Raw genomic sequence first — 57,671 nt, 5'->3', positions numbered from 1 at the left:
TACTACTTCTAATTTTCTCAATTACAAGGGGTTATTAACTTGCAGACTACGTTAGGTGTAAGAGGAGTGACATGTGGACTCTGGGGACGGATCAGCAACTATCAAGCTTTGCTCCAAAGTATGAGTGGTTCTAGGAAAGTAAGTTGCGCTATCTATAACGAGAAGCAGTGTTTTAATATATATGCTTATATTCTCGCGGAAACCAGATTTATTATCCATTATTAGGAGAAGAAACGACATAAATCGTTTATTTTCGCCAAATAAGGCTGAAATTACTCATAAAAGGTAAAAAATAATACTCTTTTTAGTAAATACATGATATGATATAAATTATGCACAGAATATAGTAATATAGAAAATTTTTTTAGTTGGGGGTAATCAGCGTGGAACAACTTATGCGTAACTTCTTCTTATTTTTATCAAAAAATAAAACGCTTACAAAATTAGCAAAAAAATACGGGTTTAAATTTGGCGCATCCCGTTTTGTTGCAGGTGTTGATATAGACCATGCAGCAAGAAAAATCAAGGAAATAAATGATGATGGATTTGTTGTTACAATTGATCATCTTGGTGAGTTTGTCGATAATGAACAAGAGGCTAAGGAATCTGCTAATGAATGCATTAATGCGATTAAAAAAATTGCAGATAGAGGTCTGGATTCTGAGCTGTCACTAAAACTGACATCACTGGGACTTGATATATCAGAAGAATTAGTAATGGATAGTTTGCGAAAAATTCTAGAAGCAGGTAAGCAGCATAATGTTACCGTGACAATTGACATGGAAGACTACGAACGTTGCGGCAAAACATTGGATATTTTCAAAGAATTGCGAAGTGAGTATGAGAATGTTGGTACAGTCCTTCAGGCGTATTTGTATCGCACAGAAGAAGATTTACAAGATCTTAACGAATACGATCCGTACCTGCGTCTTGTAAAAGGTGCATATAAGGAATCTCCTGAAGTTGCTTTTCCGGATAAGAAGGACGTTGATGAAAATTATAAAAAGCTTATTAAAATCAATTTATTAAATGGTAATTATACTGCGGTTGGAACACATGATGATGCAATTATAGATTACGTTAAAGAACTGGAAAAAGAACATAATATTCCTCGTGATCAATTTGAGTTTCAAATGCTGTTTGGCATTCGGATTGAATTACAGAACAGACTGCGAAAAGAAGGATATAAAATGCGCGTATATGTGCCATACGGTAAAGACTGGTACGGTTACAACATGCGTCGCCTGGCAGAACGCCCGGCAAATGTAATGTTTGTCCTAAAAGGTATCTTTAAAAAATAATAGTAACATTTTATCCCCCGATTCAGAGAACGGGGGATTTGTCTTGCCATTATTAAAACTTCTGTCCATAATATTTATCCAGCGAGAATCCTCGTCCCAGTACTTCTGATGCATCAAGGAATATGACAAAGGATGTGGGTTCTTCTTTTTGCAAGGTTCGCTTCAGTTGAACTGCTTCCTGTTGTTCCGTAACACAAAGAATCATTGTTTTATTTTCATTTGAATAGCCGCCTATTGTTCGGACTTTAGTTAACCCACGATCTATCCGTTCTCCAATAAGACCTTGGATTTTATCTTCATTTTCAGTGATAATCAAAATTAATTTGGATGCTGATGTGCGCAATTGAACGATATCGATTGTTTTACTTGTAACATAAATGCACATTAAGGCAAATAGTGTAAGTTCGAGATTAAACACGATAATAGAAGAAACAACAACAAATCCATCGACAATTAACTGAGAGTAACCACTTGATAATCCAGTGAATTTCTTTACAACCTGAGCGATTGCAGCAGTCCCGCCAGTTGATCCATTTCCTTTATAAACGGTACCAAGACCAGCACCCAAAACGATACCACCGTAGATTGCACCTAATAGGGGGTTGCTAATCGTGAAAGGAAAATCTGCACTTAGAAAAATAACAAAAGGCACCCAAAATGTTCCTAATAATGTTTTCCAGCTAAAATCCTTGCCTAGCGCAAGCCAGCCGATTATAAAGATGGGAAGATTAATTAAAAACTGTGTGTATGCTGGACTTAATTCATAAAGTTCAAAAAGAATTGTACTAATCCCGGAAATACCGCCGGCTGCAAGTTTTGAAGGTAACAGGAATATATTGTATGAAAGCGCGACAAGTGAAGCGCCGACAATAATTTGCAAGTATTCGGTTACAAGTTTTTTGTTCATAACTGTCAAGTCCTTTCTGTATATGAAGCCTATAATAGTTTAACGCAGTTTCTAAAGTCATTAAAGCCTAAATAGTAAAAAATATACTCATTTTTTATTGCGAAATATCAGAATATAATTTATACTAATAAATAGATGGATAGGTAACTATCTTTTATTTTTATCGTTAAAAATGAATGAGTATTCATTCAAATGAAGATAGGGGGACAAAACATGAAGCAAACAATCAGGCGCGCTGCAGTGTTAGGCTCAGGTGTTATGGGGTCTGGGATTGCTGCCCACTTGGCTAACGTAGGAATACCAACAATAATGCTCGATATTGCACCAAAAGAGTTAACGAAAGATGAAGAAAAGAAGGGCTTAACATTAGAAGATCGAGCTGTACGAAATCGTATTGCTGCACAGAGTAAAAAGGCGCTGCGTAAGCAAAATCCATCACCAATTACCTCAACAAAAAGTCTTGACTTAATTGAAGTTGGCAATATGGATGATGATATGGAAAGACTGGAAGATGTTGATTGGGTTATTGAAGTCGTTGTGGAAAACCTGGATATTAAGAAGAAAGTATTTGCAAATGTTGATAAATATCGTAAAGAGGGAAGCATTATAACTTCCAATACTTCAGGGATTTCGGTAGAGGATATGGCTGCTGATTGCTCAGAGGATTTCCAAAAGCATTTCCTTGGAACACACTTTTTCAATCCGCCACGCTATTTGAAATTGCTTGAAGTTATTCCAACAAAACACACAGATCCAGAAGTACTGGAATTCATGAAAACGTTTGGCGAAAATGTGCTGGGCAAAGGTGTAGTTGAAGCAAAAGACACACCAAACTTTATTGCTAATCGTATCGGTACATATGGATTGCTTGTAACAGTACAGGAAATGTTAAAAGGCGGATACAGTGTTGGTGAAGTAGATTCTGTTACCGGGCCAATGATTGGACGTCCAAAAAGTGCTACATTCCGTACACTGGATGTTGTTGGTTTAGATACATTTATTCATGTTGCTAAAAATGTTTACGATCAGGTTGAAGGTGCAGAAAAAGAAGTATTCGATGTTCCTGATTTTATTTTAAAAATGCAGGATAACGGCTGGCTTGGTGCCAAGAGTGGCCAAGGGTTTTTCCTTAAGAAAAAAGGAAAAGACGGAAGTACAATCTATGAATTGAATCCGGAAACACTAGAATATGAGGATCGTAAAAAACTAAAAACGGCAGCTACTGAAACGGCGAAGCAGGAAAAAGGATCTCGTCGTAAATTGAAAGCGCTTGTATCAGCCAAAGGCGACAGAGCAAGTGACTTGGTATGGTCAATCATGAAGCCAGTATTAATTTATTCTGCTGAACTTACAGGTGAAATTGCTGATGATATCGTATCCATTGACCAGGCAATGAAATGGGGATTCGGCTGGGAAATTGGTCCATTTGAAACATGGGATGCCATTGGCTTGCGTAAATCTGTTGAACGGATGCAGGAAGAAGGCGAAACAGTACCTGGATGGGTGCTTGAGCTATTGGAAAAGGGAAACGAGTCCTTCTATAAAACCGAAAATGGCAATGTTTATTACTATGATAACGGTGAATACAAGCAACAGAGCTTTAATGAAAAAGAGATTAATTTAAAGCGTTTAAAAGATGTTAATGGGGTCATTAAAAAGAATACGGGAGCAAGTTTAATAGATTTAGGTGATGGTGTTGCAGGACTTGAATTCCATTCACAAAGTAATGCAATCGGTCTTGATATCATCCAAATGGTAAACTTTGCAATTGAGGAAGTAGGAAGAAATTACAAAGGACTTGTAATCGGTAATCAGGGTAAAAACTTCTGTGTTGGCGCAAACCTTGGCATGATGCTGATGGAAGCCCAAGATGATAATTTCTTTGAATTGGATATGGTTGTCCGTCAATTCCAAAAAATGGCGATGAATATTAAGTACTCAGAAAAGCCAGTTGTAACAGCACCATTCAATATGGCACTTGGTGGAGGTGCTGAAGTTTCATTACCAGCAGCTTCTATCCAGGCATCTCCTGAAACCTACATGGGTCTTGTTGAGTTTGGAGTCGGCTTAATCCCAGGTGGCGGCGGAACAAAAGAACTTTATCTAAAAGAACTTCGTAATATGCCAGAGGGCGTTGATTTTGATCTGACAAAAGTGGCAAATGATGTTTTTGAAAAAGTAGCTATGGCTAAAGTATCAACTTCAGCCGCTGAAGCTCGAGAAAATGGATTCTTAAATAGTAATGATGCTATTAGTGTAAATCCAGATCACTTGTTACATGATGCAAAAGAAAAAGTATTGGCGCTTGCAAATGCTGGTTACCAAGCACCGAAGCGCGAAAAGATTCCTGTAGTAGGCGAAGCTGGATATGCTGCAATGCTCTTAGGCGCGAAGACACTTCAGTTTGGTGGATATGCATCAGATCATGATGTGAAAATTGCTGAAAAACTTGCCTACGTTTTATCAGGTGGACGTATTAAAGAAGGTACGCTAATTGACGAGCAGGTCATGCTTGATCTAGAGCGCGAAGCTTTCTTAAGCTTAATTGCTGAACCAAAAACGCAACAGCGAATGCAACACATGTTATTAAAAGGAAAACCACTACGTAATTAATAGAAGAGGGGGAAGAAATGTGAAGGAAGCAGTAATTGTTGCAGGTGCAAGAACCCCTGTAGGAAGAGCTAATAAAGGATCACTAGCAAATTCAAGACCAGATGATTTAGCAGCATTAACAATAAAGGAAACATTAAAGCGTGCAGGAAACTATGACGGCAACATTGATGATGTGATCATTGGATGTGCTATGCCGGAAGCAGAACAGGGCATGAATATGGCACGTAACATCGCCGGACTTGCAGGATTAAAGAAAGATGTGCCTGGAATAACAATTAACCGTTATTGTTCGTCAGGCTTACAAAGTATTGCATATGCAGCGGAACGTATTATGGTTGGTGCAAGTGATTCCATCATTGCAGGTGGCGCAGAGTCAATGAGCCTGATTCCAATGGGTGGTCACGTAATCAAGCCGAACACGAAGCTTGTCCAGGATGCTCCAGGGTATTACATGGGAATGGGGCACACCGCAGAAGAAGTAGCAAATCGCTTTGGTATTTCTCGTGAAGATCAGGATGCATTCGCTGTTCAAAGTCATGAGCGTGCCGGAAAGGCAATTCAGGAAGGAAAGTTTAAGGATGAAATTGTTCCTGTTGAAGTCACAAATCGGATTGTTGGCGAAAAGAACAAAATTGAAGAAAAGAAAACGATGTTTGAAATGGATGAAGGGGTCCGTCCTGGAACAACGAAGGAAGTATTGGGTAAACTTCGCCCTGCATTTAACGTGACAGGTTCCGTTACTGCTGGTAACTCCTCGCAAATGAGCGATGGAGCTGGTTCCGTACTTTTGATGGACCGCGATAAAGCAGATTCAGAAGGGCTGAAACCGCTAGCTAAGTTCCGTTCGTTCGCAGTAGCAGGAGTAGAACCGGAGATTATGGGAGTTGGACCAGTTGAAGCAGTACCAAAAGCATTGAAAATAGCAGGACTTGAGCTATCTGATATCGGATTATTCGAGTTAAACGAAGCTTTCGCATCACAATCTGTTCGAGTAATCCAGGCACTTGATCTAGATCCGAACATTGTTAATGTAAATGGTGGCGCTATTGCACTTGGTCATCCCCTTGGCATGACAGGTACTAAATTAACGTTAAGCCTTATTCATGAAATGAGACGCCGCAACGTACAATACGGAGTCGTGACAATGTGTATCGGTGGCGGTATGGGTGCTGCTGGAGTGTTTGAACTTTTATAAAGTTGCGTGCAAAATACCGAAGTTCACTGCAGATTCGCCGAAGTTCACCGGGAAATCGCCGAAGTTCACAACTAACTTGCTCGAAGTTCACAACTCAAGTGCTGAAGTTCACAACTTCAGCACAGCAGTAAGCAATAAGGGCGCCTACATTATGGCGCCCATCCAATAATGGAAGGGAACGATTCAAATGAGCGAAACAAAAGAGAAAATTTTTAAAGGTGGAGCATTTTTAACAGAAGATTTAACTGGGGAAGATGTCATCACACCAGAGGATTTTACTGAAGAACATAAAATGATTGCAAAGACAACAGAAGATTTCGTATTAGGTGAAGTTGTACCGAAAATTGATAATCTGGAAAATCATGAATTTGAACATTCAGTAGACTTACTGAAAAAGGCCGGGGAACTAGGATTGCTTGGTTCTGATGTTCCAGAAGAATATGGTGGTCTTGCACTCGACAAAATCAGTTCATCATTAATTACGGAGAAGTTTTCACGTGCTGGTGGATTCTCGGTAACACACGGCGCCCATGTTGGTATCGGTTCTTTACCAATAGTTTTCTTTGGTAATGATGAACAAAAAGAAAAATACTTACCTAAACTTGCCACAGGTGAATTATTGGCTGCATACGCATTAACTGAGCCAAGTTCAGGTTCGGATGCATTAGGTGCAAAAACTACAGCAAAATTAAATGAAGCAGGAACACATTATGTTTTAAATGGTGAAAAGCAGTGGATTACCAATTCAGCATTTGCGGATGTTTTCGTTGTTTATGCAAAAATTGATGGCGAACATTTCTCAGCATTTATTGTTGAACGTGAATTTCCTGGGGTTTCAACCGGCCCGGAAGAGAAGAAAATGGGTATTAAGAGCTCGTCAACTCGTACATTGATTCTGGAGGATGCAGAAGTACCAGTTGAAAATTTATTAGGTGAAAAAGGCCGCGGCCATGTTATTGCATTTAACATCCTTAACGTTGGCCGTTATAAGCTGGCAATTGGTGGTGTAGGTGGGTCAAAACGTGCCCTTGAAGTGGCAACCAAATATGTGAATGAACGTAAACAATTTAATACACCAATTTCAAGTTTCAGCCTAACACAGGAAAAATTAGCAACAATGGCAACAAGAACGTATGCTAACGAAAGTGCTGTATATCGTACAGTAGGATTGTTTGAACAACGCATGGGTGCATTGTCGGATGAGGAATTAAAAGATGGCCGTGAAGTGGCAAAAGCAATTGCAGAATATCAAATCGAGTGTTCCATCAATAAATACACGGCAACCGAATGTCTTGATTATGTAACGGATGAAGCTGTTCAACTACACGGTGGGTATGGCTTTATGGAAGAATATGAAGTTGCACGTGCATACCGTGACTCACGTATTAACCGTATTTTTGAAGGAACAAATGAGATTAATCGGTTAATCGTCCCTGGAACATTGCTAAAAAAAGCAATGAAAGGTGAACTGCCATTACTTCAACAAGCACAGAGTCTACAGGAAGAGCTTATGATGATGATGCCGGAAGAAATTGGCGATGAAACGTTAGAACAGGAAAAATATCTATTGAAAAATGCAAAGAAAATGGTATTGCTTGGTGCTGGTCTTGCTGCTCAGAAATATGGCAAGAAGCTTGAAAATGAACAGGAGATCCTTGTTAATCTTGCCGATATGACAGCAGAAGTATACAATATGGAATCAGCAATTCTTCGTACAGAGAAGGCTATCAATAAGTCAGGGGAAGAAAAGAATAAACAAAAGCTTCTTTATACACAAGTATATGTGCAGGAAGCATTTAATCGCATTGAGGCTGATGCAAAAGAAACTTTAATTGGAGTTGAATCAGGTGATACCCTCCGAATGATGCTGTCATCATTACGTAAGCTGACTCGTCACACGCCAACAGATGTGATTGGGAAAAAACGTGAAATAGCTGCTAAGATAATTGAGGAAGAGAAATATCTAGTTTAATAAATTGCCACCCTCTGCTTTAAAGTAGAGGGTGGTTTTACATTTGGCAGTTTTTAAAAGATAGTTGCTATGGGTATCAACTGTAAAGCTATGTTTGTGATTGAAACTGGAAAGATTATACAGTTAGGGAATCGTTATTGCCACTCGGAAAAGGATCGCCAAACAGTCGAAGTGAATCCTCATTCCGCTAAAAGCAGAAATTCAGCCAAATTTGAGGCAGAAATGGCAAATAGCGGAATGAGGATCCGAACCCAAGCTTAAAACGAAGGTTTTCAAGGAAATAACGGAATGAGGATCCGCCAAAACAGAAGGCTGGATCCTCATTCAGTTAAAAAATAAATTCTTCAACAACAGGAGTGAAATGTATGTTATTAATACGTGATTTCTAATGTTATTAGCTCCCAAAACTGACCCCGGTAAGTTATTAAAGAGTCTACTTTTTCAAACTTATAAAAAACAAACCGATTTTCATAACTGCAAACCCTATGATAACTCCAATTGTATTTAAAATAAGATCATCAACATCAAAACTTCTTGATAGTACCTTTAGCAAAGAGAGAACAAGTTGTGTTACTTCAATAGCAAAAGATGCTGCAAAGCCAATTAGAAACATCTTTAAAAAACTGATTTTCCTGTTTACTAATACAAGTAACATTCCCATTGGAATAAAGACAGCAGTATTCCCAATCAGATTAACAGAAGCAACAGATATTCCCCCTTGGGAGAATAAAAATAAATAATTTTCAATCGTGTTAAATGGTATCAGGTTTATGCCTACCCAATCACTTCGAGTAGCGTCTGTGGAAGGAAACACTGTCAGGTAAAGTAAACTTTCCATATAAATAATCCACAAACAGTAGATGAATTCTTTGTATAGAACAATTTTTCGATCCGTTTTCATTAAAACTATGAACCTTATAGATATGAAAATGGCCAGGGATAGGAGGATAAAGTATACCGGTAAAGCGTTTATATAATGCATGATCATTCCCCCTATTAACTAACCTGCATGTATTATAGCATATGATCAGGCCATATGAAGTTTTTTGCAGGAAGTCTTTGAAAGTTCACAATTCCATCGACCAGGCGATACTATATTTGCTATAATAAAAATAATATATGAAATTATTAGGAGGGGTTAAATGACTTTAACGTTTTACTGGTATCCAAACTGCGGAACTTGTAAAAAAGCGAAGAAATGGTTAGACGATCATGAAGTCGATTATACTAGCATACATATTGTGAACGATCCACCAACAAAAGAAGAACTTGTAAACATGATTTTAAAAAGTGGTTTGCCTGCCAAAAAATTTTTTAATACTAGTGGGAAGAAATATCGTGAATTGAATATCAAAGATCGAATAAAGAATGCTAGTCTTGAAGAAATGACTGAGATTCTGGCATCTGATGGTATGTTAATCAAACGACCAATCACAACAGATGGAAAAAAAGTGACTGTTGGATTTAAGGAAGAAACCTTCAATGAAAATTGGCTTTAACAAAAGTAAAAATGCTAGAAAAAAGTGCATATACCTAGTATAGTAAGATTGCAATTAACTAACGGAGGGATTCAAATGAGCTTACCAAAAGATTTATTATATTCAGAAGAACACGAATGGATAAAACAAGAAGGCGATAAAGTTCGTATTGGTATTACTGAATTTGCGCAATCCGAATTAGGGGATATCGTTTTTGTTGAACTCCCTGAAGCGGGCGAAGAGGTTGAAGCAGATGAGCCATTCGGCAGCGTTGAATCTGTTAAAACGGTTTCCGAATTGTACGCCCCAATTAGCGGGAAAGTTGTAGAAATTAATGAAGAATTAGAGGATAGTCCTGAATTTGTTAATGAATCACCATATGAAAAAGCATGGATGGTTGTTTTGGAGCCTTCCGATGATTCAGAGTTGAATAATTTACTATCTGCTGAGCAATATCAGGAAATAATCGAGGAAGATTAATCCTATGAATAAGGCTGACTGCACACTGTAATCTTGTGAAGTCAGTCTTTTTTTATTTGGCTATTTTCTAGGAGTTGGTTGTTACTCCAAGCAACGAATCTTTACAGGTAGTTAATGCAGCACGAACAAGGGTAGCAGCTTCGTATTATTTAGTGTGGCTCCCTGACTACTCGCGCGCTGTGTGCTCCATTGGAATCTGAAGAGTTGCTCTAAGGTGCGCGTAGTCTATTTCCAGAGCGATGTCATAGCACTCAGATTACTTTTTACATTGTGTCGCGCTTAAACTCATAGAACAGTATTTCTTTTTCATACCTAATACTTCAGTTTAAGCATAAACTATCTATTACAAATGATAATATCAATTATTGGATGTAGATTGAAAAAAGTAGTAAAATGTGTGATTAATGCATTCAGTGAATTTAATGTAAGGAGTGCATGTACTAATGACAAATGAAGTAGAAAAAGTTATCATTGTTGAGGGACTAACTGATAAAAAACAGGTCAAACGGGTGATAACAGACGATGTTGAAGTGATTTGTACGAATGGGACACTCGGTGTTGAACGATTTGATGAGCTGTTGGAAACGTATGATTTGGATAATAGGGATGTTTATATTTTAGTTGATGAGGATAGTTCAGGGATAAAACTGCGCAAACAGTTAACACGTGAGCTACCACATGCTGAGCACATTTATGTGAGCAGCGAGTATCGTGAAGTGGCAACAACCCCTGAAAACATACTTGCAACTGCCTTGGTAGGCAAACGAATCGAGGTTAATCCCATATTTTTGATTTAGGGTGGTAGTATTGCAACAGATTAATGAGGAACAATTAGAACAAGAGCATTATTTATTATATATTTATACACCATTTTGTGGGACTTGTGCATTGGCAAAATCAATGCTGGATAAGATTGAATCGGTTCATAAACAGGATATTTTTTATAGCATGAATGCCTCGTTGCACCCGGATTTTATGCAAGATAATGAAATCGAGAGTGTACCATGCTTATTAATAAAGGATGGTAACGAGATCAAAGAAAAAATCTACGCATTTAAATCAATTGCCAATATATATAGCTACCTAATGGACTACGAACCAGCTTTATTTTCGGATGAATAAATTTTATTGACACATGCTAATATGCGTGCTATTATCTAGATTATTGAATTTCAATTTAATAATTTATATCTCTTATCTTGAGCGGTGGAGGGGCTGGCCCTATGAAACCGCGGCAACCTCAAATGTTTTTTATTTGAAAGGTGCCAACTCCTGCAAAGCAACTGCTTTGACAGATAAGGGAACGTAAAGACTACATATATTACGTCTTTCTGTTCTCTTACAGAAAGGCGTTTTTCTTATTTAGTAGGGCATAATAGTGGATGACTAAGGAGGAATACTTGTGATTTCAATAGAGGGTTTAAGTAAAGTCTTTAAATCAAATAAAAGCAACATTACAGCAGTGGATGATTTAACCCTTGATATAAAAGAAGGAGAAATTTTTGGTGTCATTGGGTATAGTGGTGCTGGAAAAAGCACATTTGTAAGATTATTGAATCGGCTTGAAGAACCAACAGGTGGGAAAATAGTAATTGATCAGCAAGAAGTTACTTCATTAAATTCAAAACAGCTCCGGGTAGCACGACAGGAAATAGGCATGATTTTTCAACATTTTAATCTATTGTGGTCACGCACCGTTAAAGATAATATTGCATTTCCATTGGAGATTGCAGGCGTGTCAAAAAAAGAGCGTGATGAACGTGTTCGGGAGTTAATCGAATTGGTCGGCCTTACAGGAAGAGAAAGTGCTTATCCTTCTCAGTTAAGTGGCGGTCAAAAACAGCGTGTTGGAATTGCAAGGTCACTTGCGAATAATCCTAAAGTATTACTGTGTGATGAAGCAACATCAGCACTAGATCCGGAAACAACGAATGCGATATTGGATTTGTTAGTGGATATTAATCAAAAGCTCGGTTTAACGGTTATTCTGATTACCCATGAAATGCATGTAATTCGTAAAATATGTAATCAGGTTGCAGTGATGGAAGAAGGGAAAATTGTTGAACAAGGTGATGTGCTGGATGTATTTTTACGACCGAAGAAATCTGTTACGAAGAAATTTGTTGAACAGGTGATGGGAACGAATGATGAAGATGATGGTGTAGCCCATCTAGTTGACACCTATGACACGGGTAAGATTATCCGACTCCATTTCGTTGGTGAAACAACAAACCAGGCATTGATTAGTCAAGTCGCCAAAAGATTTGCAATTGATATTAACATCTTGCAGGGGAAGATCACTCAAACGCAGCGTGGTGCGTATGGAACACTATTTGTTCAGGTGGATGGCGAGTTGAGTGAAATTGATAATGCAATAAACTTTATAACAAATGAGACCTCAGTGGAAGTGGAGGTGGTTCGGGATGCTAACTAATCTTTTCCCAAATTTGAATATGGAGGATTTATGGGTTGCTACTTACGAAACCTTTTACATGACCATCCTTTCATTATTTGGAACGTTTATCTTAGGTATACTATTGGGATTACTGCTTTACCTGACAATGAGAGGAGGGATTTGGCAAAATAAATTTCTGAATTTAATTGTGGCATCAATCGTAAACGTATTCCGAGCGATACCATTTATTATATTGATATTACTTTTGTTCCCCTTCACTGACTTTTTGATTGGGACTATACGAGGACCGAATGCAGCTTTACCAGCGTTGATTATTGGTGCTGCTCCATTCTACGGAAGACTTGTGGAGATTGCACTGAAGGAAGTTGATAAAGGCGTGGTTGAAGCAGCGAAATCAATGGGTGCAAAGACACATACAATTATTTTTCGTGTATTATTACCAGAGTCAATGCCGGCACTTGTCTCAGGGCTTACTGTAACCGCTATTGCCTTAATAGGTTATACGGCAATGGCAGGAGTTATAGGCGCTGGTGGCCTTGGAAATTATGCATACTTTTTCGGTTTCCAGCGGCGAATGTTTGATGTTGTATTTATTTGTACCGTGTTTATCGTAATTATTGTATTTATTTTTCAATTCATTGGAGATTTTATTACTAACAAATTAGATAAAAGATAAAGGAGAGAGATAAAGTGAAAAAGATCTTGGCATTTATATCTATATTTTTCGTATTCGTATTAGCAGCTTGTGGCGAAAGTAATTCCGGTGCAGGTGATAATGTTATTAAGGTGGGTGCATCAAGTACTCCACACGCACAAATTTTAGAAAAAGCTAAACCTATTCTTAAGGAAAAAGGAATCACTTTAAAGATTGAAGAGTACACTGACTATGTTTTACCAAATGAAGACCTATCAAATGGAGAAATCGATGCGAACTATTTCCAGCATATTCCATATTTAAACAAGCAAATTGCAGATATTGGCTATGATTTCACACACATTGGTGGAATTCATATTGAACCCTTCGGCATATATTCCAAAACAATAGAAAGTGTTGATGAAGTACCTAAAGGAACCGAAGTGCTTATGAGTCGTTCTGTCGCTGATCATGGACGAGTACTTTCCCTGTTGGAAAAAGAAGGGCTTATTAAGCTTTCAGAAAAAGTGGACAAGGTAGAAGCTACTACAGAAGATATTGTAGAGAATCCGAAAAACTTAAAATTTTCTTATGATTACGATGCAGCATTCTTACCAGAACTGTATGAATCAGAAGAAAATACATTAGTGGCAATCAATACAAATTATGCAATTGGAGCAGGACTGAATCCATTAGAGGATGCATTAATCATAGAAGGTGAAGAATCACCATATGTAAATGTTATTGCCGTAAAAAAAGAGAATAAAGACAATAAGGCATTAAACACATTAGTTGATGTATTGCATAGTGAAAAAATTCAGGATTATATAAAAGAAGAATTTGATGGTGCAGTAGTTCCTGTTAAAGGAGCACCGAGTAATTAAATTAGCGAATTTTAAGGAATTAATAGTATATGGAAGGTATTTGCTCTATATTTAAAGGTAAACCTGCTATCTATTTTCAACCCTTCCATACTTTATTCATTAAGATTTTAAACGTTTAAATGCACTTTGTATAGGGTATCGTCCTTGTGATATTCTTAATATTGTAATCAAATCGAAAGGATGATTCACTATTTATAGTGGGATTAGGATGAATTACACTCCAGAGATGGAGAAGGGAATGCAGCAAACGCATAAGATGTGTTATGCGGAGTATGAAAGAAAGTTAGAAAATCGCATTGCTGTTGAAAAAAGACGACAAAAAGAGTATGAACAATGTAAGCATATGGTAGCTGAAATTGATAGTCACATTCATAATTAATAAATAGTCATGATGCTGGTACCCCGGTGTGGGTGCCAGCGTTTTTATTGTCTTCCTACATAAGTGGAACCGAAGCTTACTCCTAAGTATTAGGGATTTTATAGAAACAAGAACCCCTAATTCGACAAACTAAATTTTCCAAACCTTGGAAGAAAATAACCAGAAATAAGATCATGTTCTAGAGAAAGTACATTCTCAGTTATTGCATATAATATAAAGAAGAAATTTATGATTTTTCGCACAAAGAAAGCACGTTTAATCAGCTAACATCTGCGTATGATTATTCATGTGAATGAGTTGATAATAAATTCGAAATGCTTTAAGATTATAATGAGAATAAATTGAGAATGGATGTAATATCCATTTGAAAAAAATAAGAACAATAATAGTAATTGGAGGTATCGACATGGCAGGATCAACGCTAGAAATTAAGAATCTTCATGTTTCAATTGAAGGTAACGAGATATTAAAAGGTGTAAACCTTACGATAAAGGGTGGCGAGTTCCATGCAGTAATGGGACCAAATGGTACTGGTAAGTCAACACTTGCATCAGCAATTATGGGTCACCCAAAATTCGAAATCACTGAAGGAAGTGTACATCTTGACGGTGAGGATGTATTGGAAATGGAAGTAGATGAGCGCGCACGCGCAGGGCTGTTCCTTGGAATGCAGTATCCAAGTGAAATTAGTGGTGTAACAACATCTGATTTCCTTCGTTCTTCTATTAACTCCCGTCGTGAAGAAGGCGATGAGATTTCTCTAATGAAATTCATTAAAGAAATGGATAATGCCTTGGACTATCTTGAAATCGATAAAAATATGGCGCAACGCTACTTAAATGAAGGATTCTCAGGTGGAGAGAAAAAACGTAATGAGATTCTTCAATTAATGCTTATTAAGCCAGAAATTGCAATTTTAGATGAAATTGATTCAGGATTGGATATTGATGCATTAAAAGTAGTTTCCAAAGGAATTAATAAACTACGTGACGATAACTTTGGTTGCTTGATCATTACACACTATCAGCGTTTACTAAATTATATTACACCAGATCAAGTGCATGTTATGATGCAAGGCCGTGTTGTTAAATCAGGTGGGCCTGAATTAGCAAAGCGTCTTGAGGCTGAAGGATATGACTGGATTAAAGAAGAACTAGGTATTGAAGACGCATCACTTGAGCAAAAAGCGTAAAAGTTAGGAGGGGTAATATGACTGTTGAAACAAAGTTGCCATACGACAAAGATTATATCAGCCAGTTTTCACAAGATAATAAAGAACCGGAATGGATGAAATCATTACGCCTTCAAGCTTTGGAACAAGCTGATAATCTTGAAATGCCTAAGCCTGATAAAACGAAAATAGGCAGATGGAATTTCAGTAAATTCAAACATGATGCAGCTAAAGGTGCGGAGATTTCGTCATTAGATAATTTACCAGCAGATATACAGGACTTTCTTGATAAAGAAAATAAACAGGAAAACCTTGTAATACAGCGCAATCACACGGTTGCATATGCTTCACTGAATGAAGAACTGAAAAGTAAAGGTGTAATATTCACTGATATCTTTACAGCTCTTCGTGAGCATGAAGACTTGGTAAAACGTTATTATATGAAAGATGCAGTTTCTGTTGATGAACATCGTCTGACTGCACTTCATGCAGCATTGATGAATGGTGGCGTATTCGTATATGTTCCTAAAAATGTGCAGCTGGAAGATCCATTACAAGTGATTTTTTGGCAGGAAGATCCTGAAGCTGCAATGTTTAATCATGTATTGGTTGTTGCTGATGATAATAGTTCATTAACATATGTTGAGAATTATGTATCACAAAATAAAGAAGAAGAAACGGTAGCAAACATTGTTACAGAAGTAATTGCACATAACAATGCACAAATTTCATTTGGCGCAGTTGACAACTTCGCTGCTGGAACAACTTCGTATATTAATCGCCGTGGTGTCGCTTATCGTGATGCAAAAATTGATTGGGCACTTGGCCAAATGAATGATGGTAATACTGTTTCAGAAAATGTTACACATCTAGTTGGTGACAATTCTGAATCAAATGCGAAAACTGTGTCAGTTGGCCGAGGTAAACAAACACAGAATTTCACAGCAAATATAGTTCACTTTGGCAAGCAATCAGAAGGGCATATTTTACAGCACGGTGTTATGAAAGATAGTGCAACATCCATATTTAATGGTATCGGAAAAATTGAACATGGGGCATCTAAATCAAATGCTGAACAGGAATCACGCGTGTTAATGTTAAGTGAAAAAGCTCGCGGGGATGCTAATCCAATTCTTCTAATTGATGAAGATGATGTAACAGCAGGTCACGCTGCGTCTGTTGGCCGCGTTGATCCGCTTCAATTGTATTATTTAATGAGTCGTGGAATTACTCAAAAAGAAGCAGAGCGTTTAATCATTCATGGCTTCCTAGCGCCGGTTGTTAATCAACTGCCAATTGCTTCAGTTAAGGAACAGTTAACGCAAGTAATTGAAAGGAAGGTATACTAATGGATGCAAAAGCCATACGGCAACAATTTCCGATATTAAATCAGGAAGTGAATGGTCATCCTTTAGTATATTTAGATTCATCTGCAACATCACAAAAGCCATTGCCAGTAATTGAAGCCGTTGATGCATATTATCGACAAGATAACTCAAATGTACATCGCGGTGTTCATACACTAGGTACACGGGCCACTGACAAATATGAAGGTGCTCGTGAAAAAGTACGACACTTTATAAATGCAAATAGTACCGCAGAAGTTATTTTTACACGCGGTACAACGACATCAATTAACACGGTTGCCTATAGCTATGCACGCGCCAATTTGAAAGCTGGAGATGAAATTGTAATCACTCCAATGGAGCATCACAGTAATATAATACCATGGCAGCAAGCAGCTAAAGCTACAGGTGCAACACTAAAATATATACCATTACAGGCTAATGGGACGTTTACATTGGACGATATACGTGAGACAATAACAGATAATACAAAAGTAGTTGCTGTTACACATGTATCCAATGTACTTGGAACAGTTAACCCGATTAAGGAAGTTGCACAGATTGCTCATCAAAATGGTGCAGTTATTGTAGTCGATGGGGCTCAGGGTGCACCACATATGAAGATTGATGTAAACGAAATGGATTGCGACTTTTACGCATTCTCAGGTCATAAAATGTGTGGGCCAACTGGTATCGGGGTACTGTATGGTAAGAAAGAACTTCTTGAAGATATGGAACCAGTCGAATTTGGCGGAGAGATGATAGACTTTGTTAATCTCTACGATTCGACATGGAAAGAACTGCCTTGGAAGTTTGAAGGTGGGACACCTATTATTGCTGGCGCAATCGGATTAGGTGCGGCAATTGACTTTTTGAATGATGTTGGGTTAAACAATATTTCAGCACATGAACAAAAGTTAGCTGATTATGCACTTGAAAACTTACGGAAAATTGATGGTATTACTATATATGGACCTGAAAAACGTGCAGCGTTAGTTACATTTAACTTAGATGATGTACATCCACACGATACGGCCACAGTACTTGATGCAGAAGGTGTAGCTGTTCGTGCGGGACACCATTGTGCACAGCCACTAATGAAATGGCTTGATGTAGTAGCCACAGCACGTGCAAGTTTTTATTTATATAATACAGAAGAAGATATTGATCGATTAGTCGATGGACTATGGAAAACGAAGGAGTATTTTGGTGATGTCTTTTAACAACCTTGATACATTATATAGACAGGTAATCATGGATCACTATAAAAACCCAAGAAATCGGGGCGCAGTTGAAGGCGATGCGCTAACCGTTGATATGAATAACCCAACATGTGGTGATCGGATTCAGCTGCAATTGCAAGTAGTAAATGGAGTTGTTCAGGATGCCAAGTTTGATGGTGAAGGTTGTTCAATCAGTATGTCATCTGCATCTATGATGACCCAAGCGGTTAAAGGAAAAAAACTTGATGACGCATTGAAAATGTCGAAAGCTTTTTCACAAATGATGCTTGGTGAAGAGATGGATGATTTAGGTGATATCGATTTTGGTGATATTGAAGCATTGCAAGGTGTTTCCAAATTTCCAGCACGAATTAAATGTGCAACCCTTGCTTGGAAAGCAATGGAAAAAGGTGTCCAAGAATAGTAGGTAGCTAATGGATGATGGAGATAATGCCGGTTATTACGAAATGTCGTAGCAATATCGGTACTAGTACGTCCCAAAACATCTGAAGGAGGTTTTTTACATGGCAAAGCAAATGCCAGAAATGGAAGAGTATAAATATGGCTTTCATGATAAAGACGTTTCAATTTTCCGCTCTGGAAAAGGACTTACGCAAGAGGTAGTTGAAGAAATCTCAAGAATGAAAGATGAACCTCAATGGATGCTGGATTATCGTTTGAAAGCATTGAACCAGTTCTATAAGATGCCAATGCCGCAATGGGGTGGAGACCTTTCAGAATTGAATTTTGATGAGATTATCTACTACGTTAAGCCGTCTGAAAGAACTGAAAAATCATGGGATGAGGTTCCTGACGAGATTAAACAAACATTTGATAAGTTAGGTATCCCAGAAGCAGAACAGAAATATCTAGCTGGTGTATCCGCACAGTATGAATCTGAAGTGGTTTACCACAGCTTAAAAGAAGACTTGGAAGAGATGGGTATTGTATTTAAGGATACGGATACTGCACTTAAAGAAAACGAAGATCTTTTCAAACAATATTTCGGAAAAGTAATTCCAGCTTCAGACAATAAATTTGCTGCCTTAAACTCAGCTGTATGGTCTGGTGGATCGTTCATCTATGTTCCAAAAGGTGTACAAACAACAACACCTCTACAAGCATATTTCCGTATAAACTCTGAAAATATGGGACAATTCGAACGTACACTTATCATTGCTGATGAAGGGTCATCTGTACACTATGTTGAAGGTTGTACAGCACCTGTTTACACAACAAACTCACTGCACAGTGCAGTTGTTGAAATCTTTGTCCATAAAGATGCATATTGCCGTTATACAACAATTCAGAACTGGGCGAATAACGTTTATAACTTGGTTACAAAACGTGCCACTGCGGATGCAAATGCAACAATGGAATGGATTGATGGTAACATCGGCTCTAAATTAACAATGAAATATCCATCCATCATATTAAAAGGTGAAGGTGCACGTGGTAATACACTTTCAATTGCAATTGCTGGTCGTGGCCAGCACCAGGATGCTGGTGCTAAAATGCATCACCTTGCACCGAATACTTCTTCCACTATCGTTTCGAAGTCAATTTCAAAACAAGGTGGTAAAGTATCGTATCGCGGGATTGTTAATTTTGGGCGTAAGGCATCCGGTGCACGTTCTAACATTGAGTGTGATACGTTAATTATGGATAACGAATCAACGTCAGATACAATTCCATATAACGAAATTAATAACGACAATATTTCCTTGGAACACGAAGCAAAAGTTTCCAAAGTTTCTGAAGAGCAGTTGTTCTACCTAATGAGTAGGGGACTTGGTGAAGAAGAAGCTACTGAAATGATTGTAATGGGCTTTATCGAACCATTTACAAAAGAGCTTCCAATGGAATATGCCGTAGAAATGAACCGCCTAATCAAATTCGAAATGGAAGGTTCAATCGGTTAAAAACTGTAGAAAGCCTTGATATGATAAAGTCATATCAAGGTTTTTTTGGCAGTTAAGAAAGTATAAGTACTTTCTTGCTGCATAAGTGCAACTAAGGCTATCTATATTAAAGCTTGGCGATATGCCAAGTATTCTAAAAAGATAAGAAACCACCATGGCTACTGAATGCGCAGCCACCATCTATAATGAAAATTATTTTTCATATAGCAAATTTTGAAGTTAGTGGACACCAGGGACCTTATTTGGCAAAAATCCACGAAAATGGTGGTGTTAGCGGTCACCAAGGACCTTATTTCACACAAATACAGTTAAATAACCATGATATATGTATTATAAGCACTTCTGTGTCCGGATAACTTCGAGAAAGTTGATTTTATATAGAAATAGCGTCTCCTGTGTCCGCTAAAATCAGTTATAGAGGTATTTTCATACACATAAGGAGAACTAAGGCTATCTATATAAAGGATTTGCGATAAGCCAGATTTATTAATCAATAGGTGTATTCAACGAATTCGTGGTATAATAATTTTAGAAAAACATATTATATTAAAAACCGTCCCATGCAGCATACATGGAACGGTTCCAATAGACTATCCCCAGCAAGAGGGGTAGGCACAATTCAAGGAGTATAATCCCTCAATTAGCCTGCAAAAGCACATGAGGGATTATTTTTTATGTATAGGAAATTATAAAATTTAAGTGCTGTGGATAACTGGACTTCCGAATCAGCGACGTCCAGCTCCAGTGCCTAGCGCCTAGTGGACTTCCCTCCCCGTGTTTACGATAAGGAAATAAAGGATGTTCGACTAAAACCACCACATCCTGTGGCAACGTCGAACTACCCCACGTCCTGTGGGGCAGCTTACGCTCTTCGTGTATCCTTTATCTCACACGGGTCAGTCCAGTCCATACGGCGCTGAACAGGCGCTTGCGCTTTTGTTCTGGTTATTGTCCGACATAATAAACGCAATCAACATCCCGAAAGATATCATTAACGTTAATACCGTATCAACACCCATACGCATCACCTCCTTTTCAGGAAGTTTCTCCTAAAAAGATAAGTGTGCCTAACCCCTCATGTGAAGCCAATCTATTGTATCTCCACTATAACATATTCGGGTTTTGTTTTGCCTAATCAATTTAATAATTGCTTTTTTATAGGAAATTTATGCTGTTAGCTACTCATTAAACATGTATTGATACGATCTGAAGCCAATCTGAAATACGTTTTTTCCTTCTGCAACCTCAGCACGTAGAATAGCTTAACACTCTTCTACACCTACAATCGTATTTCGTAGCCAAAAAGTGGCATCAAAAATAAAGTTTTATATGACACTTTTTGGCTGTCGGTTTCGATAGTAGTAGTAGAAGAACACTTTCCGCGAAAAGTAGAAGTTCAAACAGAATTCAATAGCATTATGATGTATTTCATCCCTGATCAGTGCTACTATTGTGGTAGAAGCGAACAAGATTGAGGGGATAGTGTTTGGTTTATATTATTTGTGTTTTGATTGCTGTAGTATCAGCATTTATTGGAAGTCTAATTGGACTGGGCGGCGGAATTATATTAATTCCTAGCCTGTTAATTATGTACCAGAATTTTGATTCTTTTGCGTGGGCAACTCCACAGATGATTGTAGGTATATCCTTAATTGCCATGGTATTTACTGCGTTTTCATCTACAATTTCCTATTATAACGAAGGAAGGGTTGATTATCGATTAGGATTGCTTCTTTTGACTGGGAGTATTCCTGGTGGTATTTTTGGTTCATGGCTAAATCAGTTTGTAGATTCGGAAAAATTCACCCTCTATTTTGGATTATTGATGATCACTTTATCACTATCATTTTTAATAAAGCGAAAACAACCTGAAGCTAAATCAGGTGATGCAGATCAATACAATGTGTCTATTTGGCCAGCATTTATAATCTCTTCAATGGTTGGAATATTATCAGGCATGTTTGGTATAGGCGGTGGCTCAATAATGGTCCCTGCGATGATTCTTTTATTTGGATTACCCATTCATATAGCTACAGCGACATCAATGTTTATGATATTATTCATTAGTATTATTAGTGCAAGCACGCACATAGCTTTAGGCCATGTTGCTTGGGAGTATGTATTCTTTTTTATCCCCGGTGCATGGATAGGCGGTACAATCGGTGCTAAAATAAATCAGAAGGTTAAAGGTAATATACTTGAATGGTTTTTAAGGATTATCTTAATTGTAATAGGAATTCGGCTTATTATTGATGGAATAATGTAAGGAGTATATAACATGCAGGAGAAACTTTATTTTTATTATACAAACGATTTACATAGTTACTTTGAAAATTGGTCCCGTGTTGCCGGTTATTTAAAAGAAGAGAAGGTACGGAAACTAGCTGAGAATAATTCATGCTGGTTAATCGATATAGGGGATCATGTTGATCGTGTGGATCCGATTGCGGAAGCCTTTATGGGGAAAGCGAACGTAAGTCTAATGAATGATGTGGGTTATGATCTGGCTACTATCGGCAATAACGAAGGGATAACCTTGGCACATGATGATTTGCACCATTTATATGATGATGCCAATTTTCAAGTAGTCTGTGCGAATATGGAAAGTTTGACTAACAACGAGCCAGATTGGCTGCAGCCAACCGTAGAAATCAAGTCAGTTAGTGGTGTACGGATTGGTGTTATTGGATTGACTGCTCCATTTAATGCATTTTATGAGTTGCTTGATTGGCATATATCTATACCTCATCAAGCATTGGAAGAGCATATAACAAAATTAAAAGAATCTGCTGATGTTATCATTTTGTTATCTCATCTTGGCATTACGGAAGATCAGGAAATTGCACGCAGGTTCGATGATATTGATATTATTATTGGTGGTCATACACATCATTTACTGCGTACTGGAGAAATGATCAACAATACAATTATAACCGCTGCAGGCAAACACTGTGCTTTTGTTGGTGAAGTTATTTTAACATGGGATCATTCACTTCAAAAATTGGTTAATAAAGAGGCATATACAAAAGATATAACCCATATGGCTAAAGATCTTCCCACTGAACAGACCTTAAATGACCTGATGGAGAAATCAGATAAAATACTTGGCGAGACTGTGATTCATCTTGACAATCCTATTGAAATAAAATGGTTCAGACAAACAAAAGTAATGCAAAAACTTACAGACACACTATGCAAATGGACTAATGCAGATGTTGCGATGCTAAATGCAGGTGTGCTATTGGATCAATTTCCTGCAGGCAATATCACTTATAAAGATATTCATCGCATTTGTCCACACCCGATAAACCCGTGTGTTGTAGAGTTAATGGGTGACGAGTTGCTTGAGGTAGTTAGGGCTTCTTTTACAAAAGAATTAACGGAGCTTAAATTGAAGGGATTTGGTTTCCGTGGTGAGGTAATTGGGCGGATGATTTATTCCAATTTACAAGTAGACACGTTTTTTAGGGAAGATGGACATGAATACGTTGAACAAGTTACCTGGAATGGTGAAGCCTTAGATCAAAATAAAACCTATAAAGTAGCAACAGCCGACACATTTACGTTTGGCCGTTTGCTGCCGGAAGTAGCTAAATCCGAAACAAAAAAATACTTTTTACCCGAATTTCTTCGTGATTTATTAGCCCATACTTTGCGTAATGATTTTGTGTGACAATGAACCTCCTCAGTGCATAAGATATCGTGTACATTATGAGGGAGGAATAAACGTTAAATGATTACTGTAAATCCTTTGGAAGTGAACGGTATGTTCTTTACTGCGATTACGGTAGAACTGCCTAAAACGAACTTATTAATGATTTCCAACGAGGTAGGTTACATTATGTGCGGTGCTTTGGATGTAGATTTATTAAACAATGTGCTGGCGGACAGAAAAGTAATAGCGGGGCGTGCAGTAGGTGTCAAAACCATTGATGAATTATTGAATGCACCACTGGAGAAGATTACCGATGCCTCGAAAGTATATGGCTGGGAATCAGGAATGATAGGTAAGGAAGCCTTAGACAAAATATCCTAACGATATGTCTTCCAAAGCGGAAGGCATATTTTTAATTTTTATAGCAATTCCGGGCATTCTTTGGTATTATTTTAATGAGTGTATGTCGAATTTCAACGAATAATGTTAGACAAGCTAAAGTAGGGAGTTCATTTATGAGACTTGTAAGCACAAATTCTATTGAACCTGGCACAACGCTTGGTCAAACTATATACAATGATAATGGTCAAGTGTTAATACATAGAGATTTAGACTTAACACAGAGAGTTATCAGGCGACTGCTTAATCAAGGTATAACATATGTTTACATAAAAGATGAATTAACGGATGATATTGATATTGAATCTCCTATCTCAGAGGAATTACGGGTGGAGGCATCCAATACAATAAAGGAAACCTTCTCAGAGATGAGACAGGAAGGATTTATGAATAATTCACACATATTAAATAAACAGGAAAAAAAACTGACCGATATCATTCAGCAGATAATGGATCAGATGCAAAGCAATTCAGATACCGTATCATTGCTTGCCGATATTTTTGTGACGGATGATTACATATTTCAGCACTCTATTAATGTAACGATTTACTCCATTGCAATAGGAATTGAATTGGGTCTTTCTGAAAAGGAATTATCAGAAATTGGTACTGGTGCAATGCTGCATGATATTGGTAAAGTGTTCATCGATCAGAAAATTTTACAGAAACCTGAAGCTTTGAACACTGAGGAGTTTCAAGTTATAAAAGAACATACTCAACTCGGATTTGACTTTTTAAGAAAGCAATTGGATCTACCTTTATTAGTAGCACACTGCGCTTACCAGCACCATGAACGTTTGGATGGGTCCGGTTACCCGCGTGGTATTAAGGGAGATCAAATGCATAAGTATGCCAAACTTATCAGTGTTGCTGATGTTTTCGATGCTGTTACAAGTAATCGAGTATATCGGGATGCGAAGCTGCCGCACGAAGGCTTAGAGGTGTTATATGCTGGTGCAATTAATTTATTTGATAAAGAAATGGTCGAAGCATTCAAGAAAAGTGTTGCTGTATATCCGAACGGACTCACTGTTAAATTAAGTGACGGCAGAAATGGTATTGTTTCAAAACAGAACAGACACCTGTGTGATCGCCCTATTATTAGAATTTTTCAGGAGAACGCTAAGGAAGTTGAGCCATATGAAATCGATCTGGCATCAATATTAAATGTAACAATTACGTCGTGCAATCTGGAATCATAAATCAATAATATTAAATTCTAACCTCCTTAAAACAAGCATAAGTTGTTTTATAAGGGGGTTTTTATGTTGAAACAGCCCATCATCAGGAGAAAAAGGAACCCACGGACACCACCTCCCGTGAAAAATATTATGGTCATAACTACGGTATTGTTTAGTGTTATGGTTGGCTTGAGTATATGGATAATTGATCAGGGAATAAAAGACCCATTAATGAGAATTGCTGAAAATAAAACAACAGAATTCGGAACCAGAGCGATAAACTCGGCAGTGAGATTTGCGGAGGATTACAGGTTTGAGGATATAATATCAATGACGGAAGATAATGAAGGAAATATAACAACCGTTGGATGGAATCAATCGGTGATTAGTGAAATTAATCGAGTTGCGACTGACCGTGTTGAGGAATTTTTTATCAGTATGAATGAAGGCAGACAGCCTACATATGAAGAATCACTTCATGAAACTCCTGAATACGATGGGAGCGCAGGAGATCTTCCCAAAAAAGACCCTACAGTCGTTGAGATCCCTATCGGTCAGGCAACCGGTAATACTGTGCTTGCTAATTTAGGGCCGAGAGTTCCAGTGAACCTTCAACTTACTGGAGCAGTCCGTACAGATGTCATTACAGAGCAACAGCCTATTGGGCTTAATGGAACAGTGCTGACTATTTATATTATGGTCGAAGCGGATGTACAGATAATTGTACCTTTTACGACAGATGTGACAGAGGTACAAAATAAAATTTATATTGATAAACGAGTTATCATGGGAGATGTACCTGAGTTCTTTAGCAGTGGTGGAACAGGTAATCCAACAATATCAATTCCAAAAGACTCCTTGAAGGATGAAGAATAAACTGATATAATATTTTAGGAAAAATAAATATGGCTAACCTTATCAGATCGGTGAGGTAGAGGTGCAAAAAATATAAGTAGTCAGTTAGAGATTGACATCAATGACGACTGATGAAAGGGTTTTTTGCCGAAGCGTAATGATAGTCAAGTCATTATTGCTGGTATGTTTTTGAATAAAAAATATACTGCCATGCTAATACTTAGTGCATGGAGAACTACTGATCGAAATGGAGGATAACGTATACTGTATATGCAATGGTAGGTTATTTTCTATCATTGCTTTTTTGCGTCTTTTTTTCTTTAGGTTGTTTTTTAAAAGTTTGAGTGCTTTATCAAAGTAATGGAATCATAACGTAGTTGATATAAACTGTGAACGAGTGAAATTTGTAAGTTTCTCTAACCACGCAGCTGGAATATGCTCCCTTTCCATGGGCAAGTGCCGAGCCTCCTCAGCTCGTACCTCGCCTGCGGGGTCTCGCCTAGCTTGTTCTTCCCACAGGAGTCTCGCATATTCTAGCTGCTAGTTTAAATGGTTTGAAAATTTTTACTTTTTAACCATCACAATGTATATTTTGTTATTTTATCAAGTTATTATGAGCAAATCCTAGCGCAGGAATACACTTAGACTCCTGGGGAAGGATAGGCCTAGATGAGACATCTGAGTGCGTCAGCATGAAGAGGGCTCATCAGCCGCCCTAGGTGCGCGAAGTGTATTTCCGTAGCGGTTTTACTGCACCCAACTAGTTTGCAGTTTATATCGATTGCGAAGATAACAAAGCAACAAAACTTATGAAAATAGCCTTACTTTAAGGAGATATAACAGTATAACAAAGGCTTTTGCTAGTAATTTCTGGCGATATGCTAATATACTCACATCGGATCTTTGCCATCATGCACTTCATCAAAGAAATGGAGGAAGAGGAACATGGAAGGAACAATTTTTTCAATCATTCCAGCAATTATTATGTTAGTACTTGTTTTACTAACGAGGAAAGTATTGCTGTCACTAGGGGCAGGAATAATTGTCGGAGCCTTATTTATTCATGATTTTGGAGTAATTGACTCTATTCAGGAAATAGGTATAATCTTTTATAATATTTTTATTTTAGATGGTTCGGTTAACATTGGTAATATTTATTTATTGAGTTTTTTATTACTTCTAGGGATGCTGACAGCATTTTTAACAGCATCTGGAGGAAGCAGAGCCTTTGGAGACTGGATGATAAATAGGGTTAGGACACGTAACGGTGCCCAAGTAATGACAGCAATTATGGGGCTAATTATTTTTATAGATGATTACTTCAATAGTCTCGCTGTTGGGCAAATTGCAAGACCATTAACAGACAGGCATAAAATTTCACGGGCAAAGCTTGCATACTTTATTGATTCGACATCTGCGCCCGTGACTGTTATTTCGCCTATTTCAAGCTGGGGCGCTTATATTATTGGTATTATTGGCGGGCTTTTTACTGCAAATGAAATAACTAATATTCAGCCGCTTGAAGCGTTTATTACGATGATCCCGCTTAACTTTTATGCACTTTCAGCAGTAATTCTGGTATTTTTAGTAGCATTTCTTAAAATCGATATTGGGGCAATGCGTATACATGAAGATCGGGCTAAAACGGAAGGGAAGTTGCTTAAACCAGGTGAAAATAACGTTCCGGGAGATCTTGGTGACGCTTTTGAACCACATGAACAGGGAAGAATTTACCATTTATTAGTTCCTATTGGTGTTTTAATTGTTGCTACTGTTACGGCAATGGTTTTAACAGGTATGAATGCAAGTGGAGCTGAGGTTACGATTTTATCAACCTTTGCAAATACGAATGTTAACCTTTCATTATTTGTTGGAGGAGTTGCGTCAGTATTAACTGCATTGGTATTCCATCTCCAGCAAAGACAACCTAAAGCTAATTGGGGAAAAGTTCTGTTCGAGGGTATCAAAACAATGCTTCCTGCAATTTATATATTGCTGCTGGCCTGGATGATTGGTTCTGTAATTGGGACGCTGGAAACAGGTCAATATCTAGCACAGATTGTTAGCGATGCTTCAATCAGTTCAGCATTTTTGCCACTGTTGTTCTTTATTATTGCAGGCCTGATGGCATTAGCGACAGGTACATCGTGGGGAACATTTGGGATTATGCTGCCAATTGCAGCGGAAGTTGCAGTTATAACAGACGTTTCTATGTTGCTTCCAGCACTATCGGCCGTATTGGCAGGGGCTGTCTTTGGTGATCACTGTACGCCAATTTCAGATACGACCATATTATCATCCACAGGTGCTGGCAGTAACCACATTGATCACGTTCTGACACAGCTTCCCTATGCGCTTATCGCAGCATTTGCTTCAGCTATAGGGTATTTAATAATTGGTATAACCAATCAGGTAATTCTTGCACTGTTAGCTGCATTAATTGTAGTAGTTTTGGTTGGATTTATTATCCAGTTTATCAATAAAAGAACATAGTAAATTCAGGTGAAATCGGTCATCACGTTAAGTATTAAAATACTTTGTGATGGCCTTTTCCCGTATTGTAGTAGAGAATTTTATTTAACGAAAATAAAGCGAATACAGAAAATTTGTATATTACTTTGACATAGTCTAAAAGTACCGTTATAATACAAACATCAATATCAGAATAAAATAAAGATTGTAAACATTCCTTGTTACTCCAATACATATACTTAGGATGTAAGAAGGAAGGAAAAAGGGGAGGTCTTTAAATGGAAAATCGTTCTCAATGGGGGACAAGAGCAGGTTTTATCTTTGCTGCTGTTGGTTCCGCAATTGGTCTGGGAAATATTTGGCGATTCCCAGCAACAGCGTATGAAAGTGGTGGTGGTGCGTTTTTTATACCATACCTAATTGCTTTATTAACAGCAGGTATTCCAATCTTAATTATGGAATTTACCATGGGTCACAAATACCGTGGGTCTGCCCCGTTAACTTACAAGAAAATGAGTAAAGGAACAGAATTTATTGGTTGGTGGGCAGTGTTAGTTGCCTTCGTCATATCCACTTATTATTCTGTTATTATTGCCTGGGCTATATCTTATTCAGTATTCTCATTTAACTTGAATTGGGGTTCAGACACAGAGGCGTTCCTATTTACCGATTATTTGAACCTAACTGTTGACCCTGGTCAGACAGGCAGTTTCGTTCCAGGAGTGTTAATTCCTTTAATCATTGTATGGGCAGTCGTACTAGGTATCCTGTTCAAAGGTGTTAAAAAGGGTATTGAGATTGCAAACCGAATTTTTATACCAGCATTGGTAATTATTTTTCTTATTATTGTAATTCGTGCAATTACTTTACCTGGAGCAATTGATGGTCTTGAGGCATTCTTTGCACCTGATTTTAGTAAAATTGGAGATCCGGATGTTTGGGTAGCTGCTTACGGGCAAATATTCTTCAGTTTATCTATTGCTTTCGCGATTATGATTACGTATTCAAGTTATTTACCGAAGAAAACGGATTTAACAAATAATGCTTTCATTGTTGGTTTCGGTAACTCCAGTTTCGAGTTACTAGCTGGTATTGGTGTATTTGGAGTCTTAGGTTTTATGGCGAATCAACAAGGAGTAGCAGTAGATGAAGTTGTTTCTGGTGGGGTTGGATTAGCATTTGTCGTTTTCCCGGCAATTATAAATGAATTCCCTGCACTAAATGAGCTATTTGGATTCCTGTTTTTCGCTTCGCTGGTGCTTGCTGGCCTATCGTCACTTATGTCAATTACCGAAACATATGTTGCTGGTTTAGTGGATAAATTCAAGATATCACGTTCAAAGGCAGTATTATTCGGTGGTGGAACTGCGGCTGTAATTTCATTATTATTTGCAACACAGGGCGGTTTAAGCTTCCTGGATGCTGCTGATTACTTTATTAACCAGTTTGGTGTAGCCTTCGTTGGTCTTGTCGAGGTAGTAGTAATAGCATGGTTCTTGCGTAAACTAGGAGATTTCAAGGAACATGCAAATGAAATTTCAGATATTAAGCTTGGCTGGTGGTGGACACTAAGTTTAAGTGTTATTACACCAGTTGTACTCGGATATACTATGTACGGCTTGTTTAAGCAGAACCTGCTGAAACTATTTGAAACGGAATCTGGTAACTATGGTAACTATTCAGATACGTTTATCCTGTTTGGAGGATGGTTCGTTGCTGCTGGTGCATTAGTGATTGGTGTCTTGTTAGCATTAACGAAATGGAAATCCTCAGAAGCTGCAGAAGAAGAAGTAAAGAAAACTGGGGAGGGTAACTAAATGAGTGGTGGAGCAATATTCGTTATGATCCTTGGTATGGTAATTATTTGGGGAGGATTAGCAGCAAGTATCACAAACGCTGTTAAAAAGTCCAAATAGTAAGTAAATAAATGTATTAAGAGCCTTTACCTTATTGCGGTAAAGGCTCTTTTATTAGTTCTTATCTTTCGCCATTTTCTCCCATTTACGTAAGTACGGAAATGGATCAAATGAGAATTCACTATAACCGTTGTCTTTATACATTCCATAATGTAAATGTGGCGGAAATTTACCTGAGGTTCCGGGTGGTCCATATCCAGTAGAACCGACACTACCAAGAACATCTCCAGGTTGCACTACTTGCCCCACTTTAATATCATCATCATATCCACTTAAGTGTCCATAGTAGTGATAAATGTTATATATATCCCGAATACCTATTCTCCATCCTCCATATAAATTCCAGCCTTTTAATTCAACAACGCCGTATGTTGTGGATTTAACAGGAGTTCCATATCCGGCAAAAATATCTGTACCCTCATGGATTCTCAAGCCACCAAATCCACGCCTGTTTCCCCATGTACTTCGGTAACTGTAGTTATAATTCAGTGAAACAGGGAAATCCCGATCTGTCAGGTTAATACTCTTAAATTTTCGGAATACTTTTGCTGTATTCATGATAGTTTGAACAGTAAGGTCCCGTTTATAGTAATTCCATAGTGCAATCTTAACTTCATCCTTAGCTGGTCCGTATTTCAATATTATATTAGCCATCGTATACAGTACATCTTCAGGCTGTTTTGGATCAGCCTTATTATCTCCATTTCCGTCTTTTCCATTTCCGTGAAAAAATTGTATAATATCTTCATTTTTAATCAAGGAACTATTTCCAAGACCGTACCAGAGTTCATTTGGAATTTCTATTGATACTACTCTTTCTTTGGAATCATCTTTCTTGCTATTCCGTTCATACTGATCAATTGCTGCTATATAATACCAGGGGACTTGCGTCAATGCCTCAGTTTTTTTGTATAATGCCATACGTTCATCATATAACTGCTCTTCTGCCAGTATCTCCTGTCCTCCGCAGTATAATCCAATTATTAAAATTGGTAACAGAAGCGTATAAAGTTTCACCGACATAGACGTTTCACCTCCTTAGTTCTCTAATATCAGCAGTTGTTTAGCCGTCCATCCCTTGTGGTGATTTTTTCATCTCTTTAATTATCCGGTTTATTGTATTATCATAATTATTATCTTGAACACTTGAATTATGGAGACTCTGAATATCCTGCATTAGTAGCTCGTTTTCAGATACATAAATTTCGAAATACCCAGGCATTACAGAAACAGCTGATTTTTTGGCCATATCTGCTGCTTTCATGGAGTCCATTTCCTCACTTTTTGAATACGCGATAAGCACTTTTTCATCAGTTACAAGAGTAGCAACTTCTTCAAAACCATCATTTCGTAATATTATCCGGGTTATCATATTAGCCATCTTCGTTCGGTCGATTGTGACGGAATGATTTTTTTCAGGATCATTATTTAGTTGATCCTTCGTGTATCGTACATAACCTAATTTGTTATTACCGTCAGGATTGGCAGGTTGATTTTCTTGAGCAGGATCCAGTTCATTGGTCATCTGATCCCGTTCTTCCGAAGTGTTTTCTGTATCACCACAGCCTGTAAGTACGATAGTTACAATTATAAAAAAAGATAGAAAAGTTTTCTTGTTCATAGTTCTCCTCCTAAAGTAATTTCACATAACCTTAGTTTGTTGTATTGTGAAGAAATCATTCACCAAATTATTGTAAAAATTGGTGGTTGTTCCTTGCTTGGATGTGATAAACTATACTCAGCACAAGTGGGGTGACTTAATTGATCGAAATTCAAGGGAAAAAATACGAAATTATAGAAAATATTAAAGACGCTTTCCAAGAGGAAAAATTTAATGAACGATTTTCAGACATATTGTCAAAGTATGACTTTATAGTTGGGGATTGGGGATATGAGCAGCTTCGACTTAAGGGCTTTTATGATGACCAAAACTCAAAAGCTGCATTCGATACGAAAATAAGTACGTTGGATGACTATTTGTACGAGTACTGTAATTTTGGCTGTGCCTATTTTATTATAAAAAAAATCGATTAAAAAGCAGTAGTTCAAAAAAGAACTACTGCTTTTCTTCTTCTGGACGAACATCACCTGGTTCATCATGAATAGGATGTGCACCAGGTGTTTGTCGTGGCAAGTCTTCATGTTGCTCTTTGTCTGGATAAACAAACGCACTCTGACGGCGTTGACCCTTTTCCCATGGTGTTGACTTACTAAAGACTGGTTCCTCATCATTAATAGCAGATCCAAAAGGTCCTTCAGGAAATTCTTCAGGTATTAAGTTCTTCTGGTTATTTACATTTGAAAAATTACTATACTTCTTCTTATCCTTCTTTGACACGCAACATCACCCTTTCTTTATTTAATTTCTGCAACTTAGTAGAAAAATTTCATGTTAATTTAATCCAAAAAAACGATTTTACTATAATTTTTTCTGAATTTATTCCGATATTAAGGTAAATGTCAATAGTTTAATAATTTTTAAAAATAGATAAATATTCCTAGTTATTTCTAATTGTATGTTGATGATGAGTCTTTAGTCATGTTTTGATCGAAAACCATAACCAAGAGTTGCTTTTGATTACAATTTTTGGTTACATATAACTATACTGAAAATTCCTGAATTCGTCACAAAATAGACATAGAATATATTTATGCAATCGTATGAGTGTATAAGTATGTTTTGAATCATTTTGGCTGGTGGACAGAAATAAAGAACGTGATAGATAGGGGGATTGTGGGTATTAATGATTATTCATTTGTAAAAGCAAACTGGTTAATTAGTAAGGTGAGATTCATTTCTGGATAATCATGAATTGAATGGCAATATCATAACTTAAAAAAGAGTTCAGACAGAAGAAGCAGCAAACAATTATGAGGCTAAGGTTATAGAATTCAATTTAAAAATACTTATGTATTCCATATGATATAAAGTTTTTTTCGAATAATACCAAATACCGACTGGAATGCTTGTCAATTTTGTATAGTTAGTAGTAGTAAATATAACTTGATACAATATAATCATAATTTTATAAAAATCGGTTTGTCAGTCTTACGTCTAGCGTATAGTAAGTAAACACCAGTGTAACTTGATTGACATGTTATATTTTGTAAATCATGTAGGTTTAATAAGCTGTACTATGTTTACGTAATCTAGGGGAAATCAATAACATTTATTGATTTGTACCAGCACTGATATTAGGTGATTTTTAACATTTTGTGAATTTTTTATTGAGGATAAGGAGAAACACAAATGATAGAATCAAAGAAAAGAGCCGGAATATTTTTTATATTAGCTTTTATCCTAGCTATAGCTGCAGGGTACCTGGTATATGAGAAAGTTAAAGAACTAAATGCAGAATTGGGAGGGATGACAGAAATTTATGTTGCAAAAGATGAAATACTTCCGAGAGTCCCTTTAAAGGAAAGTCAATTATCGGTAATGGAAATACCAAATAAATTTGTTACAGATTCCCATATAACCGATTTTTCAAAGGTAGAAAACCGTGTCTCTGTTGTTCCTTTAAGTAAAGGGGATATTATAACTGAAAGTATGATAAAACCTGTTTCCAATCTGCGAGATGAGAATCATAGACTAGTTTCTATTAACCGAAAGGAAAATGTTCAGTTTGATCAAGTGATTGATGTGTTAGATCGTGTGGACATAATCGTTTCCTCAGATGAAGAAACACATACTTTTTTGACTGATGTACCAGTGGTTTATTCGGATGCTTCAGAAGATGACTTTTCTGGAATCGCTGTGGAGTTATCTACGGAAAACGCTGAAAGGTTAATACATCAACAAAATTACGCAGAATATATTCGAATATTGAAAGCAAATGTTGGTAAAGCGAAACCGATGGAAAAGGAAAATAAAGAATTAAAAGAAGAAGAACAAGTAAAAAACGAGGAAGCGTCAAATAAGGAAGCATCGAATGAGAAAGAGACCAAAGATGGTGCTATGGAAAAAAACAAAAAAGATGGGGAAAAGAAAAATAAAGAAAAAGAATAAAGATTCCCTCAAGATAAAGAAAGAATTCGAGGAGATAAATAATGAGTGAGCAGTTAGATATTTTAATTGTCAGTGAAGAAGAATCAATTACAAATCAAGTACTTAATGCAATTGATCGGGAAGAGAATAACGTTACGGTAATTGGACCAAATGATGTATCCCGTGAAGTGAATCGGCAAACAAGAGACTTTGTGATTTTTATTCAAACAAATAGTGATTATATAGTGGAACAGGTACAATATGTTAAATCCATTTATTCACCTACATATGTTATTTACTTAGCAACACATTCAGATATTGGTTTACTGCGAAGTGTTATGCGAGCTGGTGCAGAGGAATTCTTTATATTACCTGACGAGCTAAGTCTATTTATTAGTCGTTTTCCAACGATGCAAAAAAACTACAAACTAAAAACCAATACAGAACGGAAAAAAGGGGTGGTATTTGGGCAAGGGAGAGGTCAGATTCAAGCGTTTTACAGTGGTAAAGGCGGTACGGGTAAAACGGTGATTTCCTCTACATTTGCTCAAACGATAAAACTTGAATCGGCAGCAGAAGTGATTTTAATCGATTTAAATGTTCAATTTGGAGGTATAGAAACGATAATGACTCTTGAAACAAACCGATCCCTTACTGACCTCCAACCCGTAATTAATGAATTAAATGAAAATCATATTAGGAATGTATCCCAAACAGAGCAACATTCGCAGTTGGAAGTATTAATTAGCCCCACTGATGCAGGGGCAGCGGAAACCATTGATGGAAATTTCATAAGCCGTTTATTACGTGCCTGCAGACGCTCGTTTGATTTTTGTATTGTCGATTTACCATCCTTTATAGACGCAAATACTGTGACCGCAATTGAGGAGGCAGATAAAATTTATTATGTTTTACAACCCGACACTCCTTCTCTTAAAGTTTTAAAACATTTTGAAGAATTAAGTAAGCAACTAGGAATAGATTTAAAATCAAGTATGGAAATCATTCTTAATAATGTATCGAAAGAAACGGAGCTAAAGGAAAAGGATATTAAAGATTTGGTGCGTTATCCTATTTCCGCCAGTATAAGAAGAGATTATAAAAGGCTGCAGTCATTTATAAATGAAGGAAAGCCTGTCCGAAAAGCACAAAAGGAAAAGCTCATTCCATTTTCAAAAGATATCCGCAAATTTGCGAAGTCCGTTTTAAGTTAAGGGGGTGATTGTAATGGCTTCGTTATTCAATCGACGTACAAATCAAACAGCAAAGACTAAACCAATGAGTCACGATCAAAACCAATATATTGAAGGGTTGGTTGAGCATTACAAAAACCGCTTGTTACGTGATACCAATTTAGAAGCTTTGACAAATTTGAATCAGGGTGAGATGAGATTAAAAATCGAACAATTAGTCTCTCAATTTATGTCAGAGGAAAAAGTGATTATTCAAAGGCAAGATAAAAATCTGCTGATTAGTCGAATCTTAGATGAATCTGTTGGTTTCGGGCCATTAGAGCCTCTAATTGCAGATGAATCTATAACAGAGATATTAATCAATGGGCATGATGAAATTTATATAGAGCGATTTGGGAAATTGGAGTTAAGTAATATCACTTTTCGTGATGATGACCATGTCAGACATGTTGTAGATCGAATTGTAGCACCGATTGGCAGGAGAATTGATGAAAGCTCACCAATGGTAGATGCTAGATTACCAGATGGGAGTCGTGTGAATGCTGTTATCCCGCCCGTTAGCTTGGATGGAACACTTGTTTCAATTCGTAAGTTCCGTAAAGATCCTTTTCAAATGGATGACATGTTGCAATTTCATACACTAGATGAAAAAATGGCTACGTTTTTACAAGCGGTGACTAAATCAAAATTAAATACATTAATTTCTGGTGGTACAGGTTCAGGTAAAACAACATTGCTTAATGTGCTATCTGCAGATATACCTCATGGTGAGAGAGTTATAACGATTGAAGATTCTGCAGAACTCAAACTAGACCGGCCAAATGTCATTGGTATGGAATCAAGATTAGAAAACGTAGAAGGGCAAGGAGAAATAACAATTCGGCAACTTGTTCGAAATGCGCTAAGAATGCGTCCAGATAGAATTATCGTGGGTGAGGTTCGAAGTGGAGAAGCCTTTGATATGTTACAAGCAATGAATACCGGTCATGAAGGATCTATTACTACAGTGCATGCTAACTCAACAGATGATGCACTAAGGCGTATAGAAGCTATGGTTGTAATGGCGGGTTTAGAATTGTCACCCAGAACTATCCGTGAATACATTGTTGGAGCGCTTGATATTATCATTCAAGTTACACGGCTAACAGATGGTACAAGAAGAATCGTAGCGATTTCAGAAGTAATTCAAAATGAAAATGGAGAGCATCAGATAAAAGATATTTTTATATTTAAACGTACTAATATGACAGAAAAAGGGGATATAGAAGGTTATTATACACCAACAGGATATGTTCCTAAGTGTTTAGACAGATTAAATATCTTTGGTAATGATACCCCTGAATCTCTCTTTTATCCCATTGAAGAGGAGGTTCATCTATGATTCCCTCTATTTTTGCTATACTAGCGGCATTGTGTTTTATCTTTTTCCTTGCCTACTGGTTAGATTACCGAAGAACAAAACGCAACTGGCGTAAGAATGCAGAGCATTTTTATAAACCAGATCTAGAACGAAAAAGTTTTATTGTTTTAATAGGAGACAGATATGATCAATCTGACATGGCCCAGCCAATGTTCGAAAAATTAAAGCAAGCAAATATTCCACTTACACCTTCTGAATTTATCGCAACGCAGTTCGTATCTTTAATGGGAATTATTTTATTATTAATGAATATGTTCAGCATAAAACTACTATTAAGTGTGTTCATAGCATTAATTTTACTGGAAGGCGGTAAACGTGTCCTGTTTGCAGTTCGTAAAAATAAAATGCATGAAAGATTAGTAGATCAGCTGCCTGAGATATGCAGGATTTTAGCAAATTCCACCCGATCAGGAATGACATTAAATCAAGGTATTCAAATGGTAGCACAAGAGATTTCCACTCCTGCCAAGACGGAATTCAAACGCTTGGCACATGAATTGTCATTGGGTATATCTTTTGAACTGGCCATTAAGAAGATGGAATCACGAATTGATAATAAAGAATTTAATCTCTTTGTTGCAACAATACTCATTCAGAAAAAAGCTGGTGGAAATATTTCCTCTATTCTGGAAGAAATGAGTCAAACATTAGATGATAGAAAGTTATTAAAACAAGAGATTAAAACAATGACAGCCGAGCAGCGTTATGTTGCGATTTTAGTTCCCATTATACCGATATTTCTTGTTTTAATGATGAATAATATTATAGATGGTTTTTTAGATCCTTTATTCACGGGGATTGGGATGATTTTACTACTATTTTTTATAACTGGTACTGTTCTAACATTTTGGTTAGTGCGAAAAGTAACCAATATAAGGGTGTGAGCAGATGGATGGATTAATCGTGTTGTTAATAATACTCACTCTCTTTTTCATTGGATTAGGTCTTAAATATTGCTATGAATATACTATTTATAAGAGTGACCTTAAGAAAAAAGCAAGAGATGAACATTATATTGAAGATATTTTTGCAGAGAAACAAACCCGTAAGGAGAAAGTAATTACAAAAATTTTCCAATATGCTGATGATTTCTCTGGAATAGGACAGAGAATTAATTTTTACAGCGAAGATCACGATGTTAATAAGTGGCTAACAGAATCTGGTCACCCTTATCAGTTAACAACTGAAAGGTTTCACGGGCTGAAGATATTCTTTATGATTATTGGATTGATTATTGGTGGGGTAGCACTGATACTAAGATTTCCTTTTTCTGAGCTTACCGTTATTATTTATCCGATTATTGGATACCTAGGCGTGATTTTCTGGATAAAATCAAAAGCTAAAAACCGTCAGGAAGAATTGACCTATCAATTACCGGATTTTCTAGACACGATGAGTGTGACGTTAAAAGCCGGAGTCAGCTTGGATCAAGCTTTAAAAGATATTATTCCTTATTTTGAGGGTCCAGTTAAAGAAGAGTTTGGCCGGTTTATACAAGAAGTTCAGGTCGGAGTTCAAAGGGCATCAGCATACAGGATGTTATTAGAAAGAAATACAAGTAAAGAATTTCAAATTTTAATTAAAGCTTTAATTCAGGGGGAAAAATTGGGGATCCCTATTTCAAAAACATTTCATCAGCAATCATTAGAAATGCGAAAGTTAAAGAAAGAATTAATTAAACAAAAGGCAGCAAAAGCTTCACCAAAAGTTACATTAATCACTACTTTTGTTGTTTTACCTTCTGCGCTAGTACTAATCGGCGGACTGATGATTATGAATATGTTCAGTCAAAACAGTAATCTGTTTGATTTATTTCAATGAAAAAATGAATAATAGCGAGACCCATTATTCAATAGAATAAATTAAAAATAAAAAGGAGAGGTATTATCATGGAAAAGTTAACAGAACTTTATGTAAATGCAACACAGCGATTGAATAATGAGAAAGGTGCACAATCATTGGAGTGGTTAGGTATAGCTGCATTATTAATTATGATTTTGGGAATTGTGTCAACTGCAGTTAGCGGTCAGTCGGGTGGAATTTCCGAAATAATCAAAGGAATTATCGAAAAAATAAAAACCATGGTAGGTTAAAATGTGCTACGAACGTTAGCTTTTCAGGAGGTTTACTTTGTTGAAAAAAATGATAGTTCTAAGCGTTTTGTTTACTATTTTTATAACAGGTTGTTCAGAGGACTCAAATAAACAAGAGGGAAAAGATGAATCCATGGAAGCAGGAACCGTGATTACACCTGATGAAAAAAGTAAAGAAAATGAAAAAGATAATGTCGAAGCGAAAAACAACACAAGTTCACCAGAACAGTTTGACATAGAGCCACTACCAACTAATGTTGTAGAATTAGTGGCTTTGGAACAAGGTGAATATGCCCAGGAGGTTTTTAATAATAAGGATGGGGCCAAACTGGAAGGTGCAGCATTATTAGATATGCTTGGTGAAGATGTGCCTGAAATTAGCAGTAATCCAAGTGAGGCAGAATTAGATTATTTTTATAGAGAAGTATTAAAGCTGGTACAAGATGATTACATTGGTGAAGAAGAAATTCTGAAAGACTTAAAATTCCAGCTGCTGGGTAGTCCAGAATTAGAAGATCCCAGATACCAATTTAAAGAACAATTAAATATAGAGATCTTATTAGATGCGTCTGGCAGTATGGCCGGCGAAATAAATGGGACAACAAAAATGGCTCTGGCAAAAGAAGCAATTACTTCTTTCATGGAGGAATTACCCGAACAAACAAATGTCGCACTGCGTGTATATGGTCATAAAGGTACAGGGGCAGATAGTGATAAAGAATTGTCTTGCAGCAGTTCGGAAATTCTTTATGGATTCAATCCATATAAAAAAGACGCTTTTTCCAATGCCTTAGATAAGGTGAACCCGGCCGGGTGGACACCAAATGGTTTGGCAATATCAAAAGCTCAGGAAGATTTAGCAGAATTTAACGGAAAAGAAAATACTAATATTGTATATGTGGTCAGTGATGGTATTGAAACGTGCGGCACAGAGCCGGTAAAGGTTGCACAGGATTTCTATGATTCTAACATCAAGCCGATTATTAATGTCATTGGATTTGATGTCGACAACGAAGGCCAAAACCATTTGAAAGAAATTGCAGAAGCTGCAAAAGGAATTTATCAGGCAGCAAGGGATCATAATGAACTGGCAAAAGAGTTTGATAAAATCAACGAATTGGCCGAGGCATGGGAAGAGTGGAAAGAAAAGGGTTCACAGCAAATAGATTCAAAAGAAACTCAAAACAGTATTGATATTTTTGTGTATATAACACGAAATGTAGTAAAGCTTCGTGAAGAACAAACGTCACTAAAGTATATATTTAAAGCATTTTTATCAACAGACCAAATTTCTGAAAAAACGTATCAGGGCTTAATAAAACGTAATAAGACATACCACGATAAAATGCGGGATGAAATGGATAAACTGGAGGAAGAGTTAGAAACTTGGAATAAAAATTCTTATAAAAAAGCGTTACAAAAGCTGGAAAATAAGTACAAGGAAAATAAGGTAAGTAATTAAAGTAAGTACACATAATTAATTTTAAGGATGGTTGTGTATGGAAAGGAGCTGACATGAAGAAAAGGAGACAGAATAGGCGAATTTCTATTATATTAATTGTTGGCATTCTCTTATGGAATGTATTTCCACTGATGGCTATGGCATTCACACCAGGTCAACCGATTACTCCTGGGGAAGCTATCACTCCTGGCGATCCTATATCTGGAGGGGAATTTATTGTTCCAGGCGAGATTTACGACTATGGGGAAGCCTATAAAGATGGGTCTCCCGTTGAATCAGGTGATAGTTTAAATTCGGGAAAACCAATAATAGAAGGAAGCACTAGTCCCGGCGGTCAATTTATTACACCGAATGCCCCCCCAACCCTCTTTCCAATTATGGGGGGAGAGGCCATTCAATCTGGTGACGGTATTCAAGCCGGGAATCAAGTTGATGCGGGCAGTGCAGGGACCGGTGGTACTGCTGTAGAAGGCGGTTCAGCCAGTAATGGTGGAGAACCTGATGCTAACGGATCTGCTGTAAATGGCGGTAATGGCCCTAACGGCAGTGCAATGCAGGGCGGTAATGGTCCAAATGGCAGTGCAACACAGGGGGGGAACGGCCCTAACGGTAACCCAACACAGGGCGGTAATGGTCCCAACGGAGATGCAACGAGTGGTAACTCCACTAATTCTGGGGAACCGCCATCTCTTTTGAATACAATTTTTAGATCAACAAGTGATAGCGATAGTTTTATAGATATGGCTGCAAATATTGCTAAAGATGTTAAAAATTATGCGCTACGATTAGGTGATGACGTAGCACAAGGATTAATCGCAACACATGCTGGTTTTAAGTTTAAACAGTTAGCCGATGGTAAATATTCTGTTTACGGAAAGAACAGTTTAAATAACTCAATAGGAAATTGGTTTTATGATCGGTACAGATCCTATAATTACAACGGTAACAATGCAAACTATGGCCCACATGCCAGACGGGTAGGCGAAGCAAGATATAACGCGTTTATGCAATCAAAAAACATCGGTGGCCCTGGTAGTTTACTGTCATCAGCAGGTAATTCTACTAGATCTGCATTAAATAGTTCTTGGAACGTTGCATCCAGCAGCTTTTGGAAACCTTCCAACATGATGAAAATGGGCGGACCCGTTGGAGTAGCCCTAACTTCAGTTGGATCCGTTTCTAAGTACTCAGATGGATTTACAGACTTCGGCGGTTTAGCCTCCACAGATTTTGCAGCTACTCTGACAAGTGATGTTGCGGTAGGTGTAGCATCAACTGCGGTTGGCAGTGTTGCTTCCAGTATGGCAGCAGGTGCTGTAGCAGGCTCAGTTGTTCCAGGCTTTGGTACAGTAATCGGAGCAGGAGCAGGGTTGATAGGAGGCATTGCAACTACTTATTTCTTTAATAGTACAGGACCTGGTAGGGCAGCAAAAAAATTTGTTACTGATGTTGCCAAAAAAGGTTATGATGCTGTAGTAGATGGTTTTAATAAAACCAAAGATGCTATATCAGACGGTATTTCAAAAATAGGAAGTTTTCTTGGAGTTGGAGGATAGTGTCATCCTCCCCCCTTTCTTTTTTATGGGTTAGCAATTAAATCTGACAGGCAATAGAAGGATTATTATTTTAAGAAAGGCATGGTGTATCAATGAATAAGGAAGTGTCATTTAAAGAAAGCCGAATCGTGGGAACTACCATTTTACTATTAGGCATGGGATTTTTAATGAGTTGGATTCCTAAGGGTAACCTTTTGGTACTGATGGTAAATCTTTTATTGGCATTCATAGCTGGATTTTTATTTTTTTACTTTTGGAAAACAACGAAGCATAAAAGCAAACGTTATTTTTCTTTACTGTCATTTGTGATGGTAAATGTGATGGCTATTCAATTTACGATTCCTCTGTTACGTATTTACTTTTTAACACTTACTTTTTGGATTGGCATTGTTATGCTGATTATTATGGTCACTATGCCTTATATATATGCAAGAAAGATTGCATACGGTATTCAAAAGCCGGGTAAATCGAAATTAGGGAAAATTTACCTTGTTTATTTGGGTTTGCTATTCCCATTTGGAGGATCTGCATACATGAATTCTTTATACACTTCTAATACTGATGCGATCGTCGTTGCATTATTATCATTTTTAGTAGCTTTGTTTTTTTTATTCGTGTCTCCTGTTTTTCTAATTAAACCTGCAGAAATGGATAAGATTACGAAGGAATAAGGGCAAATCCAGTGGAGGTTAATATGTTAAGTTTTAGAGGCTTTATTCAAACAATTGGTGTTACGCTCATCATTACATTGGTCTACGGTTTTATTATAGGTTTTTTTAATTTGATGTCTGTGGAATGGGTAGTTTTTTCAACGTTTATTGTTTCTTATGGGAGTGTTGGGGTTTTAGCGCCATTATGGAATAAGCAGACCCCTTATTTTGCTGCATTTTTGTCAGCGAATGTATTAACCGTGTTAAATTTATTGTTTTCAGTTACGGTACTTAGAATGCAAGTTCTGGTTGACCCGAATACCGTAAACGAAAATTTACTTTCAAGTACTGTCTTTGCTATGTTGATTGCCTTTTTATTCATGCAAATTAATAATAGAATTGAGCGAGAAAACTATGATAAAAACTAGTTTTGAAATTTATAATAGACATCTCATCAAAATCATGATGGTTAGCTTGGTTATCGTTATTCCGTTTTCACTTTTTATATATTTTTCAACGTATTATTTATATGATTCTTTAGATGCGGATCAATACCCAAGTTTATATATGGTATTTTTCATAATCATGAATTTTATTTGCATTGTACCTATGTACCGAAAATTAACAAAAAGTGATATTGATGACGAAGAGGAACCGACAGTTTGGGAATTAATAAAGGAGTTTTTTGAGCATTTTGGTATTATATTATTAATAAGTCTGCCACTTTTTATCATAGCTGTGTTTGGAGTAGCTTTGGCATTTATACCTACTATAATAAGTGGTGCACTATTACTTATCTTTCCTTTTTTTATACATAATATGAACTTTAGAAAGGTTTTAAGGAAAACTGGCAGTATTCTTAAAAGGGAAAATATATTTATCCTTTTGGATTTACTTGTTGTGGTTTCAATACAAATTTTAATATATAGCCTGTTAATGCAAGCTTTTGTCACATTTGAAAATAATGTTTATGTATACGGCATAATGAGAGCGATTGTTAATGCAAGTATTTTCCCATTCTTAATTTTTTATTTAACACAGCGGTATTCACTTGACGAATAAAGGACGGAGCGTTAATGGCAAAGGAAAACTCTTATTCATTAAAAAAGAAAAATATAGGCTTGGTCATATTATTATCCATTATAACGGTTGGTATATATATTGGTTATTGGTTTTTATCGTCAAAGTCAGCTTTTCAAATAATTGATAAGAAAAACTTTATCCCTTATAAATGGTGGATTGTTGCAACGATATATTTAAGTATTTCAGTTATCTTCTCCATTATTGGTGAATTTGTATTTTCTATGGTTGGTTTATATATGCTTGATTCTATTGATCTTATACTTTCCTATTTCTTTTTAGGGCTACTATATTATTCTATTTTTCGGATGAAAGAATCATTGGAAGAAGGCTTTGATGAGATAGAGATTAATAAATATATGCTATTTTTCTTTCACATTTGGTATATCCAATACAAGATCAATAATATTACAAAAAACGATGGGGTGCCATATGAAAAAACTTAAAAACGAAAGAGGATCATTAAGTATTGAGTTTTTAGGCATATTGCCATTCTTCTTTATGTTCTTTCTTGTGTTATGGCAGGTGGTTGCTTCTGGTTATGCGCTTCATACTGTAAAAACGGCCGCCAGTGAAGGTGCAAAGACATATGCGGCAACCACTGATATAGATGAAGCAAAAGATACAATAACACAGGCAATAGGCAATTCATCAGTTGTAGATTATCAAGGGTTGGAGGTTGAGTTTCTAAATAGTAGTGGAAAATTTGAACTTGATTTAGAAGTAAGTCATTCTATAATTTTTGTCCCGGACCAATGGAAGCCGAGTACTTCGATTACTTTTGATGAATCAGTAGTAAGCCAGGTGTTGGTTGAATGAGGAATTCATTTGGCAATGAGAGAGGAAATGCTGCATTTTACATGATTTGGCTACTGGGTATAGTTGCCATTTTGTTTCTGATTGTCATTAATATATCCAATATATTTGTTACTGGTGCACAATCTTCGAATACATCTGAGCAAGCAGCAATAGCTGGTACTTCTGTAATTTTAGATGAAACAAAAAAAGCGATTAACAAATTCGATGATAATCCCTTATCTGTTCCAACACGAGCACATCATAATATGAAAACAATAAAAGAAGTAATAGAGGATAAAAAAAATACTTATCAGCAAACGGTGTTTTCAGAGGAACAAGCATATATAAAAGCGTTAAATAATGTTCTTCCCGGTGAAATTGAAGAACACGGATTGTTGAAAGATACCATAAAAGATCATTTTAACAGTGTGAATTTGAACGATAAAATTTATGCTGTCGTAACTTCAGTTGTTAGTGATAATCAGGGTAATGCAGCAGATACTCAAGTGGTATTATCTAACACTGAGTGGCGGCTTGAAGTTAAAACTTCTGTCGATTACCATAGTATTTCAGATCAACAGTATATTCCTGAAATAACGGATAAAATTGATGGAGAAGGTTTTGGGCCATCCTTGGAGTATTTAGAAAAATTATATTGATAACTCAATGGCGATTTCTTGGCAAATGTCGCTAATGGTCAATGGGTACCTCATACTTCCACTGACTGTTTATGGGCAACCGCACTTAAGATTTTTGCTCGACTTTAAAAAACATATGTATATTAAGAAATAGATTTTTAGGCAGAAAGGGAAGTTATACACAGTAATCGCAGGCAACAAAACCTGCGACATAAAACACTCGGGGAAATCCATGTGACAATCTTCTTAGAAATTAATTCGGAAGTTATGCGATGACAGTTTATTCCTGTGTATTCTACTTAAAGTGGTATTTTAAATGTAACAGAAAATAGGTCCTTTATTTATTTGATGCATGATAAATTCTTTGGATTCCTTTGACATGCATGGTTTAACAATTACTTATTTCTATATATAATTTAGGTTAAAATTTAGTTGACTAGGAGGATACAATTCGTGAGAAAACCATTTGTAATCAGTATTTTTTGTGCGATAACCGTACTTACTGCATGCAGTTCACCCGAGAAAGAAGAATTAGTTGAGTACCATAACAGTTATATAGAAGAGATTAACCCAAAAGCACAGGAAATTGATCAATTATTAGTTCAGTCTTCAAAAGCATCATCAATTGAAGAGGCATATAACATAGAAAAAAATAAAGTTAAACCGCTTGTTGACGAAATCACCCAATATGTAGTAAATAAAAAACCTGACACAGATATTGTGAAGGAAGTAAATAATCTACGTGTAAAGCAATTTAAGGCATGGTCAGAAGCATTTGATTCACGGTTGAAAGCTTTAGAAGTGGCAATAGAGACTTCAAAAAATGACCCAGAGGCTCAAGATTTGATGCAGCAATATGAGGAAAAATTGGGAAAAGCAGAACAAATACGGGAAGAAGCAGACAAAACGTTTAAAGATTTTGCAGACGAACACAATATAAAGATAACTGAAAATTAGTACATAACAGCGAAAGGATTAAACTCAAATTGAATGTTGAAATAATATGAGGAGGTTTCCAATGGAATTAAAGAGTAATGAACAAATTCAGTATGATATTGGAACAAATCTTAAGAGAGGTCTTGAGAGTGTTGGTGGAAAGTTAAAAGTGACAAATGAAAGGTTATATTTTAAGCCTCATGCAATCAATATTAAGAAGAAAGAATTGGAATTATCCATGGATAGTATTACAAATGTGAAGAAATCAAAATCTTTGGGTCTGATTCCAAATGCGTTAACTGTTGTAGTAGATGACGGTAGCGAGTATAAATTTGTTTTAGGGAAGAGTAATGAAATTATGAATTACATCAATTCTTGTCTGAACTAAAGATAAATCTTTTGGCACAGTAGATGAATAAAAGAATCCTTAATCTTGCTACTATTAACAACAAAACGAAGAACCCCCCCGCCCGGCAGTTAAATAAAGAATAGGCTAATGAATAAACATCACAGAAATTCACCTTCATACTACATAATAGTTTGGAAGTGCTTCTATTTACAGCTAGTCTAGAGAAAAGAAGGAAGTTGTTGTCTAATCGAAAACCAATTTGTTTGATAAGGAAGAATCAATAGAATTTGCCAATCAAATAACAATAAGGGAGAATTTAAATCATGAAAAGGAAATTAATCAAACTATTAATGGTGAGCATGCTATTAATTTTGTTATTAGCAGCATGCGGAAGTGATGAAGAGGTATCTGGAAGTAATGATAAAGATAAGGATAATTCTACAGAACAGGAAGCTGAAAAAGATAACAGTGATAAGGAGAAGGAGGATAAAGCTGAGGAAGAAAAAGCTGATGAGGAAACAGAAGGCGCTGTAGCCCCACAATCATCTTCTGAGGAAATATCGTTTAGACAGGTATCATGGATGATGGGCTCCCCAGACCGGAGACCTAGTGCAGGTGTTTGGTACTATACAGCGAATGATCACCCATCTAAATACGATGATACCTTTAAATGGGAGAAAGAAGATATTCTTCTATGGCAAATTAGTAATAAGGAATATCAAGGGTATGATGCTGATACAGAGTTGTTAGTCAAAATGGATAATGATGTCATAAAGATTGTTGTCGAACTGGAAAAAGACGATGACCCGTCTGATAAAAAAATGCCTAGGAACTTTCTAAAGGTTGATAAAGGTGCACTTGAAGGTAAAAGTTTTATCATCGAGACATTGGATGGAGAAGAATTATCATTGAAGTAGACATGTAAAGGTAGAGAAATATTGAATAAAAATATATTTGCTCCTTTTTTTCTGCCAGTGGATGTAGAATTCAACCGAAGCATCAATAAATTATGAACAAAATATCGGGTATATGAAAATGTGGGGAATGATTGTGAAAAAGGGACTTAAATACACATGGTTAGACAAATAACTGCGGAAATCAGTGTCCATAATGAATCTTTTACTAGATGCTGTGGGCTATTAATTCATAATGTTGAACCAGAGAACATCAACCATGAACGATAGGGGGGAATATTGGGGGGGTTATGAGTGATAAGTTTTAGAAAGTATCACAATACTAAGGTTCCTAGCTAGTGATAATATTGATAGCATTTTTCTTTACCGAAATTTCCTAGAGAGAAGATCCCGGATGGCGGCTAGCAATATTATTTTCCAAATAATTTGTGCAATACGGGGGTTACCAAGATTTTAGCGTGTGCCTATGCTTTTCTTGGGTTACCACCCTCTTTTATTTTTTCGGCTTTGTAATTACCAGCTCAGTTTTAATGTATTTTGAAAACGTTCGGCAAAGTACACGGGACTGTTTTATTGATTGTTATATTAAGGTATTTATTTAGGTGGTATTGAATTATAGGATAAAGAAATTGAAAAGGTGGGATTGAATGAATTTATCATTCCGCGAACTTCATAATATACAGTCAATGTATACCTATTATCTTTTTAAACAAAAGGCATTCAAGCATTTTTTGACAGGTTTATATGTCATAATTGGTATGTGGTTGATTACTGCAATTATCACAAAAGGGGGATACTTTCTTACTATAGGAGTTGTTTATCTGACAATCTACCTTTTTCTATTTGGAATGATATGGCTTACTTTTACCTTTGTTGCCAGAAAAGTGGAGAAAAAGCGTATGGCGATGAATCTTTCCAGAGAGCAATTTGAAAATTTGATTGGTCATGATAGGGACACAGGGAGAATGAATAAACAATTTTTTAAGATGCACTTGGCTGAAAAGCGGTTGACTAAGAAAAAGAATGTTACTCCAGAAGAATATAAACAAATTATTGAGGAGAACAGTAAGGATAAGATAACTGAACTTTATGAACAGCTAACGAAAGGATATCAGGTTGATCGGTTAAATAAATTACCGGAGTTCCGAGTTCTTGAAAATCCTTTAATCTATGAAAAAGTGGGAAGTTGGCTGGGCTGGGGTGAGTTGGATAAGCAGCAAAAGAAAGAAAAACGATTTGATAGATATGGCATTATTTTCTTTGGGATAATTATATTGGTACTCGGATTTTTTGGGACAGATGAAATGTCAATATTAGGTAGAATAGCAGGCGGATGCATCGTATTATATGGTTTGTTTTCCAGAAAAATTGGTAGAAAGGAAAGCAAAGGTAAGAGTAGCGACAGTGAAGCGATTTACATTGGCTCGTTACATTACTGGAATAAAAGTTTTTATCATGTTCATCGTGACACACGCTATACATATGACACATCATTTGGCAGAGAAAACATATTTGATTCGACCGGTGATGAAAAAGTAAAAATCGTAAAATGGTATAACACAGTTCCTCCTGCAGAAAAAGGATCATCCGATACAATAGCATATGTCTATAAGCAAAATAAAAACGTCTATAAAGAAAGAGATAATGCTATTGGTATATATTTGAATTTATATATGCCAGATGTTAAGGAATTTGATTCAAGTATTTCTAATAATTTTTATCTTTTACCAAGTGGTAACGAGTCAAAAAAGTCCCTTTATTCCTATCACTCGACTCAGGAAGGTTATGATATCTATAGTGCCGGCGAACCATTGCAAAAAGCAGTCAATCATGTTTTGGAACTGGTTCGGCCATTTACGGAGCGAAACTGGGAAGTGGGTGTCGAATATACGAGAGGATACCTCACTATTTATTTGCCTGAATTTCTTCCTGATATTAAAGAAATAAAAACCGAAGCTGAATTATTACATGTGTGTAGACGAGTAGACAGTTTCTATTACTTTTTGAAAAGATCCTTTATTTGGAGATATGGGGATATTAAAAAATGGAATAAAAGTGAGATTAATAAATCCGGGGTTTATGATATTAAATCAGGACTTGAAAGTTAGCTATTTCTGGCTTATGGACTACAAAACGGGTGTGAAAGAAACGATTTTCAGACTTCGGAGGTTTAGCCTCCACAGATTTTGCAGCCTCCTTAACAACTGATGTAGCAATAGGGGGGACATCTACTGCTATTGGTAGTGCAGCTTCCAGTATGGCAGCAGGGCGCATTGGCAGGGTCGGTAATTCCCGGTGTAGTCACAGCCGTTGGAGCTGTAGTAGGTTGGGGGGGGGACAGGTATTCTGACTATTTACTTGATAACTGGAACAGGACCTGGAAGAGTAGCAAAAAAATTTGTTACCGATGGAGTTAAAAAAGTCTATGATGGAGTTGCGGAAGGTGCAAAAGCAGTTAAGAATTCTATATCTGATGGCTTTTCAAAAGCGGGAGACTTTCTTTGGTTTGGAAGATAACCCTAATCTTATTTTTGGCGTATCATGACAGAAAACACAGTATAGAATAACTATTTATTGAAAGTAAGGTGTATGTATGAGCAAAGAAGTATCTTTTAAAGAAAGTCGGATTGTTGGAACTACCATTTTACTATTAGGAATGGGTTTTTTGGCGAGCGTGGTTCCCAAGATCAATTTAGTGGTGATGATGCTTAATTTACTATTGGCACTTATTGGTGGATTCTTGTTTTATTACTTTTGGAAGATAACGAAACATAACAGTAAACGTTATTTTTCTTTATTGTCATTTGTGATGTTAAATGTGATGGCTATTCAATTTGCAATTCCACTCTTACGTATTTATTTTTTAACGCTAACTTTTTGGATTGGCGTTACTATGCTGATTATCATGGTTACTTTGCCTTATATATATGCAAGAAAGATTGCATACGGTATTCAAAAGCCGGGTAAATCGAAATTAGGGAAAATTTACCTTGTTTATTTGGGTTTGTTGTTTCCATTTGGAGGATCTGCATACATGAATTCTTTATACACTTCTAATACTGATGCGATCGTCGTTGCATTATTTACATTTTTGGTATCCTTATTTTTTTATTCATAGCCCCTGTATTACTAATTAAACCCGCTGAAATGGATGAAATTACGAAGAAATAAGGCCTACTCGGTGGAGGTATAGAGGCTTTATTCAAACAATTGATGTTACGCTCATCATTACATGGGTCTATGGTTTTATTATAGGTTTTTTTAATTTGATGTCTGTGGAATGGGTAGTTTTTTCAACGTTTATTTATATGATTCTTTAGAAGCTGGTCAATACCCAAGTTTATATATGGAATTTTTCATAATCATGAATATTATTTGCATTGTACCTATGTAACGAAAATTAACAAAAAGTGATATAGATGACGAAGAGGAACAGACAGTTTGGGAATCAATAAAGGAGTTTTTTGAGCATTTTGATATTATTTTATTAATAAGTCTGCCACTTTTTATCATAGCTATGTTTGGAGTAGCTTTGGCATTTATACCTACTGTAATAAGTGGTGCTACTTATCTTTCCTTTTTTTATACATAATATGAACTTTAAAAAGGTTTTAAGAATTAAACTTAGTAATGTATAATCGCCCAATATTCAGAACCACAAAGTGATGACTCTCAATTATTCTGCGGTTTATTCCAGTGCGGATATTTATTATGGATTATTAACACTTATTAGAAATTAAACAGGTAAGTAAGAGCGCTTACAACTCTCACTTACATTTGATTTCCTTACACTCTAATAGCAGCATTTACGGATACTGTGGTTATAATTTACAAAATCCCTTCCAAAAACTCCCGAATCTCATCTGCCTCCATTTGAGTCTCATGAAATATGTGCTCGATTTCACCCTTTTTGTAAAGGTCATCTTTTCCAAGTAGAGCAAATCGGTTTTTCTGTAAATAGATGACGACTTGTTTCTTTGGATTCTCTTCATGTTGCATGAAGGCAAAGTCATAGCGTTGTAAATTGCCCATAAAGCTTATGTAACGAACCTCTTTTGTTACTGTTTCATCTTTCAGGTAATCAAACTTATCTCCCATGTTATTTCACCTCGAACAATTTATGTGTTTTTTTTACTATAACATGTTTTGGTTATTCAATCATTTTAAATATGATATAGTTGTATGTAGCAGTATTTTGGGAGTGTGAAATTATGTATTTTGTTGAACGAAAAAAAATTGAAGAGACACTTATATATATGGAAAAATTACTTAACGAAGTTTCCCGTCATAAGTATGAAACGTTTATGGAAAAGTTATACTTGGAACGTACCGTACATATGGTAATTGAATCGATACTTGATGTTGGGAATATGATGATAGATGGGTTTATTATGCGTGACCCGGGAAGTTATGAAGACATCATCGATATTCTTGTAGATGAGAAAGTGCTGCCTGAAAATGATGAGGCAGTCTTTAAGGAAGTAATCCAATTACGGAAAATCGTAGTAAAAGATTATATTGAAGTAGATCATGCGTTATTGGATCGAACAATTCAGGAAAATAAGGACAAGTTAAATCAGTTCAGTTCATACATCAGAAGTTATTTGGATAATGAGTTAGGCGTCGCAAATGCATTTGCAAAAGAATAGTAAAGAGGTATTTAGATAAATGAAGAAATACAAAGGGTATTTAATCGATTTGGATGGTACGATGTATCGGGGAAATGAACGGATTGACGAAGCAGCTGAATTTGTTTCCAAGCTTGATCAATTTGGTATTCCGTACTTATTTTTGACAAATAATTCCTCCAGGACTCAAGAGCAAATATCCGATAAATTACAAAGTATGGATATCCGTTCAACTCCTGAACATGTTTTTACATCGAGTATGGCTACAGCGAAATTTATTAAGCAAAAAAAGCATAATGCACGCTGTTTCGTGATTGGAGAAGAAGGACTGTATGATGCTTTACAGCGAGAAGGTCATATTGTTACAGATAAGGATTGTGATTTTGTCGTTATCGGAATCGATCATGAAATTAACTATGAGAAGCTGTCTAAAGCATGTATTGCAGTTCGTGGAGGTGCTGCGTTTATTTCGACAAATAGTGATGTAGCAATTCCTACTGAAAGAGGACTTGAACCAGGAAATGGGGCTCTGACATCAGTTGTGACTGTTAGTACTGGTAAAGAACCAATCTTTATCGGAAAACCCGAAGAGATCATCATGGAACAGGCATTAAGTACACTTGGCTTTTCTAAAGAAGAAACACTTATGGTTGGTGATAACTATCATACCGATATTCTCGCCGGTATAAATGCTGGTATGGATACATTAATGGTGTTTACAGGTGTAACTCCATATAAAGATTATCCACGGTTGGTGAAAAAACCAACCTATTATGTACATAATTTAACCGAATGGATTGACCATTTAAATATTCACTAAAAAGCCCAGCAAATGCTGGGCTTCTGTTCTTGTATAGGAAATTATTAAATTTAAGTGCTGTGGATAATTGGACTACCGAATCAGCGACGTCCAGCTCCGACGTACAGGACGTACTAGTGCCGGTGATGCCACAGGACGTGGCGTCTTACCGGCCAGCACCTAGCGCCTAGTGGACTTCCCTCCCCGTGTCTACGATAAGTCAACATCGAATCGCTACGCTCTTCGTGTATCCTTTATCTCAGGGAAAAGGAAGATCGACTAAGACCGCCGCTTTGCGTGGCAACGTCGACCTACCCGCAGCGCTGAGCGCAGTCCATACGGCGCTGAACAGGCGCTTGCGCTTTTGTTCGTTAATCATCAATAAGCTGGTCATCACCAGTGGCATGTGCTAAACGACTTGATGCTGCAGCGGCAATTGCCCCTACGATATCATCTAAAAATGTATGGCATTCTCCTGTTGATTTATCATTTAAACGTTTTAATATGCCCGGTTTTTGCTTATCAATATAACCATAATTCGTAAAACCAATAGAACCATACACGTTAACAATGGAAAATGCCACAATTTCATCGATTCCATATAAGCTTTCATCGGTTTCAATTGTTGTTTGAAGTGGCTGTGAAAGCATATTTTGCTCAGCAAGCTTATCCAGTTGAATTCCTGTTAAAACAGCGTTCTGCACTTCTCTTTTTGTTAATACACGATCCACGTTATGCAAACAATCATCCATGCTCAATTCATCATGATATTTTGATTGCAGGTAATACACTAGCTCCGCAATATCTTCTAATGTAACACCACGTTCGGTTAGCCATTCTCTTGCTTTCTGTTCCAGTTCACTCTGATTCGTATTTTCATCCATTAATATCACCTTTTCTTCCGGAAAATTGTTAAGATATTTCTTTTTAAACATACACTAATAATAATTATGAAAGGGGAGAGCAACATGAGGGATTTACTCGCAACATATTATGGGATACAAGCAAATGAAAGAACTGTTTGGAATGGTCTTGAAGGACTCAAACATAATAACTTACTTTATTTTACCATTTCTGCTGATCAGAGGGAAATTATACATATGGAGCAGGCAGCACTTGCCTATTATCTATATGAAAATAATTACAGCCAAACAGCTATTCCAGTTCCAAATAGGAAGGGCGAGTGGTACACAGAATACCATAATAAAAATTATATGGTATTCCAATTGGAAGATAAACCTATTGACAGAAGTGTAGTACATGGTGCATCTCTAGCTCATTTTCACCAAACTGGTTCACGGTATCAATACGAGCCCCAGGCTATTTCAAGCTATGGACAATGGAAACAATTATGGATTGATAAGTTAACCGCTTTTGAAAAGCAGATTGAGGCGGATTCAGTTGAATATCCTAATGAATACCACAGACTTTTAGTAGATGTTTTACCATATATAATCGGACTAAGTGAAAACGCAATTCAGTATATGCAGGAAAGTGAGTTTGAATCACGGTTTCATGAGGTCGATCAAGGTACTATTGCCTTCAGAAGGTACCAGGGAGAGCTTGAATCAACCATATGGACTACGGATCTCGTATATGACCATCCTATTCGAGATTTAGCGGAATATATCAGGTTTAAATTATTGAAGCAAGGTGACCCGATGAGTGAAATAAAGAATTTCCTAGATGAATACAAACAGGTACGCACACTCTCCATATTCAGTTGGCGTTTATTGTATGCACGATTACTATTTCCGATCCATTTGTTTGATATTATAGAGCAGGGGTTCATAGGGCAACACTATGAACAACGCCATGATGAGTTGTATGAAATGATTGAACATCAATCCTTATACGAGGGACGGTTAGGAAAACTTTTTGACCAATTAGGTATTGATAGTAAAGAATTACAAATTCCTATGTTACACTGGCTATAAGCTTGTGATAGGAGCGGATAATTATGAAAAAGCCGATTGTCTATATAACACGGAAAATTCCGAATGAGATTTTAGTACCTTACCAGGACTCCCTTGACTTTCGTATGTGGGAGGATGAAGAAACACCAGTACCAAGAGATGTGCTCTTAGAGGAGGTTAAGGAAGCTGATGGTTTATTATGCTTGCTTACCGAAAAAATTGATCGTGAATTATTAGAAAATGCACCACAGGTAAAAGTTGTTGCAAATATGGCTGTAGGTTATGACAATATTGACGTAGGAGCGGCTCTGGAAAAGAATGTTATTGTTACAAATACACCTGATGTATTAACTGAAACGACCGCCGATTTAGCATTTTCATTATTAACTGCTGCGGCTCGCAGGATTGCAGAAGCGAATGATTATATTCGTGCTGGCAAATGGGATCATTGGTCACCATATTTGCTGGCAGGCTCTGATATCCATGGGAAGAAAGTTGGGATTGTTGGAATGGGAAGAATTGGTGAGTCGATTGCCAAACGTGCAAAAGGGTTTGGCATGCCAATTTTGTACCACAACCGTTCACGAAAGCCAAGTGCTGAAAAGGATCTAGGTGCTACCTATAAGGAATTTGATGAATTGCTTCGTGAGGCTGATTTTGTTGTCTCTGTTATTCCCTTAACACCAGAGACAAGAAGAATGTTCAACAAGGACGCTTTTCGGAAAATGAAAACATCTGCTATCTTCATTAATGTATCACGTGGAGGTGTAGTGGATGAAAAGGCGCTGTATCATGCACTAAATGAGAATACGATTCATGCTGCCGGCCTGGATGTCTTTGAGGAAGAACCGATTGATGCAAATCATCCGCTTGTGAAGCTGGACAATGTTGTTTGTTTGCCGCACATCGGATCAGCAAGTGTAGAAACGCGAACTAAAATGCTAAAGCTTTGCATGGATAACCTTCTTGCTGTTTTTAGTGGTGAAAGCCCAATAACACCAGTGAAAAATCCGTAAAAAAGCAGACTATCCTCAGTCTGCTTTTAATAAGTTATATTTTAAAATACTTGTTCGATTTCTGTAACACCTGGGACCTCTGCCATTAAAGCACGCTCAATTCCAGCTTTCAACGTGATTGTAGAACTTGGGCAGTTACCGCAAGCACCCATAAGACGAAGAAGTACAATGCCATCGTTATCAACATCAATTAGCTCCACATCTCCACCATCACGTAGTAAAAATGGGCGTAATTTGTTTAAAACTTCCTGTACTTGCTCTTGCATTATCCATCGTCTCCTTTCTAATATCATTATAAAACGGATTATGAAAAAAATCTATCCAAAATTTCATTTGTGTATAACAGATATTTTTATTTTATCTTTTATTAAAGATTTTGTAAAATATAAGTAACTAAGATGTGGAGGTTTCACAATGGGGAAAAATATCCTGATAACGGTTTACGGAGCAGAGCAGATTTGCGCCAGCTGTGTTGGAGCACCTGGCTCAAAGGACACATATGAATGGCTCCAGGCTGCAATAGGGAGAAAGTATATTGATGATATTATTGAATATGAATATATTGATATGAATCAGCCTCCTGATGACGAGAAACATCAGCAATTTGTTGAACGAATTTTTGAAGACGATTTATTTTATCCGATTGTTTTAGTAAATGATGAATTGGTTGCTGAAGGTATTCCAAGGCTTAAGACGATATATAGTGAATTAGATAAAAATGGAGCAGTTCTTCAACCATAAATGGAATGAGGTTTGTTTTGACATGGAAATCCCTTTTACGAAAATGCATGGACTAGGAAATAATTATATTTATATTGATTTATTTAAATTTACTATTGCGGAGGAGCAATTATCAGGGATTGCGCAAAGTATATCAGATGTTTATACAGGGATTGGGTCAGATGGCATGATTTTGATTCAGCCGAGTGATGATGCTGATGTTGGCATGCGAATCTTTAATAAGGATGGCTCAGAAGGACAAAGCTGTGGGAATGGATTACGCTGTGTAGCAAAGTATGCATATGAAAATGGAATTATCCAGCGTGAGAAATTTCAAATTGAAACACGTGCCAATGTAGTTGAAGCCGAAGTGAGTGTGAAAGCAGGTCTGGTACAGGAAGTCACGATTAATATGGGTGAGCCAATATTACGACGACAGGCGATTCCGATGATGGGTGAAGATGTCCCTCAGGTTGTTGCTGAGCCATTTACTGTTGGGGATGAAAAATTGGATGTAACTGCAATATCAATGGGGAATCCGCATGCAGTATTTTTCGTAGACTCCATAGATGCAGCGCCACTGTATGAACTTGGACCTATAATAGAGAAGGACCAACGCTTTCCAGATGGAGTAAATGTGGAATTTATCGAAGTGATTTCTAAAAGTGAGCTGAATTTTCAGGTTTGGGAACGTGGCTCTGGTGTAACACAAGCTTGCGGAACGGGAGCGTGCGCATCAGTAGTAGCTGCCGTCCTAAATGGAAGTGTACACCGGAATGAGGACATTATTGTTCATCTGGCAGGTGGCGATTTGGTGATTAAATGGGATGATAATGGTTCTGTTTGGATGACTGGCGGAGCAAATGTAATCGCAACCGGAACGTATTATTTAGCAGATAATATTTGAATAGTTTCCTAGTAGTTTGTATACTGGAAGGTAACATGTTGTATTAATCCGTCTGAATTAATGAGGAGGGAATTAAGATGGTTATTACTCTAACAGATCAAGCAGCAAATCAAGTGAAAGAAATGATGAAAGAAGAGGAAGAGGGTGTCCGTTTACGATTTGGAATTAAAGGTGGCGGATGCAGTGGACTATCATACTCAATAGGTTTT

General features: G+C 36.8%; 63 protein-coding genes and 2 riboswitches (1 of these 65 only partly in view). Of the genes, 54 read left to right on the top strand and 9 right to left on the bottom strand.

Annotated elements, in window-relative coordinates:
- Positions 1 to 383 precede the first annotated feature (383 nt).
- Entirely contained in the window at positions 384 to 1,301 is a 918-nt protein-coding gene (locus ACE1TG_RS15390; protein WP_375053296.1) for a proline dehydrogenase family protein, read from the top strand.
- A gap of 52 nt (positions 1,302 to 1,353) precedes the next feature.
- On the opposite strand, the gene ACE1TG_RS15385 is transcribed toward ACE1TG_RS15390, so the two are convergent.
- Positions 1,354 to 2,208 carry a YitT family protein gene (locus ACE1TG_RS15385; protein ID WP_375053295.1) on the bottom strand — a complete coding sequence of 285 codons (855 nt, stop codon included), beginning with the start codon at positions 2,206 to 2,208 and terminating at the stop codon, positions 1,354 to 1,356.
- 213 nt (positions 2,209 to 2,421) lie between these two features.
- Between ACE1TG_RS15385 and ACE1TG_RS15380 the strand changes: the two genes are divergently transcribed.
- The 4 genes from ACE1TG_RS15380 (at position 2,422) to ACE1TG_RS15365 (ending at position 8,249) form a co-directional block, all read left to right on the top strand.
- Complete coding sequence (locus tag ACE1TG_RS15380; RefSeq protein ID WP_375053294.1) at positions 2,422 to 4,821, top strand: 3-hydroxyacyl-CoA dehydrogenase/enoyl-CoA hydratase family protein; 2,400 nt, start codon at positions 2,422 to 2,424, stop codon at positions 4,819 to 4,821.
- Between the two features lie 19 nt (positions 4,822 to 4,840).
- Positions 4,841 to 6,016, top strand: coding sequence for an acetyl-CoA C-acetyltransferase (locus ACE1TG_RS15375; protein ID WP_375053293.1), 1,176 nt, complete (start codon positions 4,841 to 4,843; stop codon positions 6,014 to 6,016).
- Between the two features lie 187 nt (positions 6,017 to 6,203).
- Positions 6,204 to 7,988, top strand: coding sequence for an acyl-CoA dehydrogenase family protein (locus ACE1TG_RS15370; RefSeq protein WP_375053292.1), 1,785 nt, complete (start codon positions 6,204 to 6,206; stop codon positions 7,986 to 7,988).
- A gap of 69 nt (positions 7,989 to 8,057) precedes the next feature.
- A complete protein-coding gene (locus ACE1TG_RS15365; RefSeq protein ID WP_375053290.1) occupies positions 8,058 to 8,249 on the top strand; it encodes a hypothetical protein in 192 nt (63 codons plus the stop codon).
- 172 nt (positions 8,250 to 8,421) lie between these two features.
- Here the strand turns inward: ACE1TG_RS15365 and ACE1TG_RS15360 are convergent, their stop codons facing one another.
- Positions 8,422 to 8,970, bottom strand: coding sequence for a VanZ family protein (locus ACE1TG_RS15360; protein ID WP_375053289.1), 549 nt, complete (start codon positions 8,968 to 8,970; stop codon positions 8,422 to 8,424).
- Between the two features lie 160 nt (positions 8,971 to 9,130).
- Here ACE1TG_RS15360 and ACE1TG_RS15355 point away from each other — a divergent pair, with 160 nt between their 5' ends.
- The 13 genes from ACE1TG_RS15355 (at position 9,131) to sufB (ending at position 19,921) form a co-directional block, all read left to right on the top strand.
- The gene (locus ACE1TG_RS15355; protein ID WP_375053288.1) at positions 9,131 to 9,487 is read left to right on the top strand and encodes an arsenate reductase family protein; all 357 of its coding nucleotides are present in this window, start codon (positions 9,131 to 9,133) and stop codon (positions 9,485 to 9,487) included.
- A gap of 75 nt (positions 9,488 to 9,562) precedes the next feature.
- On the top strand, positions 9,563 to 9,946 hold the full coding sequence (gene gcvH, locus ACE1TG_RS15350) for a glycine cleavage system protein GcvH (RefSeq protein WP_375053287.1): 384 nt from the start codon (positions 9,563 to 9,565) through the stop codon (positions 9,944 to 9,946).
- A gap of 443 nt (positions 9,947 to 10,389) precedes the next feature.
- Positions 10,390 to 10,743, top strand: coding sequence for a toprim domain-containing protein (locus tag ACE1TG_RS15345; protein WP_375053286.1), 354 nt, complete (start codon positions 10,390 to 10,392; stop codon positions 10,741 to 10,743).
- Between the two features lies 1 nt (position 10,744).
- Positions 10,745 to 11,068 (top strand): thioredoxin family protein, encoded by a 324-nt coding sequence (locus ACE1TG_RS15340; RefSeq protein ID WP_375053285.1) that lies wholly within the window; start codon positions 10,745 to 10,747, stop codon positions 11,066 to 11,068.
- 69 nt (positions 11,069 to 11,137) lie between these two features.
- Positions 11,138 to 11,248, top strand: a riboswitch (SAM riboswitch).
- A gap of 100 nt (positions 11,249 to 11,348) precedes the next feature.
- Positions 11,349 to 12,380 (top strand): methionine ABC transporter ATP-binding protein, encoded by a 1,032-nt coding sequence (locus tag ACE1TG_RS15335; RefSeq protein WP_375053284.1) that lies wholly within the window; start codon positions 11,349 to 11,351, stop codon positions 12,378 to 12,380.
- Entirely contained in the window at positions 12,370 to 13,038 is a 669-nt protein-coding gene (locus ACE1TG_RS15330) for a methionine ABC transporter permease (protein ID WP_375053283.1), read from the top strand. Before ACE1TG_RS15335 ends, ACE1TG_RS15330 begins: the two co-directional genes overlap by 11 nt.
- Positions 13,039 to 13,052: 14 nt before the next feature.
- Positions 13,053 to 13,880 (top strand): MetQ/NlpA family ABC transporter substrate-binding protein, encoded by an 828-nt coding sequence (locus tag ACE1TG_RS15325; protein ID WP_375053282.1) that lies wholly within the window; start codon positions 13,053 to 13,055, stop codon positions 13,878 to 13,880.
- A gap of 208 nt (positions 13,881 to 14,088) precedes the next feature.
- Positions 14,089 to 14,259 carry a YuzK family famiily protein gene (locus ACE1TG_RS15320; protein WP_175476722.1) on the top strand — a complete coding sequence of 57 codons (171 nt, stop codon included), beginning with the start codon at positions 14,089 to 14,091 and terminating at the stop codon, positions 14,257 to 14,259.
- Positions 14,260 to 14,665: 406 nt separating this feature from the next.
- On the top strand, positions 14,666 to 15,451 hold the full coding sequence (gene sufC / locus ACE1TG_RS15315; RefSeq protein WP_375053280.1) for a Fe-S cluster assembly ATPase SufC: 786 nt from the start codon (positions 14,666 to 14,668) through the stop codon (positions 15,449 to 15,451).
- Between the two features lie 17 nt (positions 15,452 to 15,468).
- Positions 15,469 to 16,779 carry a Fe-S cluster assembly protein SufD gene (gene sufD, locus ACE1TG_RS15310; RefSeq protein ID WP_375053279.1) on the top strand — a complete coding sequence of 437 codons (1,311 nt, stop codon included), beginning with the start codon at positions 15,469 to 15,471 and terminating at the stop codon, positions 16,777 to 16,779.
- Positions 16,779 to 17,999 (top strand): cysteine desulfurase, encoded by a 1,221-nt coding sequence (locus tag ACE1TG_RS15305; protein ID WP_375053278.1) that lies wholly within the window; start codon positions 16,779 to 16,781, stop codon positions 17,997 to 17,999. Before sufD ends, ACE1TG_RS15305 begins: the two co-directional genes overlap by 1 nt.
- Complete coding sequence (gene sufU / locus ACE1TG_RS15300; RefSeq protein WP_375053277.1) at positions 17,989 to 18,423, top strand: Fe-S cluster assembly sulfur transfer protein SufU; 435 nt, start codon at positions 17,989 to 17,991, stop codon at positions 18,421 to 18,423. Before ACE1TG_RS15305 ends, sufU begins: the two co-directional genes overlap by 11 nt.
- Positions 18,424 to 18,523: 100 nt before the next feature.
- Positions 18,524 to 19,921: a Fe-S cluster assembly protein SufB gene (gene sufB / locus ACE1TG_RS15295; protein WP_375053276.1), complete on the top strand. Its 1,398-nt coding sequence runs from the start codon at positions 18,524 to 18,526 to the stop codon at positions 19,919 to 19,921.
- Between the two features lie 896 nt (positions 19,922 to 20,817).
- Here sufB and ACE1TG_RS15290 read toward each other — a convergent pair.
- Positions 20,818 to 20,940: a hypothetical protein gene (locus tag ACE1TG_RS15290; protein ID WP_375053275.1), complete on the bottom strand. Its 123-nt coding sequence runs from the start codon at positions 20,938 to 20,940 to the stop codon at positions 20,818 to 20,820.
- 467 nt (positions 20,941 to 21,407) lie between these two features.
- Between ACE1TG_RS15290 and ACE1TG_RS15285 the strand changes: the two genes are divergently transcribed.
- The 8 genes from ACE1TG_RS15285 (at position 21,408) to ACE1TG_RS15250 (ending at position 30,399) form a co-directional block, all read left to right on the top strand.
- On the top strand, positions 21,408 to 22,187 hold the full coding sequence (locus tag ACE1TG_RS15285) for a sulfite exporter TauE/SafE family protein (protein WP_375053274.1): 780 nt from the start codon (positions 21,408 to 21,410) through the stop codon (positions 22,185 to 22,187).
- Positions 22,188 to 22,199: 12 nt separating this feature from the next.
- On the top strand, positions 22,200 to 23,594 hold the full coding sequence (locus tag ACE1TG_RS15280; RefSeq protein WP_375053273.1) for a bifunctional metallophosphatase/5'-nucleotidase: 1,395 nt from the start codon (positions 22,200 to 22,202) through the stop codon (positions 23,592 to 23,594).
- Between the two features lie 60 nt (positions 23,595 to 23,654).
- The gene (locus ACE1TG_RS15275) at positions 23,655 to 23,957 is read left to right on the top strand and encodes a YunC family protein (protein ID WP_092492101.1); all 303 of its coding nucleotides are present in this window, start codon (positions 23,655 to 23,657) and stop codon (positions 23,955 to 23,957) included.
- Between the two features lie 134 nt (positions 23,958 to 24,091).
- A complete protein-coding gene (locus ACE1TG_RS15270) occupies positions 24,092 to 25,177 on the top strand; it encodes an HD-GYP domain-containing protein (RefSeq protein WP_375053272.1) in 1,086 nt (361 codons plus the stop codon).
- Between the two features lie 63 nt (positions 25,178 to 25,240).
- Positions 25,241 to 26,032: a sporulation protein YunB gene (yunB, locus tag ACE1TG_RS15265; protein WP_375053270.1), complete on the top strand. Its 792-nt coding sequence runs from the start codon at positions 25,241 to 25,243 to the stop codon at positions 26,030 to 26,032.
- Positions 26,033 to 26,080: 48 nt separating this feature from the next.
- Positions 26,081 to 26,257: riboswitch (Lysine riboswitch) on the top strand.
- 699 nt (positions 26,258 to 26,956) lie between these two features.
- Positions 26,957 to 28,504: a Na+/H+ antiporter NhaC family protein gene (locus tag ACE1TG_RS15260; RefSeq protein ID WP_375053269.1), complete on the top strand. Its 1,548-nt coding sequence runs from the start codon at positions 26,957 to 26,959 to the stop codon at positions 28,502 to 28,504.
- Between the two features lie 257 nt (positions 28,505 to 28,761).
- Complete coding sequence (locus tag ACE1TG_RS15255; protein ID WP_375053268.1) at positions 28,762 to 30,300, top strand: sodium-dependent transporter; 1,539 nt, start codon at positions 28,762 to 28,764, stop codon at positions 30,298 to 30,300.
- The gene (locus ACE1TG_RS15250; RefSeq protein ID WP_375053267.1) at positions 30,301 to 30,399 is read left to right on the top strand and encodes a methionine/alanine import family NSS transporter small subunit; all 99 of its coding nucleotides are present in this window, start codon (positions 30,301 to 30,303) and stop codon (positions 30,397 to 30,399) included.
- A 54-nt stretch (positions 30,400 to 30,453) separates the two neighbouring features.
- Here ACE1TG_RS15250 and ACE1TG_RS15245 read toward each other — a convergent pair whose 3' ends face one another.
- Positions 30,454 to 31,422, bottom strand: a complete 969-nt coding sequence (locus ACE1TG_RS15245) for a M23 family metallopeptidase (RefSeq protein ID WP_375053266.1) — start codon at positions 31,420 to 31,422, stop codon at positions 30,454 to 30,456.
- A gap of 40 nt (positions 31,423 to 31,462) precedes the next feature.
- Positions 31,463 to 32,020, bottom strand: coding sequence for a YhcN/YlaJ family sporulation lipoprotein (locus tag ACE1TG_RS15240; protein WP_375053265.1), 558 nt, complete (start codon positions 32,018 to 32,020; stop codon positions 31,463 to 31,465).
- Positions 32,021 to 32,160: 140 nt separating this feature from the next.
- On the opposite strand from ACE1TG_RS15240, the gene ACE1TG_RS15235 reads away from it, so the two are divergent.
- Positions 32,161 to 32,433: a YutD family protein gene (locus ACE1TG_RS15235; RefSeq protein ID WP_209481556.1), complete on the top strand. Its 273-nt coding sequence runs from the start codon at positions 32,161 to 32,163 to the stop codon at positions 32,431 to 32,433.
- A gap of 22 nt (positions 32,434 to 32,455) precedes the next feature.
- Here the strand turns inward: ACE1TG_RS15235 and ACE1TG_RS15230 are convergent, their stop codons facing one another.
- On the bottom strand, positions 32,456 to 32,737 hold the full coding sequence (locus ACE1TG_RS15230) for a hypothetical protein (protein WP_375053264.1): 282 nt from the start codon (positions 32,735 to 32,737) through the stop codon (positions 32,456 to 32,458).
- Positions 32,738 to 33,649: 912 nt separating this feature from the next.
- Between ACE1TG_RS15230 and cpaB the strand changes: the two genes are divergently transcribed.
- The 20 genes from cpaB (at position 33,650) to ACE1TG_RS15130 (ending at position 50,594) form a co-directional block, all read left to right on the top strand.
- Positions 33,650 to 34,408, top strand: coding sequence for a Flp pilus assembly protein CpaB (cpaB, locus tag ACE1TG_RS15225; RefSeq protein ID WP_375053263.1), 759 nt, complete (start codon positions 33,650 to 33,652; stop codon positions 34,406 to 34,408).
- A 41-nt stretch (positions 34,409 to 34,449) separates the two neighbouring features.
- A complete protein-coding gene (locus ACE1TG_RS15220) occupies positions 34,450 to 35,601 on the top strand; it encodes a CpaE/TadZ family protein (protein WP_375053262.1) in 1,152 nt (383 codons plus the stop codon).
- A gap of 13 nt (positions 35,602 to 35,614) precedes the next feature.
- The gene (locus ACE1TG_RS15215; protein ID WP_375053261.1) at positions 35,615 to 36,961 is read left to right on the top strand and encodes a TadA family conjugal transfer-associated ATPase; all 1,347 of its coding nucleotides are present in this window, start codon (positions 35,615 to 35,617) and stop codon (positions 36,959 to 36,961) included.
- On the top strand, positions 36,958 to 37,884 hold the full coding sequence (locus ACE1TG_RS15210; protein WP_375053260.1) for a type II secretion system F family protein: 927 nt from the start codon (positions 36,958 to 36,960) through the stop codon (positions 37,882 to 37,884). Before ACE1TG_RS15215 ends, ACE1TG_RS15210 begins: the two co-directional genes overlap by 4 nt.
- Positions 37,885 to 37,888: 4 nt before the next feature.
- Positions 37,889 to 38,821 carry a type II secretion system F family protein gene (locus ACE1TG_RS15205; RefSeq protein WP_375053259.1) on the top strand — a complete coding sequence of 311 codons (933 nt, stop codon included), beginning with the start codon at positions 37,889 to 37,891 and terminating at the stop codon, positions 38,819 to 38,821.
- A 68-nt stretch (positions 38,822 to 38,889) separates the two neighbouring features.
- The gene (locus ACE1TG_RS15200; RefSeq protein WP_375053258.1) at positions 38,890 to 39,093 is read left to right on the top strand and encodes a hypothetical protein; all 204 of its coding nucleotides are present in this window, start codon (positions 38,890 to 38,892) and stop codon (positions 39,091 to 39,093) included.
- Positions 39,094 to 39,142: 49 nt separating this feature from the next.
- A complete protein-coding gene (locus ACE1TG_RS15195; protein WP_375053308.1) occupies positions 39,143 to 40,555 on the top strand; it encodes a vWA domain-containing protein in 1,413 nt (470 codons plus the stop codon).
- A 53-nt stretch (positions 40,556 to 40,608) separates the two neighbouring features.
- Positions 40,609 to 42,111, top strand: coding sequence for a hypothetical protein (locus ACE1TG_RS15190; RefSeq protein ID WP_375053256.1), 1,503 nt, complete (start codon positions 40,609 to 40,611; stop codon positions 42,109 to 42,111).
- 92 nt (positions 42,112 to 42,203) lie between these two features.
- Positions 42,204 to 42,782: a hypothetical protein gene (locus ACE1TG_RS15185; RefSeq protein ID WP_375053255.1), complete on the top strand. Its 579-nt coding sequence runs from the start codon at positions 42,204 to 42,206 to the stop codon at positions 42,780 to 42,782.
- 23 nt (positions 42,783 to 42,805) lie between these two features.
- Positions 42,806 to 43,189, top strand: a complete 384-nt coding sequence (locus tag ACE1TG_RS15180; protein ID WP_375053254.1) for a hypothetical protein — start codon at positions 42,806 to 42,808, stop codon at positions 43,187 to 43,189.
- A complete protein-coding gene (locus ACE1TG_RS15175) occupies positions 43,161 to 43,823 on the top strand; it encodes a hypothetical protein (RefSeq protein ID WP_375053253.1) in 663 nt (220 codons plus the stop codon). The genes ACE1TG_RS15180 and ACE1TG_RS15175 overlap by 29 nt, the downstream gene beginning before the upstream one ends.
- Positions 43,824 to 43,837: 14 nt before the next feature.
- Entirely contained in the window at positions 43,838 to 44,287 is a 450-nt protein-coding gene (locus ACE1TG_RS15170) for a hypothetical protein (RefSeq protein ID WP_375053252.1), read from the top strand.
- Complete coding sequence (locus ACE1TG_RS15165; protein WP_375053251.1) at positions 44,274 to 44,660, top strand: TadE/TadG family type IV pilus assembly protein; 387 nt, start codon at positions 44,274 to 44,276, stop codon at positions 44,658 to 44,660. Before ACE1TG_RS15170 ends, ACE1TG_RS15165 begins: the two co-directional genes overlap by 14 nt.
- Positions 44,657 to 45,298, top strand: coding sequence for a hypothetical protein (locus ACE1TG_RS15160; protein WP_375053250.1), 642 nt, complete (start codon positions 44,657 to 44,659; stop codon positions 45,296 to 45,298). The genes ACE1TG_RS15165 and ACE1TG_RS15160 overlap by 4 nt, the downstream gene beginning before the upstream one ends.
- 432 nt (positions 45,299 to 45,730) lie before the next feature.
- Complete coding sequence (locus tag ACE1TG_RS15155) at positions 45,731 to 46,234, top strand: hypothetical protein (RefSeq protein ID WP_375053249.1); 504 nt, start codon at positions 45,731 to 45,733, stop codon at positions 46,232 to 46,234.
- A gap of 61 nt (positions 46,235 to 46,295) precedes the next feature.
- Positions 46,296 to 46,601 carry a GRAM domain-containing protein gene (locus tag ACE1TG_RS15150; RefSeq protein WP_375053248.1) on the top strand — a complete coding sequence of 102 codons (306 nt, stop codon included), beginning with the start codon at positions 46,296 to 46,298 and terminating at the stop codon, positions 46,599 to 46,601.
- Positions 46,602 to 46,885: 284 nt separating this feature from the next.
- The gene (locus tag ACE1TG_RS15145) at positions 46,886 to 47,479 is read left to right on the top strand and encodes a hypothetical protein (protein ID WP_375053247.1); all 594 of its coding nucleotides are present in this window, start codon (positions 46,886 to 46,888) and stop codon (positions 47,477 to 47,479) included.
- Positions 47,480 to 48,123: 644 nt separating this feature from the next.
- A complete protein-coding gene (locus ACE1TG_RS15140; RefSeq protein ID WP_375053246.1) occupies positions 48,124 to 49,584 on the top strand; it encodes a hypothetical protein in 1,461 nt (486 codons plus the stop codon).
- Between the two features lie 250 nt (positions 49,585 to 49,834).
- Positions 49,835 to 49,993, top strand: coding sequence for a hypothetical protein (locus ACE1TG_RS15135; RefSeq protein WP_375053245.1), 159 nt, complete (start codon positions 49,835 to 49,837; stop codon positions 49,991 to 49,993).
- Positions 49,994 to 50,069: 76 nt separating this feature from the next.
- Entirely contained in the window at positions 50,070 to 50,594 is a 525-nt protein-coding gene (locus tag ACE1TG_RS15130; protein WP_375053244.1) for a hypothetical protein, read from the top strand.
- Positions 50,595 to 51,304: 710 nt separating this feature from the next.
- On the opposite strand, the gene ACE1TG_RS15125 is transcribed toward ACE1TG_RS15130, so the two are convergent.
- Entirely contained in the window at positions 51,305 to 51,574 is a 270-nt protein-coding gene (locus tag ACE1TG_RS15125) for an SAV0927 family protein (protein ID WP_375053242.1), read from the bottom strand.
- Between the two features lie 113 nt (positions 51,575 to 51,687).
- On the opposite strand from ACE1TG_RS15125, the gene ACE1TG_RS15120 reads away from it, so the two are divergent.
- Entirely contained in the window at positions 51,688 to 52,125 is a 438-nt protein-coding gene (locus tag ACE1TG_RS15120; protein ID WP_375053241.1) for a DUF86 domain-containing protein, read from the top strand.
- 19 nt (positions 52,126 to 52,144) lie between these two features.
- Positions 52,145 to 52,924 (top strand): TIGR01457 family HAD-type hydrolase, encoded by a 780-nt coding sequence (locus ACE1TG_RS15115; protein WP_375053240.1) that lies wholly within the window; start codon positions 52,145 to 52,147, stop codon positions 52,922 to 52,924.
- 350 nt (positions 52,925 to 53,274) lie between these two features.
- Here the strand turns inward: ACE1TG_RS15115 and ACE1TG_RS15110 are convergent, their stop codons facing one another.
- Positions 53,275 to 53,787, bottom strand: a complete 513-nt coding sequence (locus ACE1TG_RS15110) for a phosphatidylglycerophosphatase A family protein (RefSeq protein ID WP_375053307.1) — start codon at positions 53,785 to 53,787, stop codon at positions 53,275 to 53,277.
- Between the two features lie 84 nt (positions 53,788 to 53,871).
- Here ACE1TG_RS15110 and ACE1TG_RS15105 point away from each other — a divergent pair, with 84 nt between their 5' ends.
- Positions 53,872 to 54,840, top strand: coding sequence for a protein kinase family protein (locus tag ACE1TG_RS15105; RefSeq protein WP_375053239.1), 969 nt, complete (start codon positions 53,872 to 53,874; stop codon positions 54,838 to 54,840).
- 23 nt (positions 54,841 to 54,863) lie between these two features.
- Positions 54,864 to 55,835, top strand: coding sequence for a 2-hydroxyacid dehydrogenase (locus ACE1TG_RS15100; protein ID WP_375053238.1), 972 nt, complete (start codon positions 54,864 to 54,866; stop codon positions 55,833 to 55,835).
- 41 nt (positions 55,836 to 55,876) lie between these two features.
- Here ACE1TG_RS15100 and ACE1TG_RS15095 read toward each other — a convergent pair whose 3' ends face one another.
- Positions 55,877 to 56,101, bottom strand: a complete 225-nt coding sequence (locus ACE1TG_RS15095) for a NifU family protein (protein WP_209481549.1) — start codon at positions 56,099 to 56,101, stop codon at positions 55,877 to 55,879.
- A gap of 148 nt (positions 56,102 to 56,249) precedes the next feature.
- On the opposite strand from ACE1TG_RS15095, the gene ACE1TG_RS15090 reads away from it, so the two are divergent.
- From ACE1TG_RS15090 to ACE1TG_RS15080, 3 genes are all read left to right on the top strand, one after another.
- On the top strand, positions 56,250 to 56,576 hold the full coding sequence (locus ACE1TG_RS15090; RefSeq protein ID WP_375053237.1) for a YuzD family protein: 327 nt from the start codon (positions 56,250 to 56,252) through the stop codon (positions 56,574 to 56,576).
- A 22-nt stretch (positions 56,577 to 56,598) separates the two neighbouring features.
- A complete protein-coding gene (gene dapF / locus ACE1TG_RS15085; RefSeq protein WP_375053236.1) occupies positions 56,599 to 57,462 on the top strand; it encodes a diaminopimelate epimerase in 864 nt (287 codons plus the stop codon).
- A gap of 77 nt (positions 57,463 to 57,539) precedes the next feature.
- On the top strand, positions 57,540 to 57,671 hold the 5' end (the start) of the coding sequence (locus ACE1TG_RS15080; protein WP_375053235.1) for a HesB/IscA family protein. It continues 225 nt past the right edge of the window; the window shows 132 of its 357 coding nt (coding positions 1–132); it begins with the start codon at positions 57,540 to 57,542; the stop codon falls past the right edge of the window.

Origin of the sequence: Virgibacillus sp. JSM 102003 (assembly GCF_041949995.1) — a bacterium.
Classification (GTDB): Bacteria; Bacillota; Bacilli; order Bacillales; family Amphibacillaceae; genus Lentibacillus.
The sequence above is the reverse complement of the archived record's forward strand: the minus strand, read 5'-3'. Positions and strand labels throughout refer to the sequence as shown.

What these genes read in the sequence shown, in the direction of transcription:
- ACE1TG_RS15385 (WP_375053295.1), bottom strand. Translation starts at nt 2,208, where the DNA reads ATGAACAAAAAACTTGTAACCGAATACTTGCAAATTATTGTCGGCGCT.
- ACE1TG_RS15380 (WP_375053294.1), top strand. Translation starts at nt 2,422, where the DNA reads ATGAAGCAAACAATCAGGCGCGCTGCAGTGTTAGGCTCAGGTGTTATG.
- ACE1TG_RS15370 (WP_375053292.1), top strand. Translation starts at nt 6,204, where the DNA reads ATGAGCGAAACAAAAGAGAAAATTTTTAAAGGTGGAGCATTTTTAACA.
- ACE1TG_RS15365 (WP_375053290.1), top strand. Translation starts at nt 8,058, where the DNA reads ATGGGTATCAACTGTAAAGCTATGTTTGTGATTGAAACTGGAAAGATT.
- ACE1TG_RS15360 (WP_375053289.1), bottom strand. Translation starts at nt 8,970, where the DNA reads ATGCATTATATAAACGCTTTACCGGTATACTTTATCCTCCTATCCCTG.
- ACE1TG_RS15355 (WP_375053288.1), top strand. Translation starts at nt 9,131, where the DNA reads ATGACTTTAACGTTTTACTGGTATCCAAACTGCGGAACTTGTAAAAAA.
- gcvH (WP_375053287.1), top strand. Translation starts at nt 9,563, where the DNA reads ATGAGCTTACCAAAAGATTTATTATATTCAGAAGAACACGAATGGATA.
- ACE1TG_RS15345 (WP_375053286.1), top strand. Translation starts at nt 10,390, where the DNA reads ATGACAAATGAAGTAGAAAAAGTTATCATTGTTGAGGGACTAACTGAT.
- ACE1TG_RS15330 (WP_375053283.1), top strand. Translation starts at nt 12,370, where the DNA reads ATGCTAACTAATCTTTTCCCAAATTTGAATATGGAGGATTTATGGGTT.
- ACE1TG_RS15320 (WP_175476722.1), top strand. Translation starts at nt 14,089, where the DNA reads ATGAATTACACTCCAGAGATGGAGAAGGGAATGCAGCAAACGCATAAG.
- sufC (WP_375053280.1), top strand. Translation starts at nt 14,666, where the DNA reads ATGGCAGGATCAACGCTAGAAATTAAGAATCTTCATGTTTCAATTGAA.
- sufD (WP_375053279.1), top strand. Translation starts at nt 15,469, where the DNA reads ATGACTGTTGAAACAAAGTTGCCATACGACAAAGATTATATCAGCCAG.
- ACE1TG_RS15305 (WP_375053278.1), top strand. Translation starts at nt 16,779, where the DNA reads ATGGATGCAAAAGCCATACGGCAACAATTTCCGATATTAAATCAGGAA.
- sufU (WP_375053277.1), top strand. Translation starts at nt 17,989, where the DNA reads ATGTCTTTTAACAACCTTGATACATTATATAGACAGGTAATCATGGAT.
- sufB (WP_375053276.1), top strand. Translation starts at nt 18,524, where the DNA reads ATGGCAAAGCAAATGCCAGAAATGGAAGAGTATAAATATGGCTTTCAT.
- ACE1TG_RS15290 (WP_375053275.1), bottom strand. Translation starts at nt 20,940, where the DNA reads ATGGGTGTTGATACGGTATTAACGTTAATGATATCTTTCGGGATGTTG.
- ACE1TG_RS15280 (WP_375053273.1), top strand. Translation starts at nt 22,200, where the DNA reads ATGCAGGAGAAACTTTATTTTTATTATACAAACGATTTACATAGTTAC.
- ACE1TG_RS15275 (WP_092492101.1), top strand. Translation starts at nt 23,655, where the DNA reads ATGATTACTGTAAATCCTTTGGAAGTGAACGGTATGTTCTTTACTGCG.
- ACE1TG_RS15270 (WP_375053272.1), top strand. Translation starts at nt 24,092, where the DNA reads ATGAGACTTGTAAGCACAAATTCTATTGAACCTGGCACAACGCTTGGT.
- yunB (WP_375053270.1), top strand. Translation starts at nt 25,241, where the DNA reads ATGTTGAAACAGCCCATCATCAGGAGAAAAAGGAACCCACGGACACCA.
- ACE1TG_RS15260 (WP_375053269.1), top strand. Translation starts at nt 26,957, where the DNA reads ATGGAAGGAACAATTTTTTCAATCATTCCAGCAATTATTATGTTAGTA.
- ACE1TG_RS15255 (WP_375053268.1), top strand. Translation starts at nt 28,762, where the DNA reads ATGGAAAATCGTTCTCAATGGGGGACAAGAGCAGGTTTTATCTTTGCT.
- ACE1TG_RS15250 (WP_375053267.1), top strand. Translation starts at nt 30,301, where the DNA reads ATGAGTGGTGGAGCAATATTCGTTATGATCCTTGGTATGGTAATTATT.
- ACE1TG_RS15245 (WP_375053266.1), bottom strand. Translation starts at nt 31,422, where the DNA reads ATGTCGGTGAAACTTTATACGCTTCTGTTACCAATTTTAATAATTGGA.
- ACE1TG_RS15240 (WP_375053265.1), bottom strand. Translation starts at nt 32,020, where the DNA reads ATGAACAAGAAAACTTTTCTATCTTTTTTTATAATTGTAACTATCGTA.
- cpaB (WP_375053263.1), top strand. Translation starts at nt 33,650, where the DNA reads ATGATAGAATCAAAGAAAAGAGCCGGAATATTTTTTATATTAGCTTTT.
- ACE1TG_RS15220 (WP_375053262.1), top strand. Translation starts at nt 34,450, where the DNA reads ATGAGTGAGCAGTTAGATATTTTAATTGTCAGTGAAGAAGAATCAATT.
- ACE1TG_RS15215 (WP_375053261.1), top strand. Translation starts at nt 35,615, where the DNA reads ATGGCTTCGTTATTCAATCGACGTACAAATCAAACAGCAAAGACTAAA.
- ACE1TG_RS15210 (WP_375053260.1), top strand. Translation starts at nt 36,958, where the DNA reads ATGATTCCCTCTATTTTTGCTATACTAGCGGCATTGTGTTTTATCTTT.
- ACE1TG_RS15205 (WP_375053259.1), top strand. Translation starts at nt 37,889, where the DNA reads ATGGATGGATTAATCGTGTTGTTAATAATACTCACTCTCTTTTTCATT.
- ACE1TG_RS15200 (WP_375053258.1), top strand. Translation starts at nt 38,890, where the DNA reads ATGGAAAAGTTAACAGAACTTTATGTAAATGCAACACAGCGATTGAAT.
- ACE1TG_RS15195 (WP_375053308.1), top strand. Translation starts at nt 39,143, where the DNA reads ATGATAGTTCTAAGCGTTTTGTTTACTATTTTTATAACAGGTTGTTCA.
- ACE1TG_RS15190 (WP_375053256.1), top strand. Translation starts at nt 40,609, where the DNA reads ATGAAGAAAAGGAGACAGAATAGGCGAATTTCTATTATATTAATTGTT.
- ACE1TG_RS15185 (WP_375053255.1), top strand. Translation starts at nt 42,204, where the DNA reads ATGAATAAGGAAGTGTCATTTAAAGAAAGCCGAATCGTGGGAACTACC.
- ACE1TG_RS15180 (WP_375053254.1), top strand. Translation starts at nt 42,806, where the DNA reads ATGTTAAGTTTTAGAGGCTTTATTCAAACAATTGGTGTTACGCTCATC.
- ACE1TG_RS15170 (WP_375053252.1), top strand. Translation starts at nt 43,838, where the DNA reads ATGGCAAAGGAAAACTCTTATTCATTAAAAAAGAAAAATATAGGCTTG.
- ACE1TG_RS15165 (WP_375053251.1), top strand. Translation starts at nt 44,274, where the DNA reads ATGAAAAAACTTAAAAACGAAAGAGGATCATTAAGTATTGAGTTTTTA.
- ACE1TG_RS15160 (WP_375053250.1), top strand. Translation starts at nt 44,657, where the DNA reads ATGAGGAATTCATTTGGCAATGAGAGAGGAAATGCTGCATTTTACATG.
- ACE1TG_RS15150 (WP_375053248.1), top strand. Translation starts at nt 46,296, where the DNA reads ATGGAATTAAAGAGTAATGAACAAATTCAGTATGATATTGGAACAAAT.
- ACE1TG_RS15145 (WP_375053247.1), top strand. Translation starts at nt 46,886, where the DNA reads ATGAAAAGGAAATTAATCAAACTATTAATGGTGAGCATGCTATTAATT.
- ACE1TG_RS15140 (WP_375053246.1), top strand. Translation starts at nt 48,124, where the DNA reads ATGAATTTATCATTCCGCGAACTTCATAATATACAGTCAATGTATACC.
- ACE1TG_RS15130 (WP_375053244.1), top strand. Translation starts at nt 50,070, where the DNA reads ATGAGCAAAGAAGTATCTTTTAAAGAAAGTCGGATTGTTGGAACTACC.
- ACE1TG_RS15125 (WP_375053242.1), bottom strand. Translation starts at nt 51,574, where the DNA reads ATGGGAGATAAGTTTGATTACCTGAAAGATGAAACAGTAACAAAAGAG.
- ACE1TG_RS15120 (WP_375053241.1), top strand. Translation starts at nt 51,688, where the DNA reads ATGTATTTTGTTGAACGAAAAAAAATTGAAGAGACACTTATATATATG.
- ACE1TG_RS15115 (WP_375053240.1), top strand. Translation starts at nt 52,145, where the DNA reads ATGAAGAAATACAAAGGGTATTTAATCGATTTGGATGGTACGATGTAT.
- ACE1TG_RS15110 (WP_375053307.1), bottom strand. Translation starts at nt 53,787, where the DNA reads ATGGATGAAAATACGAATCAGAGTGAACTGGAACAGAAAGCAAGAGAA.
- ACE1TG_RS15105 (WP_375053239.1), top strand. Translation starts at nt 53,872, where the DNA reads ATGAGGGATTTACTCGCAACATATTATGGGATACAAGCAAATGAAAGA.
- ACE1TG_RS15100 (WP_375053238.1), top strand. Translation starts at nt 54,864, where the DNA reads ATGAAAAAGCCGATTGTCTATATAACACGGAAAATTCCGAATGAGATT.
- ACE1TG_RS15095 (WP_209481549.1), bottom strand. Translation starts at nt 56,101, where the DNA reads ATGCAAGAGCAAGTACAGGAAGTTTTAAACAAATTACGCCCATTTTTA.
- ACE1TG_RS15090 (WP_375053237.1), top strand. Translation starts at nt 56,250, where the DNA reads ATGGGGAAAAATATCCTGATAACGGTTTACGGAGCAGAGCAGATTTGC.
- dapF (WP_375053236.1), top strand. Translation starts at nt 56,599, where the DNA reads ATGGAAATCCCTTTTACGAAAATGCATGGACTAGGAAATAATTATATT.